At 51.7% G+C, this 56,844-nt stretch carries 51 protein-coding genes and 1 pseudogene (1 of these 52 cut by a window edge); 25 read left to right on the top strand and 27 right to left on the bottom strand.

Translation table 11 applies throughout. From position 1 onward, the window contains the following. Positions 1-75: 75 nt before the first annotated feature. From ACK5LI_RS05850 to ACK5LI_RS05830, 5 genes are all read right to left on the bottom strand, one after another. Positions 76-282 carry a hypothetical protein gene (locus tag ACK5LI_RS05850; RefSeq protein ID WP_416947148.1) on the bottom strand — a complete coding sequence of 69 codons (207 nt, stop codon included), beginning with the start codon at positions 280-282 and terminating at the stop codon, positions 76-78. A 115-nt stretch (positions 283-397) separates the two neighbouring features. After that, positions 398-1,663: an HD-GYP domain-containing protein gene (locus ACK5LI_RS05845; RefSeq protein WP_416947146.1), complete on the bottom strand. Its 1,266-nt coding sequence runs from the start codon at positions 1,661-1,663 to the stop codon at positions 398-400. 153 nt (positions 1,664-1,816) lie between these two features. After that, positions 1,817-2,920: an NAD(P)/FAD-dependent oxidoreductase gene (locus tag ACK5LI_RS05840; RefSeq protein ID WP_416947144.1), complete on the bottom strand. Its 1,104-nt coding sequence runs from the start codon at positions 2,918-2,920 to the stop codon at positions 1,817-1,819. Further along, positions 2,913-3,779: a rhodanese-like domain-containing protein gene (locus ACK5LI_RS05835; RefSeq protein ID WP_416947142.1), complete on the bottom strand. Its 867-nt coding sequence runs from the start codon at positions 3,777-3,779 to the stop codon at positions 2,913-2,915. The genes ACK5LI_RS05840 and ACK5LI_RS05835 overlap by 8 nt, the downstream gene beginning before the upstream one ends. 158 nt (positions 3,780-3,937) lie before the next feature. Further along, positions 3,938-4,585: a peroxiredoxin gene (locus ACK5LI_RS05830; RefSeq protein WP_416947140.1), complete on the bottom strand. Its 648-nt coding sequence runs from the start codon at positions 4,583-4,585 to the stop codon at positions 3,938-3,940. Between the two features lie 294 nt (positions 4,586-4,879). On the opposite strand from ACK5LI_RS05830, the gene nagZ reads away from it, so the two are divergent. Beyond that, entirely contained in the window at positions 4,880-6,028 is a 1,149-nt protein-coding gene (gene nagZ / locus ACK5LI_RS05825) for a beta-N-acetylhexosaminidase (protein WP_416947138.1), read from the top strand. 81 nt (positions 6,029-6,109) lie between these two features. Here the strand turns inward: nagZ and ACK5LI_RS05820 are convergent, their stop codons facing one another. From ACK5LI_RS05820 to ACK5LI_RS05795, 6 genes and pseudogenes are all read right to left on the bottom strand, one after another. After that, on the bottom strand, positions 6,110-9,220 hold the full coding sequence (locus tag ACK5LI_RS05820) for an EAL domain-containing protein (protein ID WP_416947136.1): 3,111 nt from the start codon (positions 9,218-9,220) through the stop codon (positions 6,110-6,112). Between the two features lie 127 nt (positions 9,221-9,347). Further along, complete coding sequence (locus tag ACK5LI_RS05815) at positions 9,348-10,184, bottom strand: hypothetical protein (protein WP_416947135.1); 837 nt, start codon at positions 10,182-10,184, stop codon at positions 9,348-9,350. Next, positions 10,175-11,713, bottom strand: coding sequence for a hypothetical protein (locus ACK5LI_RS05810; protein ID WP_416947133.1), 1,539 nt, complete (start codon positions 11,711-11,713; stop codon positions 10,175-10,177). Before ACK5LI_RS05810 ends, ACK5LI_RS05815 begins: the two co-directional genes overlap by 10 nt. Positions 11,714-11,975: 262 nt before the next feature. After that, positions 11,976-13,034, bottom strand: coding sequence for a ribosome small subunit-dependent GTPase A (gene rsgA, locus ACK5LI_RS05805; RefSeq protein ID WP_416947131.1), 1,059 nt, complete (start codon positions 13,032-13,034; stop codon positions 11,976-11,978). 62 nt (positions 13,035-13,096) lie between these two features. Continuing rightward, positions 13,097-14,068: a MerR family transcriptional regulator gene (locus ACK5LI_RS05800; protein ID WP_416947129.1), complete on the bottom strand. Its 972-nt coding sequence runs from the start codon at positions 14,066-14,068 to the stop codon at positions 13,097-13,099. A 15-nt stretch (positions 14,069-14,083) separates the two neighbouring features. Further along, positions 14,084-14,191 (bottom strand): annotated as a pseudogene (locus tag ACK5LI_RS05795) (MerR family transcriptional regulator); the annotation flags it as partial. Between the two features lie 526 nt (positions 14,192-14,717). Here ACK5LI_RS05795 and ACK5LI_RS05790 point away from each other — a divergent pair. Next, complete coding sequence (locus tag ACK5LI_RS05790; protein ID WP_416947127.1) at positions 14,718-15,113, top strand: hypothetical protein; 396 nt, start codon at positions 14,718-14,720, stop codon at positions 15,111-15,113. A gap of 352 nt (positions 15,114-15,465) precedes the next feature. Here the strand turns inward: ACK5LI_RS05790 and ACK5LI_RS05785 are convergent, their stop codons facing one another. Beyond that, positions 15,466-17,118 (bottom strand): transglycosylase SLT domain-containing protein, encoded by a 1,653-nt coding sequence (locus tag ACK5LI_RS05785; RefSeq protein ID WP_416947125.1) that lies wholly within the window; start codon positions 17,116-17,118, stop codon positions 15,466-15,468. 374 nt (positions 17,119-17,492) lie between these two features. On the opposite strand from ACK5LI_RS05785, the gene ACK5LI_RS05780 reads away from it, so the two are divergent. The 6 genes from ACK5LI_RS05780 to ACK5LI_RS05755 all read left to right on the top strand — a co-directional run bounded on the left by ACK5LI_RS05780 (position 17,493) and on the right by ACK5LI_RS05755 (position 22,148). Further along, the gene (locus ACK5LI_RS05780) at positions 17,493-17,723 is read left to right on the top strand and encodes a hypothetical protein (RefSeq protein WP_416947123.1); all 231 of its coding nucleotides are present in this window, start codon (positions 17,493-17,495) and stop codon (positions 17,721-17,723) included. Between the two features lies 1 nt (position 17,724). Then, positions 17,725-19,413 (top strand): portal protein, encoded by a 1,689-nt coding sequence (locus ACK5LI_RS05775; RefSeq protein ID WP_416947121.1) that lies wholly within the window; start codon positions 17,725-17,727, stop codon positions 19,411-19,413. Then, a complete protein-coding gene (locus ACK5LI_RS05770) occupies positions 19,410-19,865 on the top strand; it encodes a hypothetical protein (protein WP_416947119.1) in 456 nt (151 codons plus the stop codon). The genes ACK5LI_RS05775 and ACK5LI_RS05770 overlap by 4 nt, the downstream gene beginning before the upstream one ends. Before the next feature lie 51 nt (positions 19,866-19,916). Further along, complete coding sequence (locus tag ACK5LI_RS05765; RefSeq protein WP_416947117.1) at positions 19,917-20,726, top strand: hypothetical protein; 810 nt, start codon at positions 19,917-19,919, stop codon at positions 20,724-20,726. 9 nt (positions 20,727-20,735) lie between these two features. Further along, the gene (locus tag ACK5LI_RS05760) at positions 20,736-21,650 is read left to right on the top strand and encodes a major capsid protein (RefSeq protein WP_416947115.1); all 915 of its coding nucleotides are present in this window, start codon (positions 20,736-20,738) and stop codon (positions 21,648-21,650) included. 99 nt (positions 21,651-21,749) lie between these two features. After that, the gene (locus ACK5LI_RS05755) at positions 21,750-22,148 is read left to right on the top strand and encodes a hypothetical protein (protein ID WP_416947113.1); all 399 of its coding nucleotides are present in this window, start codon (positions 21,750-21,752) and stop codon (positions 22,146-22,148) included. A gap of 54 nt (positions 22,149-22,202) precedes the next feature. Here the strand turns inward: ACK5LI_RS05755 and ACK5LI_RS05750 are convergent, their stop codons facing one another. Continuing rightward, positions 22,203-22,577 (bottom strand): hypothetical protein, encoded by a 375-nt coding sequence (locus tag ACK5LI_RS05750; protein WP_416947111.1) that lies wholly within the window; start codon positions 22,575-22,577, stop codon positions 22,203-22,205. A 605-nt stretch (positions 22,578-23,182) separates the two neighbouring features. Between ACK5LI_RS05750 and ACK5LI_RS05745 the strand changes: the two genes are divergently transcribed. From ACK5LI_RS05745 to ACK5LI_RS05725, 5 genes are read left to right on the top strand one after another with little or no spacing between them, the layout of a single operon-like run. Further along, entirely contained in the window at positions 23,183-23,791 is a 609-nt protein-coding gene (locus tag ACK5LI_RS05745; protein WP_416947109.1) for a hypothetical protein, read from the top strand. Continuing rightward, positions 23,788-25,893: a hypothetical protein gene (locus ACK5LI_RS05740; protein ID WP_416947108.1), complete on the top strand. Its 2,106-nt coding sequence runs from the start codon at positions 23,788-23,790 to the stop codon at positions 25,891-25,893. Before ACK5LI_RS05745 ends, ACK5LI_RS05740 begins: the two co-directional genes overlap by 4 nt. Beyond that, positions 25,887-26,684, top strand: coding sequence for a hypothetical protein (locus ACK5LI_RS05735; protein ID WP_416947106.1), 798 nt, complete (start codon positions 25,887-25,889; stop codon positions 26,682-26,684). The genes ACK5LI_RS05740 and ACK5LI_RS05735 overlap by 7 nt, the downstream gene beginning before the upstream one ends. An 8-nt stretch (positions 26,685-26,692) precedes the next feature. Beyond that, a complete protein-coding gene (locus tag ACK5LI_RS05730) occupies positions 26,693-27,136 on the top strand; it encodes a hypothetical protein (protein WP_416947104.1) in 444 nt (147 codons plus the stop codon). After that, entirely contained in the window at positions 27,123-29,264 is a 2,142-nt protein-coding gene (locus ACK5LI_RS05725) for a hypothetical protein (protein WP_416947102.1), read from the top strand. Before ACK5LI_RS05730 ends, ACK5LI_RS05725 begins: the two co-directional genes overlap by 14 nt. An 859-nt stretch (positions 29,265-30,123) precedes the next feature. Here ACK5LI_RS05725 and ACK5LI_RS05720 read toward each other — a convergent pair. Then, positions 30,124-30,747: a TetR family transcriptional regulator gene (locus tag ACK5LI_RS05720; protein WP_416947100.1), complete on the bottom strand. Its 624-nt coding sequence runs from the start codon at positions 30,745-30,747 to the stop codon at positions 30,124-30,126. Positions 30,748-31,052: 305 nt separating this feature from the next. Here ACK5LI_RS05720 and ACK5LI_RS05715 point away from each other — a divergent pair, with 305 nt between their 5' ends. Together ACK5LI_RS05715 and ACK5LI_RS05710 are read left to right on the top strand one after the other, a co-directional pair. After that, positions 31,053-31,343, top strand: coding sequence for a MerR family transcriptional regulator (locus tag ACK5LI_RS05715; protein ID WP_416947098.1), 291 nt, complete (start codon positions 31,053-31,055; stop codon positions 31,341-31,343). 25 nt (positions 31,344-31,368) lie between these two features. Continuing rightward, the gene (locus ACK5LI_RS05710) at positions 31,369-32,028 is read left to right on the top strand and encodes a hypothetical protein (protein ID WP_416947096.1); all 660 of its coding nucleotides are present in this window, start codon (positions 31,369-31,371) and stop codon (positions 32,026-32,028) included. An 83-nt stretch (positions 32,029-32,111) separates the two neighbouring features. Here the strand turns inward: ACK5LI_RS05710 and ACK5LI_RS05705 are convergent, their stop codons facing one another. From ACK5LI_RS05705 to ACK5LI_RS05695, 3 genes are all read right to left on the bottom strand, one after another. Continuing rightward, positions 32,112-32,906, bottom strand: coding sequence for a UPF0280 family protein (locus tag ACK5LI_RS05705; RefSeq protein ID WP_416947094.1), 795 nt, complete (start codon positions 32,904-32,906; stop codon positions 32,112-32,114). 423 nt (positions 32,907-33,329) lie between these two features. Further along, positions 33,330-34,295, bottom strand: coding sequence for a glycosyltransferase family 2 protein (locus ACK5LI_RS05700; protein ID WP_416947092.1), 966 nt, complete (start codon positions 34,293-34,295; stop codon positions 33,330-33,332). A 170-nt stretch (positions 34,296-34,465) separates the two neighbouring features. Then, positions 34,466-34,843, bottom strand: coding sequence for a response regulator (locus tag ACK5LI_RS05695; protein ID WP_416947090.1), 378 nt, complete (start codon positions 34,841-34,843; stop codon positions 34,466-34,468). A 185-nt stretch (positions 34,844-35,028) separates the two neighbouring features. On the opposite strand from ACK5LI_RS05695, the gene argF reads away from it, so the two are divergent. The 5 genes from argF to ACK5LI_RS05670 all read left to right on the top strand — a co-directional run bounded on the left by argF (position 35,029) and on the right by ACK5LI_RS05670 (position 40,826). Beyond that, on the top strand, positions 35,029-35,931 hold the full coding sequence (gene argF, locus ACK5LI_RS05690) for an ornithine carbamoyltransferase (protein ID WP_416947088.1): 903 nt from the start codon (positions 35,029-35,031) through the stop codon (positions 35,929-35,931). A 138-nt stretch (positions 35,932-36,069) separates the two neighbouring features. Then, complete coding sequence (locus tag ACK5LI_RS05685; RefSeq protein WP_416947086.1) at positions 36,070-37,278, top strand: argininosuccinate synthase; 1,209 nt, start codon at positions 36,070-36,072, stop codon at positions 37,276-37,278. Position 37,279: 1 nt separating this feature from the next. After that, positions 37,280-38,662 carry an argininosuccinate lyase gene (gene argH / locus ACK5LI_RS05680; RefSeq protein WP_416947084.1) on the top strand — a complete coding sequence of 461 codons (1,383 nt, stop codon included), beginning with the start codon at positions 37,280-37,282 and terminating at the stop codon, positions 38,660-38,662. A 631-nt stretch (positions 38,663-39,293) separates the two neighbouring features. Further along, the gene (locus tag ACK5LI_RS05675; RefSeq protein WP_416947082.1) at positions 39,294-40,112 is read left to right on the top strand and encodes a 3-deoxy-manno-octulosonate cytidylyltransferase; all 819 of its coding nucleotides are present in this window, start codon (positions 39,294-39,296) and stop codon (positions 40,110-40,112) included. Positions 40,113-40,169: 57 nt separating this feature from the next. Continuing rightward, positions 40,170-40,826 (top strand): histidine phosphatase family protein, encoded by a 657-nt coding sequence (locus ACK5LI_RS05670; protein ID WP_416947080.1) that lies wholly within the window; start codon positions 40,170-40,172, stop codon positions 40,824-40,826. Positions 40,827-41,133: 307 nt separating this feature from the next. On the opposite strand, the gene ACK5LI_RS05665 is transcribed toward ACK5LI_RS05670, so the two are convergent. Together ACK5LI_RS05665 and ACK5LI_RS05660 are read right to left on the bottom strand one after the other, a co-directional pair. Next, entirely contained in the window at positions 41,134-42,384 is a 1,251-nt protein-coding gene (locus tag ACK5LI_RS05665) for a hypothetical protein (RefSeq protein WP_416947078.1), read from the bottom strand. Between the two features lie 109 nt (positions 42,385-42,493). Beyond that, entirely contained in the window at positions 42,494-42,736 is a 243-nt protein-coding gene (locus tag ACK5LI_RS05660) for a hypothetical protein (RefSeq protein WP_416947076.1), read from the bottom strand. A gap of 429 nt (positions 42,737-43,165) precedes the next feature. On the opposite strand from ACK5LI_RS05660, the gene metF reads away from it, so the two are divergent. Then, entirely contained in the window at positions 43,166-44,041 is an 876-nt protein-coding gene (metF, locus tag ACK5LI_RS05655) for a methylenetetrahydrofolate reductase [NAD(P)H] (protein ID WP_416947074.1), read from the top strand. A gap of 303 nt (positions 44,042-44,344) precedes the next feature. Here metF and ACK5LI_RS05650 read toward each other — a convergent pair whose 3' ends face one another. Together ACK5LI_RS05650 and ACK5LI_RS05645 are read right to left on the bottom strand one after the other, a co-directional pair. Continuing rightward, positions 44,345-44,980 (bottom strand): nitroreductase family protein, encoded by a 636-nt coding sequence (locus ACK5LI_RS05650; RefSeq protein WP_416947072.1) that lies wholly within the window; start codon positions 44,978-44,980, stop codon positions 44,345-44,347. A gap of 86 nt (positions 44,981-45,066) precedes the next feature. Further along, entirely contained in the window at positions 45,067-45,726 is a 660-nt protein-coding gene (locus tag ACK5LI_RS05645) for an HAD family hydrolase (RefSeq protein WP_416947070.1), read from the bottom strand. Between the two features lie 142 nt (positions 45,727-45,868). Between ACK5LI_RS05645 and ACK5LI_RS05640 the strand changes: the two genes are divergently transcribed. Then, a complete protein-coding gene (locus ACK5LI_RS05640; RefSeq protein WP_416947068.1) occupies positions 45,869-46,774 on the top strand; it encodes a PfkB family carbohydrate kinase in 906 nt (301 codons plus the stop codon). A 213-nt stretch (positions 46,775-46,987) separates the two neighbouring features. Here the strand turns inward: ACK5LI_RS05640 and ACK5LI_RS05635 are convergent, their stop codons facing one another. The 4 genes from ACK5LI_RS05635 to ACK5LI_RS05620 form a co-directional block, all read right to left on the bottom strand. Beyond that, positions 46,988-47,659 (bottom strand): D-lyxose/D-mannose family sugar isomerase, encoded by a 672-nt coding sequence (locus ACK5LI_RS05635; protein WP_416947066.1) that lies wholly within the window; start codon positions 47,657-47,659, stop codon positions 46,988-46,990. 29 nt (positions 47,660-47,688) lie between these two features. Beyond that, positions 47,689-48,546 carry a YitT family protein gene (locus tag ACK5LI_RS05630; protein ID WP_416947064.1) on the bottom strand — a complete coding sequence of 286 codons (858 nt, stop codon included), beginning with the start codon at positions 48,544-48,546 and terminating at the stop codon, positions 47,689-47,691. A gap of 182 nt (positions 48,547-48,728) precedes the next feature. After that, complete coding sequence (locus ACK5LI_RS05625; RefSeq protein WP_416947062.1) at positions 48,729-48,950, bottom strand: TraR/DksA family transcriptional regulator; 222 nt, start codon at positions 48,948-48,950, stop codon at positions 48,729-48,731. A gap of 101 nt (positions 48,951-49,051) precedes the next feature. After that, positions 49,052-51,268, bottom strand: coding sequence for a diguanylate cyclase (locus ACK5LI_RS05620; protein ID WP_416947060.1), 2,217 nt, complete (start codon positions 51,266-51,268; stop codon positions 49,052-49,054). 491 nt (positions 51,269-51,759) lie between these two features. Between ACK5LI_RS05620 and mtgA the strand changes: the two genes are divergently transcribed. Then, positions 51,760-52,464: a monofunctional biosynthetic peptidoglycan transglycosylase gene (gene mtgA, locus ACK5LI_RS05615; RefSeq protein ID WP_416947058.1), complete on the top strand. Its 705-nt coding sequence runs from the start codon at positions 51,760-51,762 to the stop codon at positions 52,462-52,464. Between the two features lie 80 nt (positions 52,465-52,544). On the opposite strand, the gene ACK5LI_RS05610 is transcribed toward mtgA, so the two are convergent. Beyond that, positions 52,545-53,840, bottom strand: coding sequence for a DUF401 family protein (locus ACK5LI_RS05610; RefSeq protein WP_416947056.1), 1,296 nt, complete (start codon positions 53,838-53,840; stop codon positions 52,545-52,547). Between the two features lie 335 nt (positions 53,841-54,175). Here ACK5LI_RS05610 and greA point away from each other — a divergent pair, with 335 nt between their 5' ends. Together greA and ACK5LI_RS05600 are read left to right on the top strand one after the other, a co-directional pair. Then, positions 54,176-54,667 (top strand): transcription elongation factor GreA, encoded by a 492-nt coding sequence (greA, locus tag ACK5LI_RS05605; protein ID WP_416947054.1) that lies wholly within the window; start codon positions 54,176-54,178, stop codon positions 54,665-54,667. 590 nt (positions 54,668-55,257) lie between these two features. Beyond that, complete coding sequence (locus ACK5LI_RS05600; RefSeq protein WP_416947052.1) at positions 55,258-56,070, top strand: THxN family PEP-CTERM protein; 813 nt, start codon at positions 55,258-55,260, stop codon at positions 56,068-56,070. A 143-nt stretch (positions 56,071-56,213) separates the two neighbouring features. On the opposite strand, the gene ACK5LI_RS05595 is transcribed toward ACK5LI_RS05600, so the two are convergent. Continuing rightward, positions 56,214-56,844 carry the 3' portion of a SulP family inorganic anion transporter gene (locus ACK5LI_RS05595; RefSeq protein WP_416947050.1) on the bottom strand. 1,112 nt of this gene lie beyond the right edge of the window, so 631 of the gene's 1,743 nt are visible here — the last part of the coding sequence; its start codon lies beyond the right edge, outside the window; the stop codon is at positions 56,214-56,216.

The following is a 56,844-nucleotide window of genomic DNA, read 5'->3' as shown; positions in this document are numbered from 1 at the left end:
ACTTCGGCCCGCCAAAATTATGGCGGGCCGTTCAATGAGAAATGAATCATGCCGTATGTGGGGGGATAAAAGCTGTTAACCGTACCAGTTTTCGATGAGGTTCAGAAGCTTATCTTCTTTGATGGCGCCTGCCTGTACCATTTCCGGTCGCATGGCACATTGGCTACAAACCCAGCGGCCGTCAACCCTGCGAAGTTCACGGGTTTTGGTATTTCTTCCCGAAAGGGCATAACGACCGCATACCTGACAGCCTGATTCCGGCTGCGCCAAGGTGTGTTCCATGGGACACCTCCGCTTTATTGTTCGGCTACATTGTTGCTGGGAATAATCCATGATTGTAACCTAGTCTTATCTGCTTGTGTGACGACATTATATTTCGAGTAAAATTTGTAATGCCCTAAATACGCTGGATAACTTCTTCTGTCTTGTTCCAGAATCCGCAGTATTCGTCCTGCGCCTTTTCCTGAGCTGCTATCCGTATGGAGTCAAATGTGTGATAGTTGCTTTCCAGGTAGGCAAAGCAGTCGGGGGCAAGGTGCTGGTCCCGTACCATGTCACGCATTATGTCCAGAACCTGATCTTTCGATAATCCTTGCCGGTAGGGTCTGTCTTCTGCAAGGGCGGTAAACACATCGCATACGGCAAGAATTCGCGATGCCAGAGGAAAGTCGTTGGGTGAGGGGTGGAAAGGGTATCCCTCGCCGTTTATTTTTTCCTGATGCATGCCTGCAATCAGGGCAATTTCTGCAAGCCCTTTGGCTTCGTTAAGCAATACGTACGTATAGAATGGGTGGCTGTTCATTATTGCCCGTTCTGTTTTGTCAAGCGGCCCTTTTTTCTCCAGAATTTCGTTAGGTACGATAAGTTTTCCAAGATCGTGCAGATAACCGGCAATGCTGAGGGCAAGTGAGTTTTTCAGTCCGGCTAATTTGCCCATTGCTGCAGATGTTGCCGCGACACCGCTGGAGTGCGTCGCTGTAAAGCGCGATTTATAGTCTATGGCAAGAGTCAGCATACGGGTGAAGTCCAGCAGTTCTTCCCGCGTTAGTGTTATCGCATCCTCTGCAGATGATAAGTGAGCGTTTGCAGGGTGGACCCCGCGCAGCCAGAAGCTTTCCAGATATGCAACTTCTTTAAATGCACTTACCACCTTGGGGTGGAACAGATTGTCCTGCCGATTGATTATGCTTTTCGCGATGTCGTCTGACTGCTGCAATATGTTGTATTTGTCGTTGATCAGGATGTCGATTCTGTCGGCAATGTGAATTATGTAAGCTTCTTCAGGGATCAGGTTACCCTGTTTATCTTTTCCCTTGCTTTCATTCCAATTGGCGTGGTGGTGCAGCACTATCTCAGCCAACTCTCCGAAGAGGGAGCTTTGGCTGAGCAGAAGATAGCCAACGGCACAATGTTTTGCGGGGGAAAGGACGTCAAAGCGGTGCAGGTCCTCTTTTTCATCAATGGAAAGTGCAAAACATCCGATATCGTGCAGCTTTGCAGCTTTTTCCAGTCGTTCCAGCTGGGGAGCAGAGTATCCCATGATTTCTGCGATCATGCAGGAAAACATGGCCACCCTTTTGCCATGACCAGCAACAACAGGGGCGATAAGATCCTGCGCTCCGAGCAGCACATTCATTAATTCAGTATGGGTGGCGTTAATCATGGCATCCTTCATAGCGTCTGACAATTATGGGAGGTAATCACTATGGAGTAAAAGTAGGCGTACCGGAATGTTATTGTCTATTATTATGCCGTAACGATAACAGCCTGCCGTTATTAACAGCAGGCTTTTGTGTAGCGTCAGAATATAGCAAGATCAGGGCTGGAATTCGCGCATGAACTTACGGTCGATGTAGTCTTTGATGAAAAATGCAAGCCTGCCGCCGAAGGATATGCCTGCCTTATGGAGCACTCCTGTTCCCCCGCCGGTGTTAAAAATAAGCAGGTATTCGCCACCTGGATCAAAAGGTTGCAGTTCGCCACCTTCCATTCGTGCAATCAGGTTGTGGTAAAGAACAGGATTTTGGCGCACAGCGTAAACGCCCACTTTGTCCAGCGGCTGGTCTTTAAACCAGATGCAATCGCCGCCACCGAAAATATCGGGGTGTTCGTCGCATTGCAGAAAACGGTTTACAGCAAGGCCGCCATCGTTTCCCACAGGCAGGCCGGATTCTGCAATAAGCGCAGACGGCCGCACTCCCATGGCAATAAAGATAACATCTTCATCAAACTCGCGCCCGTCCTCCAATGTCACCTTTTTAGTGGCGACGCCGGAAGCATAGCTGCCTTCGATAATCTGGATTGCATGCTTTCGCATGGCACTTGCACATAATGAGCGAACACGAGGCGATAGGTGCCGTAAAAAAACTTTGCCTGCATATAACCGTACAGAAACGTTTTTACAGCCTGCTTCGCGGGCACACGCCGCTGCGTTTCCGGCTACTTCCAATGCCGCCGGACCACCACCTACAACACCGATGCTTATTTTACCCCTGTCTGCCAGAGACTGGATGCGCTTACGTCCGGCAAGCAGATTTTCAATTGGTTTTACCGAGTACACATCCGTTGCGTTAGCATTCACAATGGATTGCGGAACGGATGATCCGGTATTGAACGAACACACATCGTATTCAATCTCGCGGCCGCTTTGCAGCAGAACTTTTTTGCTTTTCGCATCAACACGTACCGCTTTGTCCAGAATGAACTCTCCCCCGCGTGATTCGATCATCTGCTGCACGGGAAAGCTGATATCTTCTGGTGTGTACGTTCCGCCAAGCATCCCGGGCCCCATGCCTGAGTAATAGTGGCGGCTGAGCGGCCCCACCGCCGTTACCGTATGGCCTCTGGATATGATTTCGGGCAGGTGGGCCATCACTGTCATATGAGCGTGACCGGCACCCAGCAGAAGCAGTCTAGCCATTGTCTTGTTCCTTTAGCAGTGAATCAAGCAGCTTGCTCACCTGTTTCATGTGGCTTTGTTCTTCTTTGGCCATTTCGGCCAGAAATTCTTTTGTCTGCGAGTCCGATGCAGTACGGGAGGCGCGTGCGTACAAATCCATTGCCTGCGCTTCGATCATTATTGCAAAGCCGGCAATGTGAGACGGATTGCTTGTGTCAATCTGCATCCTCTGCATGTATTCGTCCGTCGTCAGGCCGCCTTCTGCCACCTTGGCTGCAACGCTGCCGATTGTCTGGCCTTGTCCGGCAATTTTTTCATACCGGTTTTCAATTTTAGCCTTATGACCGACTTCAAACTTCGCAAGGCGGTCAAACATGTCTGCCGTTCGGGAGTTACCGGCATTGCGGGTGGATGCGGCCATATCTGAATAAAATTTTTCCAGCGCAGCTTCCATGCCCCAAGCCACTTCCAGAGCTTTTACTGGTTCAAGATCTTCGGGGAAGAGTTCCAGCCCCTGTGTATAGGCTCCTGCGCTGGTCCAGCCTTTGCCATCCTTCATGGCTTCCCAGTCCTTGAAACCACCCGCCATGTTGATGACATTGCGAAATCCTTTTCCGGCAAGCATCTGCGCTGCCACCCGGCTGCGACCGCCGATGGCGCAATAGACCAGCGTCGGGCCTTCCTGTTTCAGCTCATCCAGCTTGTCGGACAAATCCGCCATGGGAATAAGTCTGGCACCCGGAATATGACCGGCTTCGTATTCACCTGGTTGCCGTACATCAAGTACGGTGATGGAGGATGTATCACTGCTTGAAAGAAGCCCTTCCGCTTCTTTGACTGATATGGATTTGACCGGGGTGAAGAACTGCTTCCACTGCATGTGAGACCTCCATTGGGTTGAATATCGTATAACGCGCCCGTGGCCGCAGAACCGGCTTGGCGGTTTGGCGCCACGCCTTAAAGCGGGGCATGCGGTATTCACGGGCGCGTTTTGGGTTTTACTGTATCGCCTGTCAGGGCGGGGTTACTTGTTTTTTGTTACAGCTTTTTGTGGCAGAACCACCAATCATAGCACTCGTGCCCTTCTGCCAGTCGTTTTTGGGCATCCTGAACGCTCTTGGGCGGCGGAACGATCACGTGGTCGCTGATGATTTCGTTAGCAGGCCAGCCAGCGGGGATAGCCACAGACTTTTCGTCTGAAATCTGCATTCCCTTCACTGCCCGCAGGATTTCATCCATGTTGCGACCAAGTTCCTGCGGATAATAGAAAATTATCCGCACAATGCCTTTGTCGTCAACAATGAAAACGGCCCTGACGGTATTGGTGCCTTTGTTGGGGTGAATCATGCCCAGCTTAGACGCTACACGTCCCATATCATCGGCAATAATAGGAAACTCTATTTCAAGTCCGATTTTTTCCTTGATCCAGTCGATCCATTTAATATGCGAAAACACCTGATCAATGGACAAGCCGACAAGCTCGCAATTGAGCTTGCGGAACTCGTCATAGCGCTTCTGGAATGCAACAAATTCCGTGGTGCATACCGGTGTATAGTCAGCAGGGTGGCTGAAAAGTACAAACCATTTGCCTTTGAGGTCGCCGGGAAGGGTCATTGGACCTTTAGTGGTCACAACCTGCATTTCAGGCAGTGCATCGCCTATAAGAACGAATTTTCCTTCTTCCATGGTAATAATCCTCCAAGGATGAAAGTCTGAGGTTTGCGAGTACTGACAACAATATCAGAAATTGTGTATTTGGGAAGTCCTTCAGGGCGCATTTTCAAACTTTCTTGCTAAGGAAAATCATTACTGTTTAGTATCGGCATGTTGCTTACAACTGTGCGGGTGGATTTTTATCTTTCGGGTATGGCTGCCGCAGGATGCGGCGTTGTTTTCTGTAATAGTGTATGGTTAATAAAAACTTGTTATGGACGAGAACACCGCATGGCAGATACTTAAAAAGGATATATGGGAGTAATTATGAAACGATATAAGAATGTTCTGATCAGGCTTGCTCTGTATGTCTGCTGTGTTGCCATTTTGTCCGGCGGGGCTTTGGTGTACGGGCAAGCATACGCTGCAGAGCAGAAAGCTTCGCTACGTGACATGCTTGGACAGATGTTGCTGGTCGGGTTTCGTGGCGAAGTAGTCGGCCCGGATGATTCCATTGCCCGTGACGTCAGTAAGTATAATCTTGGCGGAGTTATTCTGTTTGACCGTGATGTTCAGCTTGGTTCTGATTCACGTAATATACGTTCTGTCGAACAGGTTAAGGACCTTACTTCGAGCCTGCAACGCATGGCCCGTACCCCGCTGTTTGTTGCTGTGGATCAGGAAGGGGGCAAGGTTGCCCGTCTGAAGGTTGCCCATGGTTTTCCGCAGATTCCGTCTGCGGCATGGTTGGGAGAGCAGAACAACACGGACCTGACTTACAACATCGGTGTCCAGGCCGGCAGGATGCTGTGCAACGTGGGGATAAACCTGAATTTTGCTCCGGTGGTAGATGTGAATGTCCGCAAAGACAGTCCTGCCATCGGCAAGCTTGAGCGCAGTTTTTCTGATAAGCCATTGGTGGTTGCAGGACATGCACGGGCTTTTTTACAAGGGATGCAGCAGTTCGGTGTATCCGGTTGCATCAAGCATTTTCCCGGACATGGCAGCTCCGCTGCAGACTCTCATCTTGGCGTGACGGACATCAGCGCCTCATGGAGCAGGGAAGAGCTTGTCCCTTATAATCAGCTTATAGCCAGCGGCGATGTGCGGATGATCATGACCGGACATTTATATAACAGCCAACTGGATGACAGGCAGCCGGCCACTCTTTCAAAAGCTGTAATTACCGGAATGCTGCGGGAACAACTTGGCTTTGATGGCGTTATTGTTTCTGACGATATGCAGATGCAGGCTATTGCGGCAGAGTACGGTTTGGGACAGGCCGTGGCTCTGGCCTTGGATGCAGGAGTGGATATTCTGCTTTTCGGTAATAATCTGGACTACAATCCGAACATTGTGCCGCAGGTTATCTCGACCATTGAAGAACTGGTGAGAAACGGTAAGGTAACTGAACGGCGGGTTGAGGAATCGTACAGCAGAATAATGCAAATGAAGAAAAATGTCGGCTTGTTGTGATTATATTCCGGTATCCGAGGTAACGTAATGAGTCTGTAACAGTTGTTGCAGACTTTTTTGTTGTTAAGCAAGTCAACAGAGCTAGTGAGGTTTGGTATCCTGTTGGGAAGAGTCCTGCAGCAAACCAAGCATCTCCTGCTCTGTAAGCGGCTGGGAAAAGAAGAATCCTTGGCCTTCATTGCATCCTAGTTGCTTAAGAAAAGCTAGCTGCTCAGAGGTTTCTATGCCCTCGGGTATCACTGCGGCCCCGAGGTTTTTGGCAACGTAGGCTGCGTTTCGTACAAAAACAGTGGCTTTTGCATCGGGCAGCGTGCTGATTATCTGATGATCAATTTTGATGGTGTCAAACTGCAGGTCCTGCAGATGAGCAAGTGAAGAGTAGCTTGTTCCGAAATTATCCAGTGCTAGTTTCACTCCGACAGCCTTCAGTTTTTCCATTACGTGCTGTGCCGAACGGAGGTTAAGCAGGTACGCGGATTCATCAATATCCAGAACCAGCTGGCCGGGATGAATATCTGCCTTGAGGAGCGCACTTATTATCCGGTCAACGAACGACCTGTCGTGGAAAAATGCCGCTGATACATTGACAGTGACCTTTAAACTGTTGGGGGCAGTTGCATTACAATGACTGGCAAAAGCGCAAGCTTTATCAAGCATCAGGCTGTCAATCTGACTGATAATGCCGCAGAGTTCCGCATGGTTCTTGAATTCTGCCGGTAACGTTTCTGTTCCGTCTTTCCTCTTCCAGCGCATCAGTGTTTCAACGCCGGTTATGGCCCCTGTGTGCAGGGACACAACAGGCAGGAAGCGGGCAAAAAATTCTTCATTAATAATACCGGTTTTGAGCTCCGCAGGTTGGGAAGGATCAAATTGAACAACATTATTTTGTTCTTCATCGAAGAAGCAGGATGCCCCGTCTTCGCTGAATTTGCTGTGACAGAGAGCTACGTCTGCTTTTTGAATAAGTTTTTCAAGACTGCTGCCGTGTTCCGGCGTTCTTGCAAAACCCAAAAACGCAGTAACGGTGAAATTTTTTCCGTCCACTGTAAATGGTGCTTCGAAAGATGTCTGCAGCTTGTTTGCAAGAGCCGTCAGGTCTTTCTCCGAGCATGGAGGAGGTATGATGGCAAGGAAGTCGCTTCCTCCGTACCGGATCAGCGTGTCTTGCGGCCGTATAATGTTTAAAATACGGTCAGCCGCCAGCCGGAGTACCATGTCTCCGCTTCCAAATCCGCTGGTGTTGTTAACAGAGTCGAGCCCTTGCAGGTCGATAAGGCAGATTGCCAAGGCGTCATCTGTATGCATAGTGGAATTTGTAAAGTCAGAGAGCCCGACCGTATAAAGATAGTGACGGTTCGGCAGTCCCGTCAGGTGGTCGGTGTTAAGGGCTTTTGTCCTTTCCTTTTCTGCCATTTGCCTTGCTGAGATATCTTCCAAAGCAATGGTTCTTGGAGTGTCATACGGGCTGGAAGCGAGCAGGCGTACATCAATTAGGGATCCGGAGGCATGCTTGAATTGAGCATGGAGCTCTGAATGTCCGTTGCCTTTTGTGTGTGGGTGTTGCTCCAGCAGCTTATGCAGATTACGCCCGTCGGGATTGATGTATTCAGATAGCTTGATGGCCTTGCTGCTTTCCGGAATATATGACCCTGTCAGCTTGCGAAAAGCGTTGTTGCCTAAGGATAAGACCAGGTTGGAATCTAGAATTGCAGCGGGCACAGGCAGGTTCATAAATGCATTGCGGTATCTGTCTGCAGCATACTGAAGCTGCTCTTTTTCTTTTGTGATATCTGTAATGTCCATGAATGCTTCAAGGATATAGTGTTGTCCGTCCTGAGGCACCAGCGCGGCATTTTTCAGGACAGTTAATTCCGAACCATCAGAACACCTTGCAGAACGGATAATCCGCGCGCCTTGTTGTTTGTTATGAAGAAGCGTGCAGGGCGATTGCCCAGAGCGGCAAATCAATGCCGTGCAATCTTTTCCCAATAGGGGCCCTTCTGCCATCCCCAGCATTTCCAGGCCGAACTTGTTTACTGATAGGATGGTACGCGTTTGCGGATCTATCTTCATTATACCCACAGGCAGGCAGTCCATCATGTGGGCGAAGTTGCGTTCGCTGCTTTGCACTGAATGCAGAATTGCATCTATCATTAAAGAAGCTCGTTTGATTTCATCTGCACTTTTAGGCAAGTTGACAGCGTGGTAGTTGCTTACATTATCCAGCTTTTCATTAAGAATTGAAATCCTGCGGAGAATTATGCGGTTCAAGAGCAAGTAGCCAAAGAGCATTACTCCCAGAGAGGCGGGAAAAAGGGATACCACAGTACTGCTGAAAAAATCAGTCGCGGGAAGCAGCGTCTTATTTTTATGAATTGAAATCAACGCCAGAGGAAGGTTGCCTGATAACTCGGGTATGGCTGTTCCGGAAAAAACGCCGTAGTCTGTCAGTTTAACTTTAGGCGGGGCAGAGGATCCCAGCCTCTTCGCGTCCGCAAGTTCCAGTAGCTCGGCAGGAAGGTTCGTAGCTACATTTTTGACAAGTGATATCTCAAAACCACTACGCTCCGAAAGTGACTGTTCATAGGCTTCATCCAGCAAGCGGGCAAGGCACAACCAGCCTGTTTTAGGGCCGATACTGCGTGCAGTAAGGATAGGTGTTATGGAAAGAAAATAGTATTTGTCGTGTATCAGAGCTACTCCTGTAGCCCCTGCTTGCGTGCTGTACTGGTGTATTCGCGGAATGAATGCGCTGGTATATTGTGCAACTGAGTCGTACATGGGTGAAGGTGTTACGTTGTTGCCAAGTTCTTGTTGTTCTGCTTTTCCGTTATGAGTATTGACTATATTCTGTGATGAACTTTGTGATGGAGTCTGCGAAAATCTGGCAAACACTACCTTGCTGGATTTATTAAGCAATACGAGATTGTTGACATTGTGAAATGGACGTACGGTTATAGTAGTGGGGAGGTCATTCTCCGGCACATTTCCTGAAGAAAGGAGTGTATATAGTTCGTCATTCCATGCCAGAAGCTGCGCCTGTTCTTTAAGCAGCCGGATATCATCATTCAAAATATGTACAGCCTGCCTGACCATCAACGTGGCAATTTGTTTTTTTTGCTCAAGTGAGTTTTCTCTTTTGCTGCTTGCATCAAGCAAATACTGCATACCGAAAAGCAGTATGCTTAGCATAATTGCTGCAAGCAGCGAGGTGTATTTTAGGCTGCATCTAAATCTATGCATGTGTATCCGCGTTTATTGTTCTGGCAAACCTCTTTACTGATATAAACAGCCTGTTAGATGTAGTGTCTGATAGCTATTATATTTGCTCTGCAGACAGCCTGTCTGCTGTAAGCATACTCAGGGTTCCGTCCTGAAACCCTTGCGGCTGCGCAAGAGCAGAGGGAAGGATTGCGAGCGGGCGAAAGCCCAGTCGCTTGATGAATTGCAGCGCGCGCCGGTTATTGGTCGGAGTAAGCCCCAGAAGAGCATCCAGCGGCGCTTTGGGGGCTGCGGGATGTTGTCTCCCTGTATGAGGAACAACTTCCTGACATTGCAGCAGAAAACTGCAAACATGATGCCCGATGGGCACAGCATGACGCAGCCCCGTGTTTAAGACTGCAAAGTGTATCATTGCTGTTCTGCCGGAAAAGGCATTCAGCCAGAAAAAAGCCAGCGGCTTTGCTGTGTTTCCAACCTGACCGACAGAGCTGATGATGTTGTCTGCTTCTTCAGATCTCGTTCCTTTTCTTTGTCTGCTTGCACCTTCGGTCATCGCAAAGGGCAGAATCTCCGGACTGGTGCATGTGGAGCTTTCGCCAGTCAGGCTCTGTCCGCGTTCTGTCAACGGAGTTTGCGCAGCAAATACACCGTAAAACCAGCATGCCGGAGACGTGGCCAGCTGTATGAAATCGCTTTTGCAGGTTATTTCTCCGTCATGGAATACAGTGTGCACCAGCCGTTGTTGCTTGAGCGCAGTCCACATGGATGCAATCTCGTGAGTGGTCAACACCACTGATGCAGTAGTTGCCGGTCGTCCTTTTTGTGGGGCGACCTTTAAGCGGAAGCTGCTTTGGGCAGCTTGGAATGCCGCTGAACGGGAAGTGAAACAGTGACTCTCCGCAGTGGTAGCCTCCGTGCGACAGGCTATGACCATAGTGCATACTCCATATTGCCGACACTGCTGCTAAAGCCGTCGCTGGCGGCTGCATAGCGGGTATCGACGGCAAATTGCGCATCAAGTGCGGTTTCGGTGATACGGGCAAGGCAGTCGAGCATGTCATCGTGTCCGCAAACTGGAAATGCAAGGAACTCTTCCTGCACCAGTTCTTTGGAAAGGTCGCGCAACCGGCCTTCTGAATCGGTAAAAGGACAGTTGCGGGGCAGATATATCTTTCCACGCTCAAATAATGGAATAAGCCTCCGGATTCTGTCTGCCTTTGCCAACCTTCCGCCCAGAGGAGTTATGTCGAACCTATGGTTGCGGCGCTCCATCTCGCTTTGCATGAATTCGATATCCGCCTGCATTCCGTACTGTTCGTATCCTACCGCCAGCGGCAGGTAGGTACGGTGCAGGCGGAAAAGCGCATTTGCCCTGCCTGTCAGGTTCAGTCTGTCCCTGATACCGTCGATAAGGTAGTAATTCCCGTCGGCAGCAAGCCCCAGAACAAGCATTACGGTCCAGTCTGCCTGCTCTTTGCGGCTGGCAGCAGGGTCTACCACTATGTAGCGGTTCATATCCTGCCAGCTATGGTCGCCTTCCGGATGCCACCAGCGCAGCCAGTCTTCTCTGAATCCTTGAGCTCTGTCTGCAACAGGGTCCTGCAACATCTGGCACCCGAACACAAAAGGACCCATGCGGCGACGTTTACCGGCAAGTTCCTCTGACGACAGAAATATCGGTGTACCCTCGGGTGTACCATCCTCTGTTGCGGCATGGATGCGCGGTGTTGCCGCCTGCCGCTCAAGCATGGTTTTGTATGTGTCGTTGTAGTGATATCTGGTGCCGATAGTGCGGCAGGCACCGCCGTGTGCCCCGAGATTAAGAGACAGTGCCCAGCATTCCGTCACCTTGGCTATCATCTCCGGAGAGGATACAGACTCGCGGGTGACAACATCGTCGTAGACCAGAAGCCGGAAGTGTTTCCCCGTGGGTTGACCATCCACCAGCCCCCATGCCTCCACTGTGAATTCCTTGGGGTTGGTTGTGCGGCGTACCACCAGACCGTGGTCAAGAGACCAGCGAGGAGATTGTCTGCGTGGCTCAGCGTATAACACGTCAGGATAGAGCTGTTTCAGTGCCGCGTTGTTTTCAAACTCGTGCTTGATTTGCGCCAGAAATCCTTTTGCCACGGGCCGCGAATGTGAAAAAATGCCGATGGTAATTTCGGGATCGTTCAGAATGTCTCTGATGCTTTGACCGAAAGTGATGATGGTGCTTTTGTAATGCTCCCGCGCCCACAGGTCGAGCATGCCGTCCGGCTGCTGCTGAACCTCCGCGCAGCGGGCAAAGCACCAGTCGTTATACATATCCTTTCTGCCCAGAAGCCGTGTAAGCAAAAAAAACAGGTCGCGTCTGCCCAGCTCTGCTACGGCGGCCTGTACTGCGGCATCACCGTTTCGGGCTGCCTGTTCGATAATTTCCGCCCAGCCTGCGGCGGCTTCTTCCTTGTTATGATATTGCATGCCCTGCATCCTTCCTGCTTTTCAGTCCGGTTGTTCTGTCCGTCTGATGTTGCGCAGTTCCACTGACTGCCTATGAAAAAACGGTAGACAGTGTGGTACACGATGCAGTAGCGGCGGCAAGGTGAGGCAAGGGTGATAGCCGGGGCATGCAGCTATGCGGTACCGGTCGGGCGGAGGTTGACAGCAAGACGTCCGGCAGGTGCAGCAAAGAGCGGTGCGTTAATTAAAAAGTTTCCGGAAAAGGATAACGAAAGGCAGCGTGTCATTTTCTTTTTTTGCGTGCTGCCATTGTCTGTCTGCACATTTTTGCAAACGTTGCATCCTTGTTCCGCTTTTCTGCGATACTCAGTGTGTTCCGTTCCTGCTCCTGCAGAATTTTGAGATAGTTTTCCAGACGGCGGGCTTCCAGCCTGCCGGTGCGAACGGCAGCCTTTACTGCACATTCGGCTTCATGCTGGTGTGTACAGTTGCTGAAGCGGCATGAGGATGCCAGTTGTTCAATGTCATCAAATGCTAAAGCCAGGCCTTCTTCGCAGTCCGCCAGTTGCAGTTCGCGAATTCCGGGAGTGTCGATAAGTATGGCGCCGGAAGGCAGAAAATGCAGACTTCTTTCTGAGGTTGTGTGACGACCTCTTGAGTCGTCTTCACGGATGGCCCCTGTAGCCTGCACGGCAGCCCCGCTGAGCGTGTTGACCAGTGTTGATTTGCCCACGCCGGAAGACCCGACCAATGCAAGCGTCTGACCTGTTTCACACCAGCAGTGAAGCGTAGCAACAGAGTCCGCATCAAGTGCGTTTACGGTGCAGACCTCCATGCTTTGCCGGATTCGTTTTGCTTGTCGGGCAAACTCATCCGCGTCTTCTGCCATGTCGCTTTTGGTGATAACCATTACGGGTGTCACTCCTGCTGCCAGAGCAAGCGTCAAATAACGCTCGATACGCGATTGATTGAAATCATTGTTGCAGGATGTGACAATGAAGAGCGTATCAATGTTGGCTGCAAGAGATTGCAACTGTGCACCCTTGCCGGGTGCTCTGCGTTGCAGGCTGCTTTTACGGTTCAGCATACGCACAGGAACATCTGTTTCCTTATCCATAAGCAACCAGTCCCCCACAGTGGGCAGCTCTGCAGCGTCATTTTGAAACCAGCTGCCGGGGATGGTTGTCTTCACCGTGCCGGCCTCAGATATAAGGGTAAGGTTTTTCCGGCGCACTCCGGAAACACGGGCAGGGTAAGTTGCTTCCCATTCTTCAAGGCTGAGCTGCTGGAGGTAAAATGGCCCCCAGCCTAACTGATTCAGGTCAAATACTGTATGTGTCATAATTGTGTGAAAATTGAATTCTATTAGAGTGTTCAGGGCGCTGGAAGGTGCAGAGCGAGAGCTTACCCCGTAGCCAGAATGAAAAAATGGTAGTTGAAGCTTCTGTTTTCCTGCAGGCAGATGCTCAGCTCGCTTTTGATGTCCGTAAGCGCTGTTGATCCTGCAAGACTCGGTTCGATGGCTTTTACTCGTTCTTTTAGCGGCAGGTAATAGGCCTGCCAAGCCTCTTCTTTGATAGCGAAGCTGTCAATTACTTGATAGCCCGCAGCTTCTGCCTGTCTGCAGCGTTCTGCCGCTGTTGTCATACCGGGGTATTCCGCTGCCCAGAAGTTTTTTTCCTGTCCGGTCTGATTTGGTGCATTCCAGACCATATCGCTGAACACCAGCACACCACCGGCTTTCAGAAGTTTTTTCCATTGCTTCAGGGCGGTTGTCACACCGACAATGTAGGCACTGCCTTCTGCCCATATAAGGTCGAACTGACCGGAGGAAAAGGGCATATCAGACATGCTGGCGCAGAGGGTGGTGAGGCCGGCTGGTAGTTGCTGATTTTCAAAGTGCTCTGCCATGTAAGCGCGCAGACGGGAGAGGGCAGACTCGTCATTGTCTACCGCCGTGATAGTTGCTGATGTGTGTCTGGCAAGAACTGCTGTTGCCACACCTTTGCCGCACCCCATTTCCAGAATTGCTTGTGGTGGAAAAGGAACCTTGCTTAATGCTTTCAGAGTTTCTTTTTCAGAACCCGGTCCCCACCGGTCCAGTTCTTTAAATATATATCCGAAGTCTGCCATGTATTGTTCATGTTCGTTCATATTTTTTGATAACCACTTAAGCCGAATGGCTTCTTTTTCATCAAAACCCTGAGTGATAAGCCAGTCGAGATGTGCATCAGGAGCCAGCCTGTTCAGCGACTCGTGCCAGTAGCGCAAGTCGCCTTTGCCTGCAAGCGCTGTGAGTAACTGTCGCGCCTGTTGTTTTTGTACAATTTCTGCATCCAGTTGTTCTAAGCGGGCAAGCAGAGTCCGTTGCTCCATCTTCGCATCAAGGCACGCTTTGCACTCTTGCAATGACAAGCCAGCCGCCCGCAGTTGCTGAATCAAGCGCATGCGTTGCAGGTCATGGTCAGTGTACAGTCGGTACCCGCTATTATTGCGCAGCCCCTTGATAAGTCAGATCTTTTCGTAATATAGCAGCGCGGTACGGGATAATTCTAATTGCTCTGCCAGCTCCGATATCCGATTCATTGCGTTTTTCCGGTGCGTTCTTTCTGCCATCTGATTTTGTGTACACTGTAAAGCTGTAGTCAGGTCAACAGTTGCGCAGACTTTTTTTACTTGCTCATCTGCTCTACAAAAGCATGTCAGGGGCAAAGGATACATGAGAAACAGAAGTGAAGAGCAAGGTAACGGTGGGGACTGTTGCAGTAAATAAATAATGGCCCTCCCTGTTGACAGACGTCTGGAAATATCTGACTAAAAAAGAAGACTCCGCTATATTGATTTGTAACTAGGCTGTGGAGATGCTTCCTGCTCTGTGCAGTCGCGCCTGTATGGAGTGTCCAGCCTGTGCTTGTGCTCTGCGGTGTCTCTGTACTTCCGTAGGGCGGGATGCCGTGACTCATCCCGCCCGCTGTCTTCATAAACTGCTATGTGCAGTTACATATAAGTATACGAGGAAACCGTGATGGGAACAGATGCTGATGATGCTACGAAAAAGCAGCAGGTTAAATTTGATCTGCGCACTCTTGTAGAACCGGACGGCAAGCAACCCCAACCAGCTGAACGCTCATGGCAGGGGCCATGTCCCTCGTTTATCTGCACTGAAGATGATCCGGCAGCCGACGCTGCGGAAGCGGCAGAGGAAACAGAGGAACCGGTCTACTATTCACTGACCGCCATGGTGCCGGATGCCCCCAACTTGCCACCTGTATTTAAAGCCTATGATATAACAGAGACAGGGCAGAACATGTGCCATGATCGTTCTGCAGACGTTACTCTTTCTCCTGAGTCAATCCGGCAGCTTGGCGCGATGGCCAGCTACGGGTGTTTTTCCGGCAACAATCCTGATAAAGATAAGTAGTCCATTTCTAAGCAGTTCAAACAGTCAGGCAACCGGTCCGTATTGATTTTCAGCTCCGCATATTGCGGAGCTTTTTGCTTGATGAAACTACGGGTACAAATAAGACGCCCTGCCGGCGGGAGACGACAGGGCGTAAAGAATATGGAAAGCCGCTAAGCTTACCAGATTGCTGCGTGTCGGATTAGAGGCTGTTCCGACTGGTGCCCTTGCCTTGCAGGGGGGGCTACCAAGGAAGTACACCCGCAACAATTATAGGCTGATACGTTTATCTGCTATTTGCTATTATATTTTTGTGAGTGATCACTTTGTGGCTGTGTCCGCATTTATTGTTTTCTTGTGTCGGGGCGTGTGATTACCGCCCGAAGGTTGCTGGCAGGCCCAGAGATGTCAGGGCGGCCCGACGGATATGCTGGTGTTCATGCACCAGTTGAAACACAATGTAATACTTTATAATATTGCGGACATATTCTATGGGTTGCTGCCCCACCGTGCGAGCAATACCCACTTCAAGATTATCCATCCAGACATCGGGATTAAGGCCCATTTCAGCGGTCTTTCGGCGGGCTTTACGCATGTTGCCCGGTCCGGCGTTGTACGCTGCAAATGAAAACAGCATCTTATCAAGGTATGAAATAGCATCACCAGAAAAGTATGTCTGGCGAAGGTGTGAAAGGTACTTTACTCCGGCATGGATGTTTTTATCCGGCGTGGATATGTCCGGCATATTCACAGGCTTGGCTGCCGCTGTTGAAGGCAGAAGCTGCATGATTCCGACAGCTCCTCGATTGCTGCGGGCGCTCTGGTTAAGCCTTGATTCCTGATATCCCTGTGCGGCTAGCAGAAGTGGCGCAAAGTCATACATTTCTCCGTACTTTTCAAACAGAGGCAGCGTTGCTTCCAGACTTTCCAGTTCATCCGAGCGGCCTGCATCGGCAACATAGGTTGTGCGGTCGTAATATTTCTGCTGCAACCATGCGTAGTCACCTGACCGCCTGTAGTATTTGATAAAGCTGTCACATACCGATTTCAGCTGTATACTTTCTTTGCGTACAACCCATGCCCGTGCTGCCGTATCCGTCAGAACTGCATTTTCTTCGATTTTTAAATTACTCAGCACAGTCGCCCAAAGCTGTGCCTTTTCGTAATCCACTGCTGCAAAAGCTATGGCTTCTCCGTCAACCAGTTCCATCAGGTCTTCCTGTGTCAGGCCGCCTTCTGCCTCGGTAACTTTAATCTCTTTCAAGCCTTGCTGTACGAGCTGGCGGGATACGTCTGCCGTAATTCCTGCAAGCGCGCTGCTTTTCAGTGCGTAGATGTGTTTGCCTGCAAGTTGTGAAACGCTTTCAAGCGCGGGGGCATCTTTAGAAGAAACAACGACTGCTTTGGCGGTCTGTGTCCATGTGGTCGTAAAGCGCATGTCCGGCGGGGCTTCAGCAGGCAGCGTGGCTTCAAAGCCGATAATATCGGCTTGTCCTTCACTCAGCATGCGCAGCATGTCGTCAGGGGCGGCCGGAATATAAAGAAAAGTAATCCGTTGTTCGCCCTTCAGGCCAAGCTTTTTATTAAGCCACTTCTGAAAAGCTCTCCCCGTGTCATATGCCAGACCGCGCTGCATGGCCCCGTCCAGAAAGAAGTCGGAACGGTTGTATGGCACAAGGACTCGAAGTACTTTACGTTGCTGAATTTCTTTCAGGTCGCCCGTAAACGGTCTGAAAATACCTTGTTCAAGCAGCTTGCGGCGTAGTTTTTTACCATTTTCTGTAACGGGCTCAGGCAGGACAGGTACTTCGGGGGCAGGCTCGGGACGTAACCAGAACCAGCTGGCTGTGGCAGCTATAACCAGCAGGCACAGAAAAGCGGCAATCCGTAAGAATCGAGTGCGTCTATCCAGAATAATTCCCCCCGAAGTTAATACCCAAAAGGCAATGATTAGGAACAGGAGATTTTCCGGTAATCTAGCGTTATTCAGAAGGTGTTGTCCAGCCAGCCTGATGAAGGCGGCCAAAACTGAACATATACGCGGTATATTTTTCTTGTGTTGCGGGTAGCTGCGTCGTTTGATCAGCCGCCAGACTGCATCGTTTTCTACCCAGTCATCTTCTTACGCCTGTGGGGCGTGTTCATATATTTGCACCAACGGCTTTGTTCCGCACGCTGCCCTTTTTGTTTTGTATCCCGCCCGACGAGCCGCTTTGCGTCAAGCGGTTTGCGGCATTGCTTTCAGGTGCGTCTTATCCTTCTCTCACCCCCTTGTGGCCCCTCTCGCCCGATTGCTCTGTGTAGTGTGCAGCCACGCGCTGCGGCACTGACCGTGGCAACGCCGTTGTTCGCTTTGTGACAGCGAAAAGCATTCATTATTTTTAACATTAAGGAGGCCATATGGGTGGAGGCGGAGGAATCGGCAAAGGCGCTTCCGTGCCATCGGCACCGGCCCCCCCTGAGCCGCCCATGCCTGTGGAGCGGGGCAATGCGAAAGCAGAGCGGGAAACCGCAGAACATGACCGCAAGGCGGCTCTGACAGCTCAGGGGGCAGGCTCGACATTGCTTACAGGTTCATTGGGCGACACATCTGCAGCGTATGTGCAGAGTAAAACGTTGCTGGGGCAGTAGCATGGGCACAACCACGTTGGAAGAAGCGCGCGAAGTTGCCGCGTTTATTGAATCAGAGCGCACGGGCTGGGAAAGCAGTTGGCGTGAGGTTGCAGACTATGTGCTCGGCTTTGACGGTGCATCTGGCGGAATCGGGGGGCAGCAGGATGGCGGGAGCCATCCGGCAAGCAGTCAGGGTGGCAAAACGGGCAGCCGCATCATTGATGCAACGGCCACACGGGCTTTGCGGGTACTGGCTGCGGGACTGCAAGGTGGGCTTACTCCTCCTGCAAGACCTTGGTTCAGGCTGAAGCTGGCCGACAAAGCTCTGATGGAATTCCCGCAGGTGCGTTACTGGCTGGGAGATGTGGAAGCGGAAATCTATCGGGCACTTGCCGGGTCGAACTTTTATCAGAGTTCACATGCGCTTTTTACAGAGCTTGCAGCCTACGGCAGTGCAGATTTGTACATGGAGTCTGATCCGGTACGCGTGATGCGCTTCAGCGTTTTGCCGCATATTGACTTTGCATGGGCGTGTGACGCGGCAGGAGCTGTAGATACCGTTGTCAGACGTTACAGGCTGACAGCTCGCCAGCTGGCCGAAAAGTACGGTGAAAGCAGGCTTACCCGAGCCACGCGCAGGCTGGTCAGCAAAGAACCGTATGGAAAAGTGGAACTTGTGCAGCTGGTGCGTCCTCGGGCCAGCCGGGACACGCGTAAGGCAGACAGCCGTAACATGCCGTTTGAGTCGCTGGTGTGGGAGGCGCAAGGCGCGCAGCAACTGCTTCATGAATCCGGCTATGCAGAGTTTCCGCACCTGTGCGCCCGTTGGGACGTTGGCGGCGGGCAGACGTACGGGCGCTCGCCTGTAATGGACGTGTTGCCTGATGTGAAGATGCTGCAGGAGATGGCACGTAGTCAGCTGTTGGCCGTGCATAAGGTTATCAACCCGCCGATGCGGGTGCCCACGGGGTTTAAGCAGCGGCTTAACCTGATTCCGGGTGCACAGAACTACGTTAATCCGGCCCAGCCGGATGCGCTTTCGCCGCTGTATCAGATCAGGCCGGATATTCAGGCTGTAACCTATAAGATTGAAGACGTCCGGCGCAGTATCCGCGAGGGGCTGTTTACCGAAATGTTCCTGCTTTTTGCCGGTGAGGCACGTTCGAACGTGACAGCGGCGGAAATTATGGAGCGCAGTCAGGAAAAGCTGCTTCTGCTGGGCCCCGTGGTGGAACGTCATCAGACAGATATTCTTGATCCGCTTATCGGTCGTGCGTTCGGGCTGCTGGCCCGTGCCGGAAGGTTGCCGGCAGCACCTGACGTGCTGGCAGGGCGCCAACTGAAAGTGGAGTACGTTTCTGCCCTTGCGCAGGCGCAGTTGCTCTCTGCCGCGCAGGGGGTACGTCAGCTTGCCGGTGATGTGGCAAGGTTTGCGGCTATGGCGCCGCAGGTGCTTGATAAGTTTGATTTTGAGCAGGCAGTGGATGAATTGGCATCCATTGTGGGCGCTCCGGCCCGCATTGTGCGCTCGGATGAAGATGTACAGCGCATCAGAGATGAACGCCTTCAGGCGGAGATAGCGGGCAGGCAACTGGCGTTGCTGGAAGAAGCAGGTCGGGAAGCCCGAAAAGAGGGGCGAAATGGAGCAGGGAGCGAGGCAGGCAGAAAAGCCGGTGAAAAGCTGGCGAAGCGCGTGGAACAGCCATGATGAATGAATATTCAGACGCACACTTTTCCGGCGGGGAGCATGACACGGTGTTACATGGCTTGCTTGGCATGGCCGACGGACAGCTGACTGACCTTATGGCATCGGAGTTTGCCCTTGCGCGGCAACAGGCGGCCCGTAGCGAAGCCCGTATGCTTGCCTATCTGGATGATCTTGCGGCTGTGCTGCGGATGCCATGCGGCAGCGGCTTGCGGGTAGTGCGCCATTGGCTGGATGCCGCATGCGCGTCAGAACGCATTTCAGGCAGGCCGGACATGCTGCCGTCTCTTGCAGCGCTGTTTGACTATGCGCGCGACCGGATGGCGGATGTAGCTCTGGCAGACCCTGCAAGCCATGTGCGTCTGCAACTGGAAGGCGCAAGGCTATGGGCCATGGCTCGTACAGAAAATACGCAACGCAATGCGGAAAAAACCGTGAATGCAGCTGCCGGTTAGCGGCAGTACGCGAACTATGCAGCAACAACAGCTGATTACGGGGGAAGCAATATGAAAAATATCTGGTCGTCGGGAAGGCGTGGCCAGCCCGAAGGAATCGCAAACGGCGTATCCGGCTTGCAGGGCGGTCATGCGACAGGCGAAAGGGGCACGGTTGAGGCACGGATAGTGACCGAGACGCCGGTGCGGAGCGTAGAACCAGCGCCGGCTGCAACTGTGCATGGCGGCACTGTCCATCGCAAAAATGCTGCGGGCGATACGGGGCAAACCGGCGCGGCTACACAGCACATAGCAGGAGCAGCCTCTGCACCCGCGCAGGCTGAAAGGGCAGGTAACGGTGATGACGCAGGTATGCGGCAACACGCCGCAGAAGCCGTTAATCAGGCACCCCAGCAGGTGGTGCGCACGGTGGAGGAATACACCATCACCCTGCCGGAACAGCTGCCTGTGAAAGATGAACTGTTGCAGGACTTCAAGGGCTTTTGCGCAGAGACAGGCCTTTCGCCGGAGCAGGCACAGCGTGCGGCGGACTTTTATGTGTCCAGACTGATGCAGGATCGCATCGGGTGCCGTGCAGATTGTGAACATGCTTTGCGTAACGGGGTGTTCGGCAATGCCTATGACGATCGGCTGGCTGGTGCGCGTCATGCGCTGACTTCGCTGGACGGACGCATGCAGGGCAGGCTGGCGCCCATGATCGAAGCGGGATGGGGCAACCATCCGGTGTTTGTGGAAATGATGGCCCATGTGGGGGAGATGCTGGGCGAGGATGCACTGGGGGCATCTTTGTCGGGCGGGGGCGGCGTTGGCCCGATGAGCACAGAAGACTTCCTGCGCCAGGAAGTTTTCAGAACACGTTAGGAGTGGGGAATGGGCAAAACTCTGAAAGAACTTGCCGGACTGTATGCCAAAAAGCAGCCGCGTCAGGTGGATGATCTTACCGAAGAAGCACCGGTATTGGGGATTATTCCCTTTGAAGAAGCCAGCCACGATTTGTGGAACATGTACGAGTCCGTAGACGACGTGCAGGGGGCAGGCTGGGTGCAGATGAATGCTCCGCTGCCTGCTGTGGATGTAACCGGCGAGTTGCGCAAGGTCGATCTGGCCATTCTGGGCGGCGAAATTGAATGCCCCGAAGATATGGCAAATATGTTCGGCGGGAAGGAAAAATACTTCTCGCGCAAACTGCCCAAGGTGATCCGCCGTTCCGGCATGTCTGCCGAGCATCGCATCATTTACGACAACTTCCGCGCATGGGCCGTGGACAACAAGCGTGTGACCAGCGCCGGTGCGGCAACCGATGATTGCTACAGCATTGTGGCGGTACGCTTTGTGCCCGGTGAAACCTGCGGCTTGTACAGTCCTCGTTGTTTCCGTCAGGGCGCGGTGCTGGATGCCCTGCCTGTGAATGGCGGCGAGCTGTATAAGGCCGCAAGCGGCGCGTATCAGGGCGTGCTTGTCTACGGTATGCGGCTGAAAGCGTACCTTGGCGTGCAGATTGCCAACAAGCACAGCGTGGCTGCCGTGGTTAACGCCAACGCTGCCAACGTACCCACTGCGGACATGATTGATGACCTGCTGGCAGATGTACGTGCCACACCCGGCAGCACCTATCTGTTCATGCATGAAAAGGCCAAGAACCTGCTGCAGCGCTACAAAGGCGGCGCATTGCAGGTGGACCCTGCCGGACGCGATATGGACAGACGCATCACGCATTGGAACGGCATTGAGATTGTAACTTCCTACAACTTTGACGACGGCACCGAAGCGGCTCTTGCCGTGTAAGTGACCTGTCTGCGAAGGCAGCCTGCCGCCGGAATGACTCAGTACGGCAGGTGCCTTCGCTTCAAACCAATTTGTACCTAATCCAGAGGGGGATTTGCCATGTACAACCATACGCTTCGTATCAACGGTGAGTTTCTTGCTTCGGCTCAGCAGATGCCTGCCAATACGCAGGTAACGGGTAATGGCGGCGTGTCGCGCGCAGGCTCTATGTGCGGCGCGGCAGAGGTGGTGGTGAAAGCCGTTGCGCCTGTGACACTTGCGGCAGGTAAAAGTTTTACTCTGCATCTTGAGCATGGAGACGCAGAAGACAGCCTTTCCGTAATGCCTGTGGCCTTTACCCGTCAGTATACCGATGGCCTGAATGCAACCGCAGGGGACATCATTGCCAGACTGCCTGTGCCCAGTGATGCCGGACGCTATGTGCGTGCGCTGCTGGGTACGGATGATGCCGCAGCCAGCGGTACTGTAGACGTCTTTATGGACTTTATTCCGCGCTAGGTTTCCGGGGGAAAGCTGGGGGGCGGTAACCGTAAGGCTGAAGCTTGAACCGCTTTAATTGTGCCCTGCAGGGGAGAGCGTTGCGGGCTGATAATTAAGAGGGGATGTCAGCCCCGACAGGCAGGGCCGTATGAGCGGTAGGTTGAACGGAATAGGCCGAGCGGGCAGGCGGGCTGCCGGATGTTTGCTGTAAGGTAAGGGGGACACCGGACAGCAAGGGGGGGCATCCGGCACGCCCGGACCGCCTGCAAAGCGGTTATGGTCACGGCTGTTGCGTGTAAGAGCCATCGGAAGGTGAGGCATATGCTGAATCAGCTTGAGGGCGGGCAGGCGGTTTTCGTTGACGGTACCAGACGTAACGGCTGCGGCGGTGAGGATTTCTTTTTGCAACTTGACTGTAGTGTTTCTGCCTTTCCAAGCCGTCAGCATATCAGTTCAACACCTGCTGCATTGCGGGCAGGGGAGGTGGGGGACAGGCAACATATACTGCGTACTGGCGTTACTACTTCAGGTTGCTTGACTAAAGGACTTACCCATAGACAGTCGGCCCGTGGGAAGCATGGCACCTTCAGACAGAGCGAAGGGGCGAATGCAAGCAGTCGGCAACAACTGCCGGATAAACAATGGCAGTTGTCGTTGTTGCGGGCCCAGTGTGCGGTTTTGCTACTTGATTTGTATGGTCGCAAAGGATGCGGGGAAGATGCCCGACGAAGCTGCCGGTAGAGGTGGTTATGTTGCTGTCAGGAGCATTCTGTAACGCGCGCTGTCAGGCTGTGCATTCGTCAGCAATTCCGGTGCAGCGGAGGATAAAATCCCTTATCCGGATGCGCTACGGATTCTATGCGTTCTGTCGCTACCTGTGTCCCTTTCTTTACGCTGGCGCCGTGGGATTTCTCAGTCCGCACTTTATCTTTCCCTGATCTTTTCCCGGCTCATGGCGGACAGTTGTCTGCCTTAATCCTTTGGTTCTATTCCAGAAACTATGTGAACAAATACATATGCCTTTGCCGCGGCGGGGCAATAAAGGAAGTTGTATGGCCTCTGACGTAAGCATTTGCAATAAAGCACTCCGGTATATCGGGGCAGAAGAAATTGCTTCTTTGAGTCAGGAATCGCGCAGTGCACGGTTGTGTGCTCAGTATTATCCCGAACTGCGCGATGAACTGCTGGAAGCCCATCATTGGAATTTTGCGACACGGTATGCCGTGCTGCCACAACTGGCTGTTACGCCTCCTTTCGGGTTTCGTTATGCCTACAAGCTGCCGCAGGATTGCCTGCGTGTGCGGCGCGTGCTTGAGGCTGGCACCGGTGTAACGTCCGGCCTGACTCCGGAGGCGGAAGGCGCTGCCCGTACTTTTGAGGTTGTTCAGGGCGGCGTTTTGTATACAGACGCCATGCCCGCCCGCGTTGTGATGACTGTGCGTGTGACGGAGGCAACTTGCTTTCCCGCCTTGTTTGCAGAGGCTCTGGCACGAAAGCTGGCTGCCGATATCGTGGTGGCAGCGACAGGCAGCGCAAAACTGTTTTCAGGTCTGCACGAGCTGGCAGGCCGCGCTTTTGAAGCCGCTCAGGTGGCTGATGCCGGAGAAGGTCATGCCGATCCGCAGGAGTATCAGGGCTGGTTGCAGGCGAGGTGGGCATGAGTCGTATCACTCTGACACGCAACAGTTTTAATGGCGGGGAGCTGTCTCCGCTGCTTTCTGCACGGGTCGATCAGCAGCGGTATTCATCCGGCTGCAAGACGCTGCGAAATATGACTGTGTATCCGCACGGGGCAGCCATGCGCAGGCCTGGCATGCGCCACCTTGGCATGGGGCTGCAAGCGTCCGGAGCTAGTGCAGGCGGTATCCGCCTTATCCCTTTTGTGTTCAGTCAGGAACAGGCCTACGTGCTGGAGCTTGGCGAAGGTTCCATGCGTATTTGGAAAGATGACGGGCTGGTGCTGGACGAGAATGGGAAACCCGTGACCGTAGAAACTCCGTGGCGCGGAGAGGCATTACAATCGCTCCAGTACTGCCAGTCTGCTGATGTCATGTATCTGGTATGCAGACAGGCGGCTCCCCGTAAACTGGCCCGCTATGCGCACGCAGACTGGCGACTTTCCGGACTCACCTTCGGCGCGGGCATTCCTGCACCGCAAGGGCTTACTGCCAGTGCAACCGGCACGGCGGAAAGACAATATCGCTATGTAGTTACCGCCGTGGCAAAAGAAGGAGGTGAAGAAGGGCTTCCTTCAGAGGTTGTCACTGTTACCGGCGCAAGCTCATTGAATGTGCGGGATCTGGTGCGTCTGCGCTGGCAGCCTGTGGATGGTGCAGAGACATACAACATCTACAAAAGTGTGTCCGGCAGCGACAGCTTTGGCTACATCGGCAAGTCAGGCGCAGGCGAAGTCTTTGAAGACCGCGGGGCAGACCCTGATTTCGGGCAGGGGCCGCCCAAATTCTGCAATCCTTTTGAAAAAGAGGGACAGTGGCCCGCGTGCGTGCAGTTTTACCAGCAGCGGCTGTGCTTTGCCGGTTCGGACGAAAAACCCCAGACAATCTGGTGCAGCCAGTCTGCCAACTACGAAAGCATGAACGTATCCAGCCCGTTGCGCGATGATGATGCCGTAACGGTGACCATTGCGGCAGACAGGGTAAACCGCATCCGCTGGATGATGCCCGCCAGACGCCTGCTGGTGGGAACGGCGGGGGGCGAATGGCAGCTTTCCGGTTCCGGTGACAGGCCGCTTACGCCTGTGGATGTGCAGTTGCGGCGGGATACCATGCACGGCTCCGCCGACCTGATGCCGCTGGTCATCGGGCAAAGCATTCTGTTTGTGCAGCGCGACGGTCGCTCTGTCAGAGAGTTCCGGTATTCGCTGGAATCTGACGGCTATGATGCTGCAGACATGACCATTCTGGCAGAGCACATCATGCGCGGGCACCGGATCGTTTCATGGTGCTATCAGCAGTCGCCTGCTTCTGTTGTGTGGTGCGCATTGTCTGACGGAACTCTGGCGGCCATGACCTTTCTGCGCGAGCATGAAGTGGTCGGCTGGCATAGGCACGAGACTGACGGCGTTGTGGAAGCCGTTACCTGTATTCCCGGCGCATCAGGTGACGAGGTGTGGCTTTCTGTGTGCAGAACCCGCGTATGCACCCTGCCGGACGGGACTCACGGCGAAGAAACTATCCGCAGCATTGAGCGGCTTGAAGCTGTCATGCGGGGGGCTGATGCCGCCGAAGCGTTTTTTGTGGACTCCGGCCTCAGCCGTGAAGGTGAGCCGGTGACCACGGTGGGGGGGCTTGACCATCTTGAAGGACGTACTGTGCAGATACTCTGCGACGGATGGGTGCATCCTCCGCGTATAGTGCAGAACGGGTGTATTCTGCTTGATACTCCTGCCAGCCGGATTCATGCGGGACTGGGTTACGTAAGCGAACTGGTTCCCACTGCATTTGAAACCATGACGGGCGATGGTTCCAGTCAGGGCAGGACGCGGCGGGTGTCTCGTGTGCGTGTTGCGCTGCATGAATCAATGGGACTGAAGGCAGGAACGGAGGGTACGCCGCTGTCTGAAGTGTTGTTCCGTATGGCATCTGACAAGGCGGGACAGGCGTTACCGCTTTTCAGCGGTGAGCGGGATATCGCTGTGGAAAGTCGCCATAACGGCCAGACACATGTGGTGCTGCGGCAGGAAGACCCGCTCCCGTTAACCGTTTTGTCCATTACTGCACAGCTGGAGTTTGGCGAATGGTAACGGCGAGCACAAAAAATTGCCTCCAACGCCGGAATCTGCTGCTGGATGGCGGGCTGGTGATACGTCGTGCAAGGCCACACCATATTCGTCATGTGGCAACACAGTTGCGCCCTTCTGACTGTTACGAGGCAACAGCTATGACAGGGCTGAAAGCAGCCGATGCAGTGTATGAAAGCGTGCGGCAGAGCGATCATGTATGGGCAGTGTTGTTGCCGGAGAAGGCTTCGTTGCAAGGTGGTAGATTACATAGTGCTACTTCGGGGCAGAGCTCGAGCAGTACCGGAGTGCGCACTAAAATACAGGGCAGATTCCGACAGCGTCAGGGTTCTGTATTGGAACGGCAAAAGCCTCAGGATTGTTCGAGCCATACCTTGGACTTTGAGGATGAGTCCCCCCGCGGAGGCTTGCGGTACTCTGCATTTTCTTGCGGGCATGGTTCAGCCGGAATAAAGGCTGTATTGTGCGGCAAGCCTGTGGCGTTATTCGGTGTGGCTGGAGTCAATCTGCCTGCGGGGAGCCTGAATGGCTGCGGCGGAAAGGCTTGTATGGCCGGCATGCCGTGGTTTGTGGCAACGCCGGATGTGACTGGCTGTTCGCGCCGGTTGTTACGCCTTGCCGGAGGTTGGCTGGAAGCGTTTCACGGCCAGTATCCGCTGCTGGTGAACGCAGTGCATCGCAATAATGTTGTTTCACAACGCTGGCTACGCAAGGTGGGGTTTGAGTTGTATCCGGCGGATGGTGTCGGAGTTTTGCCTGACGGTAAATGGCTGGTTTTTGCACGTCATAATTAGGGGGACATATGTGTGTTGTGGAAGGTGCGTTGGGAGCTGCTTTGGTGGGAAGTACGTTGTTTAGCGGCAAAGGGGCTGATGGCAGTTATTACAAGCATCAGCAGGGAGTGCTGGAAGAGCGCGCACGTAACGAAGAAGAGCAGGCGGTGCGTCAAGCTGATCAGATCAGGCGCAAGGGGCAGGTGCATCAAGGCGGTACCCGTGCTCTGCTGGCGGCGCAGGGTGTGCGTGTTGACCAAGGCAGCGCCCTAGATTTGCTGCTGAATGATGAAGCGTTGTTTGAAGATCAGGCTCAGGAAGCATTGTATCAGGGAAAAGAGCGTGCATGGAATTATCGTACGCAGGCATACGGGCAATCGCTGCGTTACCAGCCGCAAGAGTTTGATTACCTTGGGACTGTGAAGAAAGTGGGCTCGCTGCTGGGCAAGGTCGGGGCATATGCCGGGTCTTAATGTTGATATTTCCATGACGCAGGCCGGTGGAAAGCCTCGGGCACAAACTGCAATTGGGGCAGCAGGGGCTGGAACATCATTATCAGGCCGTAAAGCCTATGGACGGATGACTGTAGTGCCGGAGGCCTTACAGCAAATTTCAGGGGAAATGGTCGATCTGAAAAATGCTGGAATCATTGGGAAGGCGTCTGCAAAAAATGGAGCTGTAAGTTCTGAAAGAGCGGATGCCGACAGATATGCCTTACAACTTTTTGAAACTGTGACTGAATCGGAGCAGGCGCTGCGGGGGGCTTTGGGGCAAGACTCGGTACCAGAAAACGGTGCGCTGCGCCGTGTAGTCGAGGAAGCCCGGGGTAGGCTGCCGGCCTCATTGCATACAGCCTATGACGAGTTAATGTATCCGGCTGCAGAAGGCTATCTGAGGGGGGCAAAGGCTGCGCGTCGCCATGTCTATGAACAGAAGGTGGCGAATACAGTGCAAAAACGCCTGAAAGGCCTTTCTGAAGATATGCGTACTCTGGCAGCCAATGGCAGGAAGACGGACGATGTTTTACTGTTGAACACTGCTTTAGCCCAAAAGGCAGAGCAGGCGGCACAGACCGTGCGCACAGGCGGGGCGCTGCTTGGGCAACGTTCTGATGCAATCGAGAGTGCTGTGCAGCAGGAAACTACCCGCCTTTGTACCGAGGCCGCAAGGATTCTGGCTTTCGGGACAGACACGCATGCCTCTGTGGCTTCTGCCGATGCCATTGGGCTGGAACGTGCGCGTAGCTGGTTGGCGCACAGCTCCAAGCTGATGGCAGAAGGTCGCTCCTCTGGAGATGTGAAGAAAGTCATGTCAGGCAACGAGTGGCCGGAAGGCAAGCAGGGTAAACAACCAGAGCAGCCTTCGAGGACAAAGCTGGCAGAAAGGAACGAGCAGGGTAACGCAGCTTCTGCGGACAAGGCGCGAACAGGTAAGTATGAGGGGGCTTTTAAGCCGCTGCTGGAAAGTCTTGCCGCAGAGTTTGCTCAGGCAGAGCGCATCATCAAAGCTCGTGAACTTGCTACGCAAATGCTGGAGCAGGGCGATGCTATAGACTCAACGTTGCCTGCTGCACATGCCGGTTCGCATGCAGGCAGTCGGAGGATAACCGGAATTACCTCCGGCAAGGACTCCGTAGCGGAAAATATGTTTGGAGTCAGTGTTGACGGTGCAGCAGGGAGCGAAACTGAAATCCACAATCTGGCACGTCAGATGGCTGCAGATATGTGGGGACACCATAAGCGGCAAATGGCTGCCGAGCGTGATGTGCAGGCAGAAGTTGCGTGGGCTGCTTTTAACGCTGCTCCGGATGCTGCCTCCCGCCGTGCTGTTGCGGCAGGCAGTCCGGCACAGATGAAGGAAGTACTCTCGCAGGCTGCTGATTCCGTGGCAGAGCACGGCAGTCTGCAGACTGATTGGGATACTTTTTACAATACGCGGCTTGCTCTTACCGCCGATACAGATATCTGGGCCTTACGCCATAAATTGGCAGACACAGAGTTTGCTGTGCTGCAGGCAGAACGGCAGGCATTGGCAGACGGGCATGAACCGGCAGGACGCAGGCGGCTTATGGTGGCCATGGATGCAGCAGGCGTGACTGCGGAACAGGGGAGAAATCAACACCCCACAGGGCTGGGCAGGCAACTGCACATGCTGGAAGAAGACATGCGGCAAGATAGTGACGTTTCATATGCGCAGGCGGCGCGAATGGGGCGCGAGTTTTTGACATCAGTTGCCGATGCCCGAGCCGGAACAGAGATAATCCGCGGGAATAGTTATGGGGCTGTTGTTTCCCCGTTTTCAGAGCAGCAAGCCTCCAAAGGCGGGCTGAACGGCGAGAGCCGGTCTTATATGCGGGAAGCATCCTCCGCAACCGGAGCGCTCCGAGTCGCAGCACAAACAGATGCGAGCTTTGCTGAACCACTCACTAATTCAGTAGATTATCGTATCGGCGTGTCAGAGCCGTATGTTGCTCCGCGTCCGGTTGACAATTACGGCATTCAAAGCGCCTTGAACTCAAATTCAAATTCTAAAGCGGCGTATGCGTTATCTAAAAAGCATGCTGCTGGTCGTGATTTTCTTAAAGGGACATTTTTTGGATAAACATGAACAGGTACACTGGTCTTGTCTTTTATTTCAGTGTGTTGCTGAGAAGGTAAAAAGACGGGCAGGAGTTGTGCTTCTGCCCGTTTATATATGTAATGACCTTTAAGGGACGAAAGCCTGCCGTACTTTGGGTGGTGTGAGTTACGTATTACAGGTGAGCGTTGAATCTAAGTTTACAAAATAAGTAAAAGGTGGATTGGTTCAATTTGACAACACTTGGAAGCGCGGCAGCTTTCGTTCCGTTAGATTTATTTTTACCTTACTAACTGAAAAATAATACTTTGTTTTAGATATGACACTGAGGCTTTTTCCTCGTGCTCGGAGCGGAAAATAATCGTCAGTAAACTCAAAATGATTAAGAATACGAGAAAGCAATGTTTTGAAGAGTGAGGGGTTTACAGAAAGCGACAAAAATGTAAAAGTAATTTCGACATGGTGGCCGACCCCCTTCACAGTGTTCTGCCATCATGGTCTCCGGACTTGAAACTCTCCGTCACACCTTCCAGTCCGGAGTGCTCCGTGCCTCCTCCCTTCCCGGGCAGGCCGGATATCTTCCCCGCCCCGTCTGCCCAGCCGCTCTTCCCGGCAGACGGGGTATTTCTTTTCCGCATTTGTAATCAGGCATGACTTCTGTCGTTCGTTGTGCAGGTTAGGCAACGGCGTGGCACGTCGCTGCTCAATTTTTTTGTTATGCTTCTATCGTTCTGTAGTTATTGAGTTATGATGCTGTCCTCACTCCTGCGGACTTGCGGACAGGCAATGGGGTAAAACTCAACTGGCTGGCACCAGAAAAAGCAAAGCGGCGACAAGCTGTGTTAGCCTGTCGCCGCTTTGCTTTGCAGTCTGCCTGCTTAATTTACTTGCATCCTTGGCTTTTTACGCCGCAGAAGAATATGTTTGAAACCATCGTGCAGTGCTTTGCCATGTCAATCGCGTCAGGGTGATTGATGCTCAGGCGGGCAAGTCCCATGCAGAGCGTCATAAATGTTGCCGCACCTACCTTAGGATCAATGTCGGCCCGTAATTCTCCGGAGTCGATGCCTTTGCTAAAGACTGCAGTAAGATTGTTGATAAACTCAACATCCTGCTGGATCATCTGCGCATGGTGTTCGGCAAGTTCGTCATTTTGCTCAGTTTTTGTCAGCACCAGATCCAGCGCCTTTTGCATCGTTTCGTCTACAGCCAGCTTAAGCATCCAGTGCTGCAATACTTCCTGTAACACAAAGCATGCGTTGCCGCCTCGTTCCAGAATATGTCGCACAAGGCGGGACATGGGCGCGAAGGCCTGATCCAGAACAGCTGAAAAAATATCAACTTTGTTTTTGAAGTGCCAGTACACGGCACCTCGGGTAAGGTTCGCTTCTTCTGCAATATCGTTAAGAGTAGTGGCAGAATACCCTTTTCGTAAAAATACAGTAAGGGCGCAATCCAGAAGCAGTTGTCTGGTTTTTTCCGCTTCTTCTTTGGTTTTTCGAGCCATTTACATCCCTTTGTTAGATTCGTTCCGGATACTATTAACAGGGAATGTTCCGCTTTTCCAGTAAGTAGCGGTGTTTGATTTTTTTGTACAAAAGTGTTGTGCAATACTTGGCTGTTAGAATCAATGATAGAGAATAAGCAAGAAGTGAACAATGCTTATTTATTTGATTTTTAAGTATTTTTGATTTTTATGCTTTATGTTGGTTAGTTGTTCTATGATTCATTAATTTAAATGGCTTTCTTGACAAGTCTGTTTTATTTGATATTAATCAATCTGATTTGTTAATGAACAACATATGAGTAGTCATGGCAAGAGAGCTGCTTAGTTTGCGCGAAATCGGGCGCCGTCTTGATGTTCCGCCTTCTAGTATTGTGTACTACAAGGATCGGTTTGTCCGATTTATTCCCACTGCCGGAGGGAAAGGAAGGCGGCTGAAATACCCGCCGGAGGCTGTCACGCTTTTCAAGGAGATCAGGGAAATGTTTGAACGCAACCTGTCTGCGGAAGAAATTGAATCTCACCTTTCTGAAAAAGATGTGATAGCCGGTGCATACGGGCCCGGAGTGCAGACGGGGGCTTCCGGTTTTTTTCTTTAAGGCAGAGGCGGAAGCAGGCAGCTTTGTGCAGGAATTATCCGGTGTTCTGGAAAAAATGTCCGGCGTTCTTGAAGCGCAGGCAGGTTTTCGTGAAGAAATTCAGTCGTTGCGGCGCGAGGTGGCCTTGTTGCGTAACGAGCGTGAACAGCAGGCGCAGCAGCACAGGCAGAAAATTGCCGAACTTGAAAAGCAGATTGAGTTTCTGCGTACAGAAAAAACAACGTACAGAGAAAATGCAGGGTTTGGCACCCGTACCGAACAGGCTGGTTCTGCAAGGCAGGAAAGAAAGGCTGACGGTTCGCGCGGCGCAGGCATCAAACCTCCTGCGTCGTTTTTAGGCAGACCTCTGGTTATCCATCGCGGCGAAGAATACATAGGTGTTGTGGGCAGGGGAAAGCCCTTTACGCTTGCCATGCTTATAAGCCTGATAGAGCGAAACGCCGGTTCGCAGAAAGTGCGTAGCATGGAATGGCGCCGGGATAAGGAACAGTGGATGCTGGTGATTAATTCTCAGGACGCAGATGGAAGCCAGAAACACGAACACGAACTGCGTGTTGCCCGCACAACTACACCCAGCGGCAATACTGTTACACAGTTGTGCAGGTTGCGCATCGACGGCGACGTTGTGCCGGAAAACTTTCTTCTGGCTCTTTTTAAGAGCATCAAAGACGGGCTGGAAAGCTGATACGCTGACAAATTTTGCGGCAGACTGTCTGCCACACAAACGGTGCGGTGCTCTCATGGCATGGGTGCACCGCACCGTTTGTGTCATATTGCCGTCAGTTCGATATCACCCCATACGCCGATTTTACCGGCGCACTGAGCAAAAACGGCACGAATACCATGAGCCTGCAGCTGCGCTGCACGGTCTGTCACGCGTGTAACATCATCTGCATTTTTCAGCATATTGCAAAAGGCCGTTGCGGCGGCATCTGCTATGCTGGCATCGCTTGCAACGACGCTGACCAGATCTCCCGTTCCCAGACTTAGCGAATGGCCGATGGTTGCAGATGAGGAACATACTGAAAGCGGCATAGCCTCTGCCGGAATAACCAGACCGATGACAGAGTCGGATTCAGGGTCGGGAAGAAGTCCTACAGTGCGCGGGTGTGGTGAAAACATAAAAATGTCTCCGCCGTTTTCAACAAGAATATCAAACTGCTTACTGCAGTTTTTTTCTGCACGCTTCTGCAGAAGCCGTAACAGCCCTTCTGCAACCATCTGCGCGACGGTTCCGGCTACAGCAGCCATGGGGCCGACTTCAAGAAGCGCCGCTCCGGCTGCCATACGTCTTACCACTTCGGGGGCATGTTCCGGTACTTCAACAGGTGTCAGGCTGTGGGCAAAAGAAGGGCAGATAGCAATCCATGAAACTATCTGACCCCGCAGAGTGCGCACTAGCTTTGCTGCTTCTTCCTGCATCAGTTTTGGAGCAGTAATCCAGAGATCCGTTTCTTCCAGCACTACCTGAAAAGAAACATTCCCTTTGCTCGTGGAGTGCTGCTTGCGGTAGTGACGAAGGGGACTTGTGTGTATGCGATGGGTAGCGGATGTTGCGGACATGGGCCTTGTATACGATGCGTAGCTGCCCCCTGCAAGTGGCTTAGGCTCTGGAAGCAATGAGAGCTTTTTTTGAAGGAGATGCTGCGAGATGGAGCACTGCGTTCCTGCCGCTACTGGCTAGTTTGCCGCGCAGCGGCCGTGCTGTGCTATGTAACCAATTGCTTCAGCAAAGATTGTCAGCTCAGGATTGGGTCAGGTGCGTCAGCGGTGATGTAACCGCTGACGTGCATAATGTCAGTGCGCTGTTTATAACGTGCATTGTCTAGATGAGGACCAACTGTCTGGAACGGCAGTGCCCTGAAAAGCGGTAGCCTTTTTGTGCCAGTGAAAATGCGGCATGGGGTAAAAAGCTTGAGCTGAAAACCGGACGCCCGCTACCAGAATAATTTTAGATAACCTGCCGGATTGCGGCAGTGTTATGGCTTACCTGAACAAGCGTTTTAAAAATGCTCGTCCCATTTCCAGAGTGGCGGCACAGCGCATGGTGTCCAGCGTACCGAACTCTTCACGCATCAGACGCAGAAACTCACGCATTCCGGTAAAATCGCGTAGCTGGATGTATTTATCTATGCATCTGCGGGTGTATTGCCCAAGAGTGTTAATCCGCCATTCTTCAAGCTCTTTGGGAAGCAGAAATTTGCGCTCGGCAGCCATGCTGAAGGGCACGGTTACACACACCATATCGTCCAGCAGAACTTGCGGTGCGTTAATGCGTGAATAGCCGGATTCGGAAAGACGATATTCGCACACAGGGGTATGTTCGTATGCCGCGTCACCATAAAATGCGGCGATGAACCCCAGCATTTCGTCCAGACTGATCATGGCGGGCGGCAGTGGTGTTTCCAGAACGGAAGCCACTACATCGTCACGGAACAACATGCGTGAAAAAAGCCCTTCGGGCGGGCGGCGGCTGGATTGTACGAAGTGTCTGCGGCCATTAACCGTTTCCGGCGTTTCTGGGGTCATGACACTACGGCTGCCGTCTTCGTGCACTAAGGTGCAAGCACCTGTGACCACTGCTGTTTTCCCGAAGGTGTGCGCCATCAGCTTTTCCAGTCCGTCCGGCAGAAGTACGTCATCATCATCAAGAAATTTAAGCCAGCGTGTAGAGCACAGCTGTGCCAGCCGCAGGTAATTACCGCAGGGGCCAAGCGGTGATTCATTACGGACGTAGCGCACACGGCTGTCTGCCAGATACGGTCTGACAGCATCAGCGATGGCGTTTGTGGGGCAATCGTCTGAAATGATGACTTCTTTTACAGGCCATGTCTGAGCAAGCGCGCTTTCCACGCAATCTGTGAACCAGTCGGGCTTGTAAGCGGGAATAAGTATACTGACATCGCGTCGGGAAGCGTTTTCCCTGTGCGAAGTGGTTGATTGGGTAAACATGATTGGAGGACTTTGAGCACAGTTCATGGTGCAGGTCAAGGCAGTGGGCTTTTTATTGTGGTACTCTCGCCTCTTTTGCAACCGAAGCAGAAAAAAGCGCAAAGAAATCTATAACGGCCTTTCCGCTGGCAGAAAGGCCGCACAGATAAAGAAAAATGGAGAGGAGCGGACTATACCCTATGGCCGCGGGCTGCAAGCAGTTTGCGTGTCAGGGCAAGCACTCTGTTTTTTTCAAAGGGTTTGATGAGGCACTCTTTACAACCCGCATTCTTTGCCAGCACAGACAGCGAGCCGGATTCCGGCTGCCCTGTCATGGCAATGATGGTGGCGTCGGGTGCGGTGTTTTTCACAACTGTGATGCCTTCTCCGGGTTCGCAGTCCGGCAGCACCATATCCATGAAAACCAGATGTACCTCAGTGTCTTCCAAAAGGTTCAAGGTTTCGGCGCTGTCTCCAGCTTCAAATACCTCGTGTCCCTCATCCTCAAGCATAATGGACAACGTTGTCCGGGTTACCGGATCGTCATCGGCGATAATAATGGTCGCCATGCGTCAAACCTCCGAATTTTGCGACAAAAATTACTTCACACAGAAAAGTCTCATGTGCAAGTGCCTGAGGCAGAAAAAGTTGCAAAGGACTTCACTTTACAAACTCTTGGTTTTGGTCCTAAAAGTTTCTTTTGGATGAGGGCTCATATCAGTTCGTAGCAGCACACAACCACAAAGGAACGGCCATGACGAAGCACTTTACGCAAATTCGGGATCTTGGATATCAATCGGCATGGGACGTTCTGCGCCGCGCTAAAGAGATGAAAGACGCTGACTACCGAAGCAGTCTGCTGGAAGGTAAAAGCGCCATCATGCTGTTTGAAAAAGCTTCCACCCGTACGCGTGTTTCCTTTGAAACCGCAGTATACCAGCTGGGCGGTAAAACAATTTTCATGACTCCGGCTGAAAGTCAGCTGGGGCGTTCAGAACCGCTTCGTGATACTGCACGGGTGCTTTCGCGGTACAATGATCTTATGATTGTGCGTACTTTCGGGCAGGAAAAAATCGAAGAACTGGTGGAATACGGTAGTATTCCTGTTATCAATGCCCTTACCGACGAAGGTCATCCCTGTCAGGTAATGAGCGATATGCTGACCATTTACGAGCGTACCCCTGACATTGAAAACGTTCGCGTTGCATGGATAGGCGACGGTAACAACATGGCAAACTCGTGGATTGAAGCTGCCATCTTCTTTAAGTTCGAGCTGTTTATGGCCTTCCCCGAAGGCTACGAGCCTGATAAAAACCTGCTGGCTCTGGCTATGCAGGCTGGTGCCAAAATCTTCCTGACACATGATCCGGAAATGGCGGTGGAGGGCGCTCATTATGTAAACACTGACGTCTGGGCCTCTATGGGACAGGAAGAAGAACAGAAAAAACGCGAGGCGGCTTTTGAGGGCTATTGCGTAAACGATAAGCTTATGGCACTGGCAGCTCCTGACGCCAAATTTATGCACTGCCTGCCCGCACACAGGGGTGAGGAAGTGAGCGAAGAAGTATTTGAAAGCCCCGCATCCATTGTATGGGATCAGGCGGAAAACCGTCTGCACATGCAGAAAGCTCTTATCGAGTGGGTGATGGCGCAGTAGTTTTTTTGTGTCCGGCGCGCCTGCTGGCGGCCGTGCCAATGACAATCAGATTATTACGGGGCGCCACCGCGCCCCGTTTTCCGTGAAAACGGCAGACGTTTTCTCAAGAACAAAAATCAGACTCAGGTAAGGTATATCATGGGTAAGGAAATCAAAAAGGTTGTGCTTGCCTACTCCGGCGGGCTGGATACATCGGTTATTCTGAAATGGATTGCCAAAACGTACGATTGCGAAGTGGTCACGCTGACTGCAGACCTCGGGCAGGAAGAAGACCTCGACGGCGTGGATGAAAAAGCGCTGCGTACCGGCGCTACCAAGGCGTTTGTTGAAGACCTGCGCGAAGAGTTTGCCCGTGACTTCATTTTTCCCATGATGCGCGCCAGTGCCGTGTACGAAGGTCGCTACCTGCTGGGCACCTCTATTGCCCGTCCGCTTATCACCAAGCGTCTGGTGGAAATCGCACATGCTGAAGGAGCACAGGCTGTTGCTCATGGTGCCACCGGCAAAGGTAACGATCAGGTGCGTTTCGAGCTGGCAACCGCTGCGCTTGATCCTTCGCTGAAGACCATTGCACCGTGGCGTGAGTGGGACTTCCGCTCTCGTACCGACCTTTTGAATTTTGCTGAAGAAAACGGCATTCCTGTTATCTCTGCCGGAAACCGCAAACTCTATAGCATGGACAGAAACATGCTGCATTGCAGTTTTGAAGGCGGCGAGCTGGAAGATCCGTGGAACGAACCCGGCCCCGGCAGCTACATCATGGCTGTTCCGGTTGAGCAGGCTCCCGATGAAGCGGAATACATCACCATCGACTTTGAAAAAGGCAACCCCGTTGCCATTAATGGTGAAAAGATGTCTCCCGCCATCATCATGAAGACCCTGAACACCGTGGGCGGAAAGCATGGTGTCGGCCGTCTTGATATGGTTGAAAACCGCTTTGTGGGCATGAAGTCCCGCGGCGTGTACGAAACCCCCGGCGGAACCATTCTGCATGCTGCGCACCGCGATCTTGAAGGTATCTGCCTTGACCGTGAAGAAATGCACCTGCGCGACAGTTTGATTCCCCGCTATGCCGCTGCCGTGTACAACGGTTTCTGGTTTGCGCCGGAGCGTGAGGCCCTGCAGGCTCTTATTGATAAGACTCAGGAAACTGTTACCGGCACCGTGCGTGTAAAGCTGTACAAGGGCAACGTGGTTCCTGTTGGCCGTAAGTCTCCCTTCTCGCTGTACCGTGCCGATCTGGCGACTTTTGAAGAGGACGAAGTATACAATCAGGCTGATGCTGCCGGATTTATCCGTCTGAACAGCCTGCGTATTCTTGGCTACAGCAAAAAAGAGAGAGGCTAGCATGACTGCGGGCAAGCTGTGGGGCGGGCGTTTTCGCGAACGTACCGCCGGATTGGTGGAGGAATACACCGAGTCCGTCTCGTATGACCGTGCGCTGTACGCGCAGGATATTGCCGGTTCCAAGGCTCATGCCCGTATGCTGGCGCGTCAGGGCGTAATTTCCGCTGAAGATGCAGAACGCATTGCAGAAGGTCTGGAACAGATCCGCGCGGAGATTGAATCCGGAGAGTTTGTGTGGCGTACCGAAATGGAAGACGTTCACATGAATATCGAAAGCAGGCTGACGCAACTGGTAGGAGATGCCGGTCGGCGTCTGCACACCGGCCGCAGCCGTAACGATCAGGTCGCGCTGGACTTCAGGCTGTTTGTTTCTGACAGAATCCGCCAGTGGCAGCAGCTTATCGGCGGCGTTATTGCAGCGCTGACCGCTCAGGCGCAAGAACATAAGGAAACGCTGCTGCCCGGTTGTACGCATTTGCAGGCCGCTCAACCTGTAAGCCTTGCCCAGCACCTGCTGGCCTATGCGTGGATGCTGCGCCGCGACTTTGACCGTCTGGCAGATTGCGACAAACGTGCCCGTGTGTGTCCCCTTGGCGCTGCTGCGCTGGCAGGCACTACCTATCCGCTTGATCCGCACTCAGTTGCAGAAGAGCTGGATATGTACGGCGTGTTTAATAACTCCATGGATGCCGTTTCCGACAGAGACTTTGCACTGGAAGCACAGTTCTGCGGTTCGCTGATCATGGCGCATATGTCACGCCTGTGTGAAGAAATCATCATCTGGGCGAATCCCAACTTCGGGTACATTTTCCTGCCTGATGCGTATGCCACCGGCTCCAGCATCATGCCGCAGAAAAAGAATCCCGATGTTGCAGAAATCATGCGCGGTAAAACCGGCAGAGTATACGGCGGCCTGATGTCGCTGCTGACCACTCTTAAAGGACTGCCCATGACTTACAACCGTGACCTTCAGGAAGATAAAGAACCCTTTATTGATACTGACCGCACGGTTTCCGCTTCGCTTGAGATTATGGCCGGTATGGTACGTGCGCTGAAGTTTAATACCGCCCGAATGGAAAAGGCTCTGAGGTCCGGCTTTTTGAATGCGACCGAACTTGCCGACTATCTGGTGGGCAAGGGCGTGCCTTTCCGTGATGCACACCACATCACCGGCAACGCTGTTGCACTGGCGGAAGACAAGAACAAGGGCCTTGAGGACCTTACTCTTGAAGAGTTCCATTCAGTATCAGAGCTTATCGGCGATGACGTGTTTGCCGTGCTTGATTACAAAGCCGCCGTTGACCGACGTTGTACGCATGGCGGCACCGGTCCGCAGTCTGTGGCAACGCAGCTTGCAGTGCTGCAGGAATGGCTTGCAAGGTAACAACTTGCTGTTTGCCTTTTGTTAAAAATATTGAAGCCGTCCGGTTTGCCGGACGGCTTTTTGTATGCGGTAAGCTGTGTTGCAAATGAGCTTTTTTGTCGCAAACAATGTTGCTGGCTTTCAAAAACTTCCGGTGGTTGCCTTCGCTTATTGTCTTACATTGCGTTGACCACCTGCGTTGTGCTGCTGGCAAAGATACTATCGGCCATACTGGATAACTCTGTGCCTGTGGCCGGATTGTCGGAGAACAAAATGAGCAGGTCTGGTTATTTTTTGAGAATTTAGTGGGTAACGCCGCACTGCTTCAAGGAACCGGAAGGAAAAAGTAGTAAGCGAATTGTTGCGTTTGATAAATGAGCGGGTTGGGGCTATTTTCTGACGCCTGACTCGGGGCATGACGTAACGCGGCAAATAAAGGGCTAACTCTTTCCGTTGCGTAACGCTGCTGGCTACTTTGGATGCCTTGTGGCGAACTGTGAGTGCTGTAACCCTTGCGGGTCTGTTTCTGCTTATGGTCTGTTGTCCGGATTCGTGAAGGTTGGATTTTTCAGATTATGTGCTGGCGTAGCCCCGTTTGTGAACTGCACGGGACCGGCACTGAATATTTCAAGTATGAAAAGAGCAAGTTACTATGGCAAATAAAATAGCAATTGTTATTCCGGCGCGTTTTGGCTCAACCCGTCTGCCCGGCAAGCCTCTTAAGTTGATAGCAGGAAAGGAAATGCTTTCGCGCGTTGCCATGATTGCAAAGTCTGTTTGTGATAACAGAACAGACTGCACATATATTGTTGCAACTGATGACTCCAGAATCGTGGATTTTTGCGGGACAAACAATGTTCCCGTGGCGATGACAGCGGAAACTTGTCAGTCCGGAACGGAAAGAAGCTGGGATGCTCTTGGAGCTTTGGATTTTACACCGGAACTGATTGTAAACCTGCAAGGTGATAATCCGCTTTGTCCCCCGTGGTTTATTGAAGAGTTGATTACCGCCTGGGAGCGCGACCCTCACGCACAGGTGCTGACCCCGTATATCCAACTGAGTTGGGATGAGCTGGACAGACTGCGCGAGGCCAAAAAAGTCACACCTTTTTCAGGAACGACTGTCGTTGTAGATAAAGAGAGCTACGCCCTTGCATTCAGCAAAAATATTATTCCGGCCATCCGGAAAGAAAAATCCTTGCGAAGTAAGATGGCGCAGTCTCCGGCGAAGCGGCATATCGGCCTGTATGCGTATACATACTCTGCGCTGAAGGAATATTTTACGTTGCCTGTTTCTCCGTACGAAGAATTTGAAGGTCTGGAGCAGATGCGGTTTCTGCATAACAACGTGCCCGTGAAGATGGTTCAGGTTGACTACAGAGGCTATGGCTCCATGTCCGGAGTGGACTCGCCCGAAGATATTTTACGTGCGGAAGCGATGATAGAAAAATATGGTGAATTTCCGTTGTAATGTTCTGGTACCAGAACATAATTTTTGCATCTAACTTGTTACTTTTTACATGACATCATGAAGCGAATTATTATTGTCCGTCATGGAAATACCTTCAGAAAAGGCGAAACCCCGACAAGAGTCGGCGGAAGAACCGATTTGCCGCTTGTTGAAGGGGAGAGAAGCAAAGCTGTCGGGAAGTATTTGGTTCAGAAAAAATTGATTCCCGATGTGATTTATGTAGCACCGCTAAAGCGTACTCTGCAGACAAAGGAATTCATACTGGAGCAGTTGGGGCGTAACGTTCCTGTGGAAGTGATGGACGACTTTGTCGAGATTGATTACGGACCGGATGAGAATAAGCCGGAGGATGAAGTTCTGCTGCGCCTTGGCTGCGGCGATGCAGAAGCAGGTAAGCTGATAATCGAAGCATGGAACAAAAACGGGACCGTACCTGACGGATGGGTTGTTGACCCGGAACAGCTTATCAGGACGTGGAAAAATATCGGATCATCTGTCGCTGCTCGTGATAAAGACGACTACACCGCGCTCATAGTCAGCTCAAACGGAATCATCCGTTTTGCTCCGTACCTGACGGGTGATTTTGCTCTTTTTACGAAACATAACGATATAAAAGTTGCTACAGGCGGTCTTTGTATATTTGAAAAGCACGCTTCCGAGGAATACTGGCGGTGTGTGGAATGGAATACTGTGCCGGTTAAACTGGCGCTGTAACATCCATGTGATTTTCAAATGTTCAAAAGGTGTTTGTTGCTAATAGCTTGAAGGAAAAGGCTTGTTGCTTTGCGGCAGGTCTTTTTTCATTTGTTAACAACTCTATGGTGCTGTGTGGCCGGAGCATGCTTCATGCTCGATATGGTCGGGCAATGACGGCAGGATAAGGCATGGCAACGTTAAAGAATACGCAAGGCTGCTGCAACGGGTAAAGTAGTGAGCGGGGGGTGGGGGATATGGCTGCCCTGAACGGGAGTGCTGGCAACATCTGTTATTAAGGCCGCGGCCATACAATGCAAGGGTAGGCTTAGTTAGCGTCCGTTGCCTCGCCTTGATTCATTCCAGATATTGTATTCAGCTTTTTTATCCCGATAACATTGGGCAGGGGCCACTGGCCTGTTGCGGAGTACCAGAAACTGCTTCCGGCGCGTCCCAGCCAGCTACGAGTGGTGCCGGAGGTGTTCAGGTGCATGGTTGCCTGAGCGCCGCCCTCTACATACATGGTCGCCCGCAGGTCGGGGTAGATTGCCAGCAAAAACTCTGAAAGTCCGCGAACAGTCGTCTGCGGCCGGCAATGTATGAAGATGATATGTCCGGCAGAGTCTTCACCTATGGCCGCAATGCTGAACGTATCGCCCTCTTCCGGCCACAACGGTTTCCTGTCGTGGCTTATCATTCTGAAATTCTGAACGACAGTACGGTAACGGGGCAGCAGCGATTCCCATTTGTCGCCGTATTTGTCCAGCAGGTCGGCTGTCGGTAACTGCGCTGTCGGAATATCCGATACCTGCGGGGCACGGACGGAGGCGTTTTCGGCTTGAGGCTGGCTTTCAAGCCGTTTTGCTACTGCTTCCGGTGTGAGGAGGGCAAAGGGATCTGGCAGTTGTACCAAACTGGCTGGTGCACTTTGCGTCTGTTCGGAAGAGTCAGACTGAATGTGATACTTCGGGGTGACTGATTCCAGCTGATCGGCTTCGGACAATGTCGGGGCAGCGCGCTTGGAAGGCTTTTGCGGCTTTGGTATATCAAGCGGACCATAAACAAGGAATGAGCCAAAACGCTTGTTTATGCGGCGATTGTTGGCAATGGTTCCGTTGCGCATGTAGCCGGTGCTGGTCTTGCCGTCCGGCAGGAACATGCTGGCATTGATGACAGCCGTCAGTCCGTGTTGTCTGGCCCATTCAGAAGGAGTGAGCGCCGGGCAACCATACTCCGTAACAGAGTATAGTCCCAGCGCATACCGAGTGGGGTCAATACGCAGCAAAGCCACGCTGCCGCTACCGGTGCCTGATGGAATTTTTGCTTCTGCCAGATGTAAGCCTTGTTCAACGGGCTGCCATTGCAGAGTAGGGGCCACTTCTCTTTCTGCGGGTTGCGTGGCGTTGTTTACTTCAGGTGCGGGTGCTACCTCTGCCGCCTGAACTAAGTTACTGCCGAGGCATAAAAAAACCGCACAGATCCATGCACAAAACCGTATGCTGAAAGCATAGCGGACAAAGCGCGGGAAATTGCGCGGCAAGAGAGCCAGAAAGGCAGTAACACAGCATGGCAGCTTCATTTTCATATCCCTATAATGCCTTGCACCATAGGGCAAACAAAAATCAGAGGCAATGGGGCCACTGATTTATGCTGTTGGAAAGCAAAAAGCAGGCTGTGCAGTGGTCAGGTTAGCCGAAGTGTTTGCGAACAAAGCTGATGTACAGAAAATAGGCTGCAGCAAGATACGGAACGGCCATCCACATGGACTGGATGTAGCCTGTACAGAATGCGACAGTAATAAGCGCGTAGGGTAAAAACCAAGCCAGAATGATACGCAGTACCTGCCCTACGGTGCCACGCGGGGGGCACAAAAAACCGATGGCTGCCAGAACAGCAGCGACAACAAGAACAGACCATTGCCACCAAAACATATAATAATCTCCGTGTATCAGTGCTGTATTATGCCGTATGGCAGACGCACGTCAAAACGTGCAGGTGTTGCTTGCGCCTACCCGCCAGCGTGTTCAGGCGTGCATCCGATGCGTACAGCATGTACTGTCGATGTCCCAAAGGCTGGTCGGTCCCTCGTAAGCGTGGCAACACTCGTTAGCCGGCGCATGGCCTGAGGGCATCATGCGAAGTTTCAGCTACGCTTATGTAAGGCGAATGTCTAGTGTGTGATGCCCTAAAGTGAATATTACAATAGTTCGATATTGACATATAAAGCTATCTTGATATAGATGTGAATCAGGTGGCGCAAAAGAGCAGCTGAGACGGTTGCTTTTCCTGTCTGCGATGCGGGGGATTTCGCATCATAACCAAATGAAAACGGCATCCGAAGCCGGCAAAAGGATACTGACGTGAAAATCAAAGACTTGATAGCAAAGCACGATGGCCCGTTCTATTCGTTGGAGTTTTTTCCTCCTAAGAATCCTGAAATGTGGCCCAAGTTTTTTACCAACGTCGGGCGCCTGATGGCTCTGGATCCGCTGTTTTGTTCTGTAACGTACGGTGCCGGTGGCGGTACGCAGGACAATACCTTTGAAATAACCCGTCGCTTCAAGCAGGATATTGGGCTTGAGCCTATGCCGCACCTGACCTGCGTGGGTGCGACTCAGGAAAAAATCCGCGATTTTGTGGGCAAACTGCATGAGATCGGCGTAGATAATGTGCTTGCACTGCGAGGCGATGCTCCGGCCGATGATTCCTTCAGCTGGGATGATGGCGAGTTCCGCTATGCTTCTGACCTTGTACAGTTTGTTAATGCAGAATTTCCCGATATGTGCGTGGGCGTTGCCGGTTATCCTACTGCGCACCCTGAATCGCCCAGCTTTGCGGACGATCTGAAATGGACAAAGCATAAGCTGGATGCAGGCAGTGATTTTATCGTTAGCCAGCTACTGTTTGATGTGCGCGAATATTTCCACTTTGTAGAGCAGCTTCGTGCAATGGGCGTAACTAAGCCGGTGCTTCCCGGTATTCTGCCTATTCAGTCGCTGGAATCCGTACGCCGTATTCTTTCGCTTTGCGGTGCAAACATACCCGGCAGGTTCTATCTGGAACTGGATGCCGCGAACGAAAAGGGCGGAGCAGAGGCAGTAAAGGAACTGGGCATCAAGTTTGCTGCTCAGATGGTGCGCAGACTTATTGACGGCGGAGCGCCCGGTATTCATCTGTACACACTGAATCAGGCCGAAACCTGCTTGCAGATTGCTGATCAGGCTGGCCCTCTGTAGGCCGCTTCAGACGTAATTTTATCAACGGCATACCTGCCTCGAAAGCCCCTGTGTCACATGACGCAGGGGCTTTTATGTTGAGTGCGTTTTTCGGAAAGCATCAGGTGGTGAATAAATGCAGCACGGATGAAGCCGATACGGACAGTACATGTACATGCCGTACGCACCTGTTTGCCGAGTAGTTAATTGCATCCAGCGGCGGGGCGGGTTGCTTTCTGAAGTACGCAAGCGGCACCGAGCCAGCAAGGCAAAACAAAGAAAGGCGGCACGAAGCCGCCTTGGATGATATTGATATGAGCAGGGTTAATCGCCGAAGCAGACAACAATGTCTTCATACTTCTTGCGCCATTTGCCGGGGGCAAGCTTTTTAGTCTGGTCAAAATGACCGACGCAAAGAAGCAGCGGAATCCAGAACCTCTCGGGGATATTGAATGCCTCGCGGACGCCGTCGTGGTCAAATCCATCCATCGGGTGAGTGTCGAGGCCGGCGTCAGCTGCCGCATACATCAATGACATGGCAAAGAAGCCTGTGTTTTTTACGGCAAAAGCCTGCTGGGTGGCTTCATCTTTACCGTATAGCCCCTGACAGGCGCCGACAAACCAGTCGTGTTGTTCTGGTTTCATATCTCCGGCAGCCACCATCTGTTTGAAGTTCTGCTCCAGTGTCGGGTGCCCTTCCTGCCAGCCGTTTCTGTCTGCCAGAACAATGAGCACCACGGGTGCTTCTGTCACCTTAGGCTGATTCATTGCCAGTTTGCGCAGTTTGTCTTTGTCTGCAGAATCTCGCAGAATCATTACGTTCCACGGTTGCAAATTAAAGCTGGAAGGAGTCAGTGCTGCTTTTTCAATAATCGAACGGATTTCAGCGTCTGAGACTTCCTTTTCATGGTCAAAAAAGTTTACGGCACGACGTTTTGCAAGAATATCCGTAAAGCTCATTCTGAACCTCCTTTTTATTTTCAGTGGGTTAGTGGTGAAAAATCTAGGCTACAGTTGTAAATGTATTTTTTGGCAACCTGCAAGCGCTACCCGCAACGGAAGCAATGATTGGTAATTATGCTTTTAATATCGGCAACCGATGTTGCAACGCAGTCTGCGGCACTCAGGTCCTGCTGAACTCCGTGGGGAGTAGATAGCCCGATGCAGCGCATTCCGGCGGCGCGCGCCGCGGCAACTCCGTTAGCTGCATCTTCTATTACAAGGCAATCTGCCGGCAACGTATTCAATAACTGGGCTGCCCTTAAAAAAATGTCAGGCCACGGTTTGCTGCGTGCACAATCATCACTGCTGACAACTGCCGAAAAATATTCTGTTATTTGAAGTTGATTTAATACTGCTTCGACTATTTCGCGTTTACCGGAAGACGCGACAGCAAGCGGGACTCCTGATTCGCTGAAGTAGTCCAGCAGCGGCAGTATCCCTTCCTGAGGCTTCGCAGAAGCCAGAGCCAGATCAAGGTAGCGTTTGCCTTGCTCTGCTGCGAGCTGTTCAGGCCGGAGGCTCAGGCTGTGTTTGGAGCAGAGCTGTTGCCAGATGGACACGGTGGACATGCCTGTGAAGCGTTTTGACTCTTCCGTTGTAATCTTAATCCCTAGTTCCATAGCCATGGCTGCTTGTATCTTGTTGTGCATAGGTTCAGAATCTATGAGAACGCCATCCATATCAAAAATGACTGCATCAGGCATACGTTTTCCCCGGCTATCGACGATGGTGGTAGAAGGTTTTGTTGAAGATAGTTAATCTATCGCATATTCTGCTTTTGTCGCAAGTGTTGCCTTAAATGTACGTTGTATTTTTTATGACGCATTCATATCCAGGGAGAAAAATATGCAAAAACCCGTTGGGGTCGGGCTGGGAGAGGTTCTGTGGGATATGCTGCCTGACGAACATATACTGGGCGGTGCTCCTGCGAATTTTGCATATCATTTTCAAACGTTGGGAGGCTTGGGCTTTGTCGTCTCTCAGGTGGGAGACGATGCGCTCGGGCGCGAAGCTGTTGCTCTGCTGCAGAAGCGGGGGCTGGATGTTTCGCGCATAAGCGTTGATGCCGTCCATCAGACTGGCAGGGTAGAGGTGGTGATGGCTGCTGATGGTTCTGCCAGTTATATTTTTCCTGATGAGGTGGCGTGGGATTTTATTCCCCCTGTGCCGGACGATGACCCCTTACCGCGTCGGGCAGCCTGTGTCTGCTTCGGGTCGCTTTGTCAGCGGTCTGAACAAAGCCGTCACGCCGTGCAGAATTTTCTGCTTCAGGTGGCCCCAGATACGTTACGCGTGTTTGATTGCAACCTGCGGCAACAGTTTTACACTCGTGAAGTGCTCTACTCTTCACTTCAGCTAGCAGATGTTTTTAAAGTGAATGACGAAGAGCTGCTTATTCTTGCGCCGATGCTTGGCGTAGCAGATGCGCCTTTAACTGCAGATGCGCGGCGTGAAGTGCTGTCGCGGTTTGTTACGCAGTTTGACCTTGGAGTAGCTGCGTTAACATGCGGTGCAAACGGCAGTGTTGTAATGACACCGGATCAATGTTTCGAGCGTAAAGGTGACATTCTGGACGTGGCGGATACTATCGGAGCCGGTGATTCTTTTACCGCTGCTTTGGCGTTGGGGTTGCTATGTGATATGCCTGTAGGGCTGGTGCACGAGCATGCTGCAAAGGTTGCCGCCTATGTATGTACCAAGCGGGGTGCTATGCCGCGCTTGCCTGATGAACTGCGGTTGTTGCCGCGTTAACAGCTGTCTTGTTTGAACCGCACGCAGGTTTGTATCAAGCCGTCTCCGGCAGTGAGGCAGAGTTGCCGCGAAAACGATTTATTATTGTGCGCTGTCACTGACGAGGCAGACCTCAGACGATGTGCTTGCTGTGTCCCGTCATTCACGTCAAGGTTGTTGTCTATAAAAAAAGCCGCTTCGTACGAGGCGGCTTTCAGCTTTTATGCAAAGAGGCTACACCCAGTTGGCATAGTCAGTTACCAGCAGGTGCAGCGGGGGCACATCTTCTTCAATCTTCGGGAAGCGGGGCATGACGTTATGGAACCGGTTGTCTGTGTTGTCATCATTTACAGAACTGACTTCTCCGACAAGAACCTTTCCACGTCCTTGCTGCCCGTAGAACCGGTGATACATGCCCTGTGAAAGAAATATCGACTCGCCCGGCTCCAGAATAACGGTTCCACCAGCGGGGACGGTCTGCGGAATACCGTCTATGAGTACAGTGACAGGAGACTCCGCAAGCTGTTCGTTTTCGTCGGAATTGTATAGCTCTATAACCAGATTTCCGCCGCCGCGATTGATAATATCTTCTGTTTTCGACCAGTGAAAATGCATGGGACAGATTTGTCCCTCACGCACAACCATGATCTTTTCTGCATAGGTTTTCGGGTGCTGCGTATTTTGATTACCATTGCGGATGGTAAAGAGGATTAGCCCTTTTTTTTCAAAATCGCCGCCTCCATAGTCGGTAATATCCCAGCCCAGCATGTTGTGCACTATTTCAAGGTCGCCTTTTCCTTTCCAGTCTTCAGGCTTCCAGTAGGCCCATTTAGGCAGACGAAAGCCTAACGCGTCAAAAAAGTCTTTAGTGTCCTGAATCAGTGCATTAATCTCACTGCGCTTCATGATGTTACTCCATGCGGTGTGGCGGGGCGTTAATAGCGTTTTCTTTGCCCGAAGCCTGTTCCCAGTACAGAAAACGTATTTTCTACAATAAAGAGGGCTCCTGGGTCAGTGGTAAACACTATTTCTTCCAGTTTTTTAAGCTGAATGTTGTTTATAACGCTCATCAGCACGTTTTTTTCAGCACCGGTGTAAGCACCGTATCCTTTAAGGATTGTGGCACCCCTGTGCATTTCGGACATGATACGTTTTGCAATGCCTTCGGTATCCTGCGAAATAATAAACACGACTTTGCGCTGGTTGAAAAGTGAAAGCGTGTACTCAATGGTGGCGGCAGTAATGAATACCATGATGATGGACGCAACTACAATGTCCGGCAGCATGTAGGTTGCTGTAAACATGTAAAGCACCAGATTGTAGCCGAAAGATGTTTTACCTACGCCTATGTTGTACTTTTGCAGCAGGTAAATGGCTATAATATCCATTCCACCACCGGAACCGACAGAACGCAGAATTATACCCGCACCGAAGCCGCTGAGGGCGCCGGCTGCAACAGCCGCGTACAGCTGGTTATGAATGGGGATAGTAATGTCGACAAAGGTATACAGCAGCGAAGTGAGCACAGTTGCATATAAACTGTATAGTACAAACCGCTTGCTGATTTTCAGATAGCCGAAAATGAAAATGGGAATGTTCAGAATGAGGTTGAGTGTACCCGGATCGAGCCACCCTGTCTGATAATACAATAAAGAAGCAAAGCCGAAAACCCCCCCAGGTACAAATTGCTGAGGAGTCGCCAGCCCTTTGAGAGAAATTGCAAAAATGCAGGAACCTGCTGTTATTAGCAGCAGGTTCCACACAACTGAGTAGTAGAAATCTCTGTTACGCATAGCCTGTCAGGATGGTTTGGCACAGGTGTGCATTATGTCGTTTGTTCTGTCTCGTACCTGCTAACTCTTTGCAACTGCATATAGTTGAGGGTGATGCTACACGAATGTGCACCAGCAGACAAGGAAGAGTCGGATTTTTCGTCATACTGACAGGGGATACGGAGCAATGCACCGATATCAGGTCAGCTGGCGTCCATTTCTTCCTGACAGTCTTTGCACAGGCTGCAGTTTGGCAGAGCTTCGATGCGTGCAGCAGGAATTTCTTCACCACACTCGCGGCAATGCGGTATTCCGTCAATCCATTCCGGCCCGGGGCCGGAAGCAAGACGGCTACGGGCCATGGAAATGGCGGCTTCACGCTCGCGTGTTTCCAGGTCACTGGCCTGATCAAACATGTCGGGCATTATGTTCTCCTTGGCAAATTGACAGAGGGATTGTTTTTGAAAAAAAGCCTAGCACCATATTACGGCGCGTACGTCAAGGTAAAAGTGGTTTTCGGTACTGGTTATTTTTTCAGTTCAACCCTGTTTCTGCCTTTTTCTTTGGCAATATATAGGGCTTGATCAGCAGCGCGGGTTAGAGAATCCATTGTGCCTGATTGATGGTCCAGCTCTGCCACGCCAATGCTTACTGTAACTGTTTGCATTGGCTGGCCCGGGCCGATTTCAATCGGCTCAGCCTCAATGGTTGCACGAAGGCGTTCTGCCGCATGCACAGCCTGCTCGGCCTGAGTTTCCGGCATAAGTATGATAAACTCTTCTCCCCCGATTCTGCCAAGGGTGTCGCTGGGGCGAACGGCCTGCTGCATGGTGGAAGAAATAACCTGCAACACTTTGTCGCCTGCCGCGTGGCCGAAAGTGTCATTAATCGATTTGAAGTGGTCGATATCCAGCATGACACAGCTCAAAGGGCGGGAAAAACGTCTGGCTCTGGCAATCTCGCTGCTTCCTACTGCAAAAAGATGGCGACGGTTAAAAAGCCCTGTCAGCGCATCCGTAAATGCCTGCGTACGTAGTTTGTGTTCATACTCTTTACGTTTGCTTACGTCGCGGGCCGTAATAAAAATATGACGTCCCTGCATGTCGGGCAGTATGTTCCACGACAACCAAAGCCAGTTGCCGTCTTTGGTTTTAAATCTGTTTTCCAGTGCGACAACAGGAATCCCCTGAAAAATATCGTTAAATGCATCAACTGTCAGTTCAGCGTCTTCGGGATGAATCATATTCAGCCGCGGGGGAAGGATTAATTCCCGAGTCTCCCATCCGAGCGTATTGTGCCAGGCGGGGTTTGCTTCCAGCAGCTTGCCGTCGAAGTCAGTCGTTGCAAGCATGTCTATGGAGTTTTTGAAAAGCATGTCGCGTTCTGCCTGCGTTTGCATGCGAGGCGTAATGTCTGTTGTCGTTCCTACCATCCGCAACGGTTTGCCCTGATGGTCTCTTTTGATAACAGCCCCGCGCTCAAGAACCCATATGATGTTGCCTTTGGCCGTCAGCATCCGGTGTTCAGACTCGAATTCATCAGTCATTCCGTCAAGGTGATTCTGTATCGCCTTGTGAACCCGTGCATAGTCTTTCGTCGGGACTATACGGGCCCATTCTTCTGGATGCCCGTATACAGGCGTATTTCCCCGTTCCAGCATCTGCTGCCAGCGGGATGAGTAGAATACCGTGTTTTCGGGAATGTCCCAGTCCCAGATGGCGTCCTTGTTGCCTGTCAGGGCATGGCTGAAACGTTCTTCGTTTTCGCGCGAACGTTCAAGTCCGCGCCTGTAGATGATCAATGCCACAGCAAGAACAATACCCACCATAAGCAAAACGCTTACGGTAAACCGCCAACGATTTTGCTGCTGAATGGCTTCGGTGACAGCGGAACCGGGAGCTGCCAGTGTGATTTTTAACTGCCTGCCGCCAAAATCCACAGTATTCCATGCCAGCAGAATTTCTGCCGGCATGGATGTGTCATTCTTAGAAAAGTCAAATACTCCGCTGCCGGAGCGGGCAGCAAGTACTTCCCTGAACACGTGCATGAGTTCATTCGAAATCTGCTGAACATCGTTGAATACATTCTTTCCGATGTATTTTGCATCTGGCGCAAACAGAATTGTTCCTTCGTCGGTAAGTATGAAGCCAGACCCGTTGTTGCCCTTTTGAAGATCTGCAAGATATCGTCTGGCCATGCCGGTCAAATTAACTACGGTGGCAGACATGGTCCTGAGCTGGCCGTTTTGAGGAAAAGGATACAGTAAACCTGCAAACTGATGCTTTGCGGTTATATGCAAAGGGGCAATCAGCCTGTCATCAGAAAGGCTCTGACTGGCTTGTGCCCAGTTTTCAGAAATCCATTTCCGGGCAATCAGTGCTGCCTCTTCAGCCTCCGGCAAGGATGACATGTCAACACTGTCTACCTTGGTAGGGGATTGCATGATTGCATATGCAAGGATGCTCGGATGTTCTGCCACGTAGGTGCTGAGAACAGCAGCCTGCTTATTGTCGCCGGATCGAAGGGCCAGGCGCGAGTACTCGGCCAACGTGTGGGTTGAGGTGCTTATCAAGCTCAGCTGGTCTTCGATGGCATTGGTGACAACGCGCACCTGCAGAACTTGCTGTTTGTTGAATTGTTCCGCGTATTCTGACGCGGTAGTGAATTCTATGCTGACCATGGCAACGATAAATGCCGAAAAGCTGAGAATGGCCATGGCAAGCGGGAAAAAGTATTTTCTCATCGATACTTCTTTGAGGGGTAAAACTTTTACAGGCTTTTTGAGAGTATAGCGCATCAGGCGGGTGGACGCGAATATTTTTCGGCGATTTATTATCACTTTATGATTATTATAAATAATGATCTAACTTTCATTTTTGAAAGTTTTTAGGGTTAATCGAAAAAAAAAGTTTAGAATGTTTTCTTTTTTGTTGCTTTGTAGGCAATGTCTATCATATATTGAAGTTGTTCACATGGTGAATAGAGGGGCGCTGCAATTTCCTGCAGATTATTGAAGACGTTGCCCCGCAGCCATGGAGTTGATATTTCCACATTCGACAAGTCTGGAATCCTCCTCCAGACTGGAAAGCGCGCCTGAGTGTCTAAATCCCGGTCACACAGCCGCAATAGAAAAAGCCCCGTCCTCAACCGGGGCTTTTTTGTTTTTTGTGTGGCAGCGTGCTATATACCGGTAAATGGCAAGTCGTTGTCTGAACAGGTTTGTTAGGAGGTGAGATGAGGCAGAGCAATCTACGATTGCTGGTGAAGGGCGTTATGTACGTTATACTGGCAACCGCATTGTTTTTTCTTGTTGACGTGGGCCGCTATGTAGTGTGGCCGGATGTTTCTGATCTCACCTCTGAAAATCCTTCATCTACAGCGTATATGGAGCACAGGGCTGCCATTGACGGGCGGTCGGTGCCCAAGCTGCGTTGGGTGTCTCTTAAATCTGTTTCTCCATGGCTTGTGCGTGCTGTTACAATCTCTGAAGACGATAACTTTTGGAATCATGAAGGGTTTGACTTTGAAGGCATGCGTGTGGCGTTTCTGCGTAATCTTGAGGAAGGCCGCTTTGCCGCAGGTGGCAGCTCAATTACCCAGCAGCTTGCAAAAAATTTATACCTTACGCCGGATAAGGACATAAGTCGTAAGATAAAAGAAGCTGTGCTGGCTATCCGGCTTGAAAGTGCATTAAGCAAACGGCGCATTCTGGAAATATATCTGAACGTAATAGAGTGGGGTGACGGAATTTACGGTATTGCCGCTGCTGCGAAGCATTTTTATGGAGTAGCTCCGGCAGACCTGACTGCAGAACAGGCAGCGTGGCTAGTTGCCGTGCTGCCTGCCCCTCGTAAATACTCTCCTGTCTCCGGTTCCCGTTATGTTTCGAACAGAGCCAATATTTTTTTAAGTCGCATGTTGCGGCGGGCTCAACGTTAGAGGTCAGGAGGCAACGTTTCCGGCAGATTGTCTTTCCCGCCGATACGATAGGCGGGAAAGACAGTTTTTTTGAGGGGGAACTATAAGGAGAGCAGCAAAAGGCTGTGATATGCCAGTCCGCAGCAGAACAGAACAAGGCATGCCGGAGCTATCTTACGCCATGCAGAACCCAGACTGCATCTGAAGTATTGGCAGGTCAGCACGAAGCAAATGTGCAGCGGCGTTGCCATTATGCCCGTAAATCCGGAGAAAATAGCCAATACAATGTACGCTGGAAGATATTCCTGCATGCCAGCCTGAGCTACAAGCGAGATGATGAGCGGAAAGGTTGCGCCGACATACGCCATGGTGATGCCGGAAACTGCGCCGACGCAAAATGGTAAAATTATGGTGCTCGCCGTTAAGGCTACTTGGTCGTCACCAAGTTTGGCGAGTTGTTTTACTACTCCGGCAGCGTCCAGTACCCCCTTGAAAATGAAAATGGATGCAATGACAAGAACCATCTGCCACAAGTGTCTGCGCAGCAGTGCTTTTTTTAATATATGAATGGTTTCCTTGTTCTGCAGCATTGCCGTCATGAGACCCGCTGCCAGCGCGACTATGATTCCTACTTCAAAAGGGATGGCGGGAATAAGGCGGGATAACGCCGTTTCTAAAAAGACTGCACCGGCAATGGCTACCAGAAGAGGAAGGCCTTCTTTTTCCATACAATATTGACTGTTGGCGGGTATTGCGTCCTTTCCGTCGGAAAATTCTTCCGGCAACGGGAGTACGGCAGGACGGAGAAGAAAATACCAGCCGCAGGCAACCATAACCAGCATCCCCGGCAATCCCAGCAGGCAGATTGTTGCTATGGGCACACCGGACATGGACGCGGCAAGAATTATTCCCGGGTAAAGGGGCCACCATGTTTCCCAAATGTGTCTGAACCAGTAGTTGAGGGCAGTAAGAGTTGAGTCCTTCAGTTGCATTTTTTCGGCAACTGCTCCGATCATGGGGGCGGAGAACACTGCGCCGCCGGGCATAGGCAACAGACCTATAAGAACAGGAAAGAATACAAGGCGAAGCCGCGGGTTCCGAAGATGGCCGGAAACCGCATGCATCAGACGTGTGGTCTGACCGGTTTTCTCAAGAACATCACTTAAAAGCAAAATAAGCAGTACAATGGCCGAGAGCATCAATGTTTGCGGATGCGAGAGCGCAAAGACGGCTGTTCCAGCCCATAATTCAGGAGACAGATCGAAAAACAGGGCAATGGTTGCTGCTCCTGCAATTATGGAAATGCCCAGATTTATCCGGCACCGTATGGCCGCAAGCATGATTATAAAAGCGGCTGCCAGTTTTATAACGGGCAGAAAGTGAAGGATGTCTGGCAATGGTATATCCTTGTGTTGTTATGTATGATACACTTAATACGACGTTTGGCACAGAAGGCTGATGTTTCATTCTGCGACGTGTTGAAGTACGGCAATAACATGGTTATATGCCTTATAACAATCATGAAAGCCTTGCGTAAGTAGTAAAAACGTTTTACCGTTAGAGGACACATTTTGTTCGTAGGGCTTGACCTGCGAAGAACTCTGTTCTACCCAATCGACTTGCCAACACCTGTTTCGGACAGTGTCGAACAGCCTCGCGACCGCACGGCCGCGTGGCGTTTTTTCTTATTGTCGTTGGCAAAAAAATACCGAGGAATGTCAAGGAATCTAAAATGAGCACGATCCCGATTTCAGTTGAAGGTTTTGAACTGGTAAAAAGAGACTTGGAGCGGCTGAAGAAAGAGCGTCCCGAAGTTATTCAGGCGATTAAAGAAGCACGCGAAGAAGGCGACCTGAGCGAAAACGCCGGCTACGATGCCGCGCGCGAACGGCAGGGCATGCTTGAAGCACGTATTAGTAACATCGAATCGCGTATGCCCCGTTTTAACGTTATCGATATGAGAAATCTGGGCGGAGAGCGCGTAACCTACGGTGCGACTGTAGAGCTTGAAGATCTTGATACCGGTGAAATGCGTGTCTATACGCTTGTCGGCCCTGATGAGACTGACTACGTAAAAGGCAGCATATCTGTACTTTCACCTGTTGCCAAAGCTGTTCTTGGCAAAGAAGAAGGTGACGAAGTCGTAGTTGATGCCCCGCGCGGTAAAATTCACTACGAAATTGTTTCCATCAACTTCAACGGTCCCGTCATCACCCTCGATTAAATTTACGGGCTAGTCTGGATGTGCTCCTGTCGGCGCCACCGGGCGGCCTGAAAGCATCCGGTGACACCAGACAGCTAGTCAGCTCATGAGCCTCGTCTTTGACGGGGCTTTTCTTTTGTCCATAAAGGGAAATACATAATAAAGCGTTATTTGGCGTGTGCGTGTTTAACGCGATTACATTTGTAATAAAAATCGACAGTCGTTAGATGCGGCCTTTAGCTTATCCGCTTTTGCGATTCTGCAACGCGAAGGGGAAAAGCGGATAAGCTTAAGGCAATGATCAAATACTGCCGTCGGACAGGCTGATGCGGGCCATGCTCTCCTCTTCACTAAGAACTGATAATACTCGTTTATGGTTTGCCTTTTTCCAGAAGAACGTCCGGGAAAGTTGATTTGATGCAGGGTGCTAGCACAAATGATTTGCGGTGTGTCGATTTTATTTACATTTTTTGTGTGTTTTGTGTTTTTAGTAATATGTGTAATGCACTAATTTTTTTAATGATTAATTCTGGTGGAATATATATTGCTTGCAAAAACACTTCGCACATCAGATCTGATGTTTTCTATAACTAGCTGGGGGGATTCAGCTTATGAAATTTCGTGTACTTTTTGTCGCTCTGGCGGCGGTGATGACGTTTGCCGTTTCCGTTGCATCTGCAGCTGTAGTTAATTCCTGGGACTATAAATATGCTGCAGGATTTACAGGCTGGAACTTGACCGGTGAAGGCGAAGACTTTGAAGCCAAGCGCTGGGTTTGGGTTGGAGAGGACAGCTATCGTACCCTTAAATGGGGGGATGATGACAGCCGGAACGGGCAAAGTAAGCTGCAGTTGATCATGAACGCCAAACGGCCGTGGGATGACTACAGATCTGGAACTGTCTTCACCGGCGGAGCCGCAGCGGGTGCCATGACCATGAAACATGTAAACCGCCCTATTTACGGTGATAGCCTTATTTCCGGCACTGTAAAGGCCATGCTGGAGCTGGAAGCAAAGGATCCTTTTGAGGGACCGAAAAAAAGACTTTCCACAGCCCTTGAGTTTGCATTTTATGAAACTCCTAACGGAAAAGATAACATGGCCGATATTTTCATCCTTACGAACCCCGGTGTGACCACTGAAGGGTTCGAGTACGAAGGTGAACGGTATATGCTTAACTTTACCGGCAGCTTTGGCGTAATACATGATTCGTACATCAGTGCGCTTGGCCTTGATCGTGATGTCACGTACTATGGGTGGGTAACGCCCGAAAACGCTACTACATCTGTTGATACTTCCTTTACCATCTCGCATGTACGAGAGTCAGTGCCTACTCCCACTCCTGAGCCTGCAACGTTGGGGTTGATGGGGCTTGGGCTGGTCGCACTTGGGTTGTACTCGCGCACGAAGCGCAATAAGGCATAAGCCAGCAAGGGCTAACTACATCAAGTGCCGGCTTGGCTCCTGCGAACCTTCCATTGTCCGGCTGCGCCTTTCGGCTTTACCGAGTTACCGAACTTGCACAAAAAAAGCGCTCCACATTGCGGAGCGCTTTTTTTGTGTCGCTATCAGGACATGGATGTTGCTGGTTTAGCGGAGCGATAAGAACGTTGAGGTGTTTCCTTGGGCGGGTTTCCTTCGATGATGTCACTGGCGCGCGCAAGTGCGGCGGTAATGTCGGGAAGGATATTGTCCGACCCGATAACTGTTGATGTGCCCAGTCTGTGCAATTCTGCCATAGGGCTTTGCCGTACGCCGGAAAGAATGAGCACCGTCCCATTAGCCTTGCAGCGGTTGTGCAGTAACTCGAGAGCGTTAATGGCCGTGGAATCAATGGTGGGCACCTTGCGCATTCTTAAAATGAATACTTTCGGTGCCTTTTCCATGATATCAAGAACACTTTTAAATCTGTCCGCCACTCCGAAAAAGAAGGGGCCGTCAATTTCGTAAATGCGTACACCGGCTGGGATGTTTGTAAGAGGTTCTGTTGTTGTTCCCGAAACGTTAGTGACACACTGATCGGATTCTTTGATTCTGGTTACTGTGCTCATGCGTTGCATGAAAAGAAGGGAAGCGAGCACAACTCCCACGTTTACGGCAATAGTTAAATCGACCATTACCGTCAGTCCGAATGTTATACACATGACGGCAACATCGGATTTGGGTGCTTTCAGCAGGCGCATGAATTTGTGAATTTCG

The sequence above is a fragment of the Oleidesulfovibrio sp. genome (assembly GCF_047973035.1).
Taxonomy (GTDB): domain Bacteria; phylum Desulfobacterota; class Desulfovibrionia; order Desulfovibrionales; family Desulfovibrionaceae; genus Oleidesulfovibrio.
The sequence above is the reverse complement of the archived record's forward strand: the minus strand, read 5'-3'. Positions and strand labels throughout refer to the sequence as shown.

What these genes read in the sequence shown, in the direction of transcription:
- ACK5LI_RS05840 (WP_416947144.1), bottom strand. Translation starts at nt 2,920, where the DNA reads ATGGCTAGACTGCTTCTGCTGGGTGCCGGTCACGCTCATATGACAGTG.
- ACK5LI_RS05620 (WP_416947060.1), bottom strand. Translation starts at nt 51,268, where the DNA reads ATGAGAAAATACTTTTTCCCGCTTGCCATGGCCATTCTCAGCTTTTCG.
- ACK5LI_RS05650 (WP_416947072.1), bottom strand. Translation starts at nt 44,980, where the DNA reads ATGAGCTTTACGGATATTCTTGCAAAACGTCGTGCCGTAAACTTTTTT.
- ACK5LI_RS05695 (WP_416947090.1), bottom strand. Translation starts at nt 34,843, where the DNA reads ATGGCGACCATTATTATCGCCGATGACGATCCGGTAACCCGGACAACG.
- ACK5LI_RS05600 (WP_416947052.1), top strand. Translation starts at nt 55,258, where the DNA reads ATGAAATTTCGTGTACTTTTTGTCGCTCTGGCGGCGGTGATGACGTTT.
- ACK5LI_RS05635 (WP_416947066.1), bottom strand. Translation starts at nt 47,659, where the DNA reads ATGAAGCGCAGTGAGATTAATGCACTGATTCAGGACACTAAAGACTTT.
- ACK5LI_RS05675 (WP_416947082.1), top strand. Translation starts at nt 39,294, where the DNA reads ATGGCAAATAAAATAGCAATTGTTATTCCGGCGCGTTTTGGCTCAACC.
- ACK5LI_RS05630 (WP_416947064.1), bottom strand. Translation starts at nt 48,546, where the DNA reads ATGCGTAACAGAGATTTCTACTACTCAGTTGTGTGGAACCTGCTGCTA.
- ACK5LI_RS05760 (WP_416947115.1), top strand. Translation starts at nt 20,736, where the DNA reads ATGGGCAAAACTCTGAAAGAACTTGCCGGACTGTATGCCAAAAAGCAG.
- ACK5LI_RS05750 (WP_416947111.1), bottom strand. Translation starts at nt 22,577, where the DNA reads ATGCTGACGGCTTGGAAAGGCAGAAACACTACAGTCAAGTTGCAAAAA.
- greA (WP_416947054.1), top strand. Translation starts at nt 54,176, where the DNA reads ATGAGCACGATCCCGATTTCAGTTGAAGGTTTTGAACTGGTAAAAAGA.
- ACK5LI_RS05715 (WP_416947098.1), top strand. Translation starts at nt 31,053, where the DNA reads ATGGCAAGAGAGCTGCTTAGTTTGCGCGAAATCGGGCGCCGTCTTGAT.
- ACK5LI_RS05700 (WP_416947092.1), bottom strand. Translation starts at nt 34,295, where the DNA reads ATGTTTACCCAATCAACCACTTCGCACAGGGAAAACGCTTCCCGACGC.
- ACK5LI_RS05820 (WP_416947136.1), bottom strand. Translation starts at nt 9,220, where the DNA reads ATGCTAAGCATACTGCTTTTCGGTATGCAGTATTTGCTTGATGCAAGC.
- rsgA (WP_416947131.1), bottom strand. Translation starts at nt 13,034, where the DNA reads ATGACACATACAGTATTTGACCTGAATCAGTTAGGCTGGGGGCCATTT.
- ACK5LI_RS05625 (WP_416947062.1), bottom strand. Translation starts at nt 48,950, where the DNA reads ATGCCCGACATGTTTGATCAGGCCAGTGACCTGGAAACACGCGAGCGT.
- argF (WP_416947088.1), top strand. Translation starts at nt 35,029, where the DNA reads ATGACGAAGCACTTTACGCAAATTCGGGATCTTGGATATCAATCGGCA.
- ACK5LI_RS05755 (WP_416947113.1), top strand. Translation starts at nt 21,750, where the DNA reads ATGTACAACCATACGCTTCGTATCAACGGTGAGTTTCTTGCTTCGGCT.
- ACK5LI_RS05730 (WP_416947104.1), top strand. Translation starts at nt 26,693, where the DNA reads ATGTGTGTTGTGGAAGGTGCGTTGGGAGCTGCTTTGGTGGGAAGTACG.
- ACK5LI_RS05775 (WP_416947121.1), top strand. Translation starts at nt 17,725, where the DNA reads ATGGGCACAACCACGTTGGAAGAAGCGCGCGAAGTTGCCGCGTTTATT.
- ACK5LI_RS05770 (WP_416947119.1), top strand. Translation starts at nt 19,410, where the DNA reads ATGATGAATGAATATTCAGACGCACACTTTTCCGGCGGGGAGCATGAC.
- nagZ (WP_416947138.1), top strand. Translation starts at nt 4,880, where the DNA reads ATGAAACGATATAAGAATGTTCTGATCAGGCTTGCTCTGTATGTCTGC.
- ACK5LI_RS05845 (WP_416947146.1), bottom strand. Translation starts at nt 1,663, where the DNA reads ATGATTAACGCCACCCATACTGAATTAATGAATGTGCTGCTCGGAGCG.
- ACK5LI_RS05725 (WP_416947102.1), top strand. Translation starts at nt 27,123, where the DNA reads ATGCCGGGTCTTAATGTTGATATTTCCATGACGCAGGCCGGTGGAAAG.
- ACK5LI_RS05705 (WP_416947094.1), bottom strand. Translation starts at nt 32,906, where the DNA reads ATGTCCGCAACATCCGCTACCCATCGCATACACACAAGTCCCCTTCGT.
- ACK5LI_RS05740 (WP_416947108.1), top strand. Translation starts at nt 23,788, where the DNA reads ATGAGTCGTATCACTCTGACACGCAACAGTTTTAATGGCGGGGAGCTG.
- ACK5LI_RS05640 (WP_416947068.1), top strand. Translation starts at nt 45,869, where the DNA reads ATGCAAAAACCCGTTGGGGTCGGGCTGGGAGAGGTTCTGTGGGATATG.
- ACK5LI_RS05765 (WP_416947117.1), top strand. Translation starts at nt 19,917, where the DNA reads ATGAAAAATATCTGGTCGTCGGGAAGGCGTGGCCAGCCCGAAGGAATC.
- ACK5LI_RS05780 (WP_416947123.1), top strand. Translation starts at nt 17,493, where the DNA reads ATGGGTGGAGGCGGAGGAATCGGCAAAGGCGCTTCCGTGCCATCGGCA.
- ACK5LI_RS05790 (WP_416947127.1), top strand. Translation starts at nt 14,718, where the DNA reads ATGGGAACAGATGCTGATGATGCTACGAAAAAGCAGCAGGTTAAATTT.
- ACK5LI_RS05670 (WP_416947080.1), top strand. Translation starts at nt 40,170, where the DNA reads ATGAAGCGAATTATTATTGTCCGTCATGGAAATACCTTCAGAAAAGGC.
- ACK5LI_RS05735 (WP_416947106.1), top strand. Translation starts at nt 25,887, where the DNA reads ATGGTAACGGCGAGCACAAAAAATTGCCTCCAACGCCGGAATCTGCTG.
- ACK5LI_RS05645 (WP_416947070.1), bottom strand. Translation starts at nt 45,726, where the DNA reads ATGCCTGATGCAGTCATTTTTGATATGGATGGCGTTCTCATAGATTCT.
- argH (WP_416947084.1), top strand. Translation starts at nt 37,280, where the DNA reads ATGACTGCGGGCAAGCTGTGGGGCGGGCGTTTTCGCGAACGTACCGCC.
- ACK5LI_RS05720 (WP_416947100.1), bottom strand. Translation starts at nt 30,747, where the DNA reads ATGGCTCGAAAAACCAAAGAAGAAGCGGAAAAAACCAGACAACTGCTT.
- ACK5LI_RS05660 (WP_416947076.1), bottom strand. Translation starts at nt 42,736, where the DNA reads ATGTTTTGGTGGCAATGGTCTGTTCTTGTTGTCGCTGCTGTTCTGGCA.
- ACK5LI_RS05815 (WP_416947135.1), bottom strand. Translation starts at nt 10,184, where the DNA reads ATGGTCATAGCCTGTCGCACGGAGGCTACCACTGCGGAGAGTCACTGT.
- ACK5LI_RS05745 (WP_416947109.1), top strand. Translation starts at nt 23,183, where the DNA reads ATGGCCTCTGACGTAAGCATTTGCAATAAAGCACTCCGGTATATCGGG.
- ACK5LI_RS05830 (WP_416947140.1), bottom strand. Translation starts at nt 4,585, where the DNA reads ATGGAAGAAGGAAAATTCGTTCTTATAGGCGATGCACTGCCTGAAATG.
- ACK5LI_RS05800 (WP_416947129.1), bottom strand. Translation starts at nt 14,068, where the DNA reads ATGGAGCAACGGACTCTGCTTGCCCGCTTAGAACAACTGGATGCAGAA.
- ACK5LI_RS05665 (WP_416947078.1), bottom strand. Translation starts at nt 42,384, where the DNA reads ATGAAGCTGCCATGCTGTGTTACTGCCTTTCTGGCTCTCTTGCCGCGC.
- ACK5LI_RS05835 (WP_416947142.1), bottom strand. Translation starts at nt 3,779, where the DNA reads ATGCAGTGGAAGCAGTTCTTCACCCCGGTCAAATCCATATCAGTCAAA.
- mtgA (WP_416947058.1), top strand. Translation starts at nt 51,760, where the DNA reads ATGAGGCAGAGCAATCTACGATTGCTGGTGAAGGGCGTTATGTACGTT.
- ACK5LI_RS05810 (WP_416947133.1), bottom strand. Translation starts at nt 11,713, where the DNA reads ATGCAATATCATAACAAGGAAGAAGCCGCCGCAGGCTGGGCGGAAATT.
- ACK5LI_RS05685 (WP_416947086.1), top strand. Translation starts at nt 36,070, where the DNA reads ATGGGTAAGGAAATCAAAAAGGTTGTGCTTGCCTACTCCGGCGGGCTG.
- ACK5LI_RS05850 (WP_416947148.1), bottom strand. Translation starts at nt 282, where the DNA reads ATGGAACACACCTTGGCGCAGCCGGAATCAGGCTGTCAGGTATGCGGT.